Below are 56,622 nucleotides of genomic sequence, written 5' to 3'. Positions count from 1 at the left end.
TAAACCGCAGCGTGTGTATGAAGAGATGAATAAAGCCTTTGGCCGTGATGTCTGCTATGTCACGACCATTGGCTTATCGCAAATTGCCGCCGCGCAAATGCTGCACGTATTTAAAGATCGTCACTGGATCAACTGTGGTCAGGCAGGCCCACTGGGCTGGACGCTGCCAGCGGCATTAGGGGTTTGTGTGGCCGATCCGGCGCGTAATGTTGTTGGGATTTCTGGTGATTTTGACTTCCAGTTCCTGATCGAAGAGCTGGCGGTGGGCGCGCAGTTCAACATTCCTTACATCCATGTACTGGTCAACAACGCCTATCTCGGCCTGATTCGTCAGTCGCAACGCGCTTTTGATATGGATTACTGCGTCCAACTGGCGTTTGAAAACATTAACTCCAGCGAAGTAAACGGCTATGGCGTCGATCACGTCAAAGTGGCAGAGGGACTCGGCTGTAAAGCCATCCGCGTATTTAAACCTGAAGATCTTGCTCCGGCCTTTGAACAAGCCAAAGCACTGATGGCGCAGTACCGCGTGCCGGTTGTGGTCGAAGTGATCCTTGAGCGCGTGACCAACATCTCTATGGGCAGCGAGCTGGATAATGTCACCGAGTTTGAAGAGATTGCCGACGGTGCGATGGATGCGCCAACCGAAACCTGTTTTATGAAATACGAATAGAAGGGGTGACAGATGTTACGTTTCTCAGCCAATCTTTCCATGCTGTTTCTGGAATACAGTTTTCTTGAACGCTTCGATAAAGCGGCACAATCGGGGTTTCGTGGCGTAGAGTTTATGTTTCCCTACGATTACGACATTGATGTATTAAAGGAAAAACTGCAGACCAATAAGCTGGAGCATACGCTGCACAATCTCCCGGCAGGAGACTGGGCAGCGGGTGAACGCGGTATCGCCTGTATTCCGGGTCGCGAAGAAGAATTTCGCGATGGTGTCGCGGCAGCTGTTCGCTATGCGAAAGGGCTCGGTAATAAGAAGATCAATTGCCTGGTGGGTAAAACACCTGCGGGATTTTCTGCCGAACAGATCCAGCAGACGCTGGTGGAAAACCTGCGCTATGCGGCAAATATGTTAGCGAAAGAAGATATTTTATTGCTGATTGAGCCGATCAACCATTTTGATATTCCTGGATTCCATCTCACCGGGACCCAGCAGGCGCTGGCTTTAATAGATAGCGTCGGTAGCAATAATATCAAGATACAGTATGACATTTACCATATGCAGCGCATGGAGGGGGAATTAACCCAGACCATGACCACATGGGCAAATAAAATAGGTCATTTGCAAATTGCCGATAACCCTCGTCGCGGAGAGCCGGGGACTGGTGAAATTAATTATGACTTTATTTTTAAGTTTATCGATAAATCAGGTTATGACGGATGGGTTGGTTGTGAATATAAACCACTAACCACCACCGAAGCGGGATTATCGTGGATTAATCAATATCGATAATTTGTAAGGAATTTCAGGCATCGCCATTTTTTCCACTTTGCTGGAAGGGGATCGTGTTGCCTGAATTCGGGAAAACCGACAGAGATATATGAGGTTAAAAATGAAACTGGGATTTATTGGCCTGGGTATTATGGGTTCGCCAATGGCTGTCAATCTGGCTCGCGCCGGACATCAATTGCATGTCACGACCATTGGTCCGGTTGCGGACGAATTGCTGTCATTGGGGGCAGTTAATGTTGAAACTGCGCGTCAGGTAACTGATTTCGCAGACATCATCTTCATAATGGTTCCCGACACGCCGCAGGTAGAAGAGGTACTTTTTGGCGAACAGGGTTGTGCCAAAACCGTATTGCAGGGAAAAACCATTGTCGATATGAGTTCTATCTCTCCTATCGAAACTAAACGTTTTGCGAAACAGGTTAATGAATTGGGCGGGGATTATCTCGATGCGCCCGTCTCTGGCGGGGAAATTGGCGCTCGCGAAGGTACTTTGTCCATTATGGTTGGCGGTGAGCCAGATGTATTTGCACGGGTCAAACCGCTATTTGATATTTTGGGTAAAAATATCACGCTGGTTGGCGGTAATGGTGATGGTCAAACCTGTAAGGTGGCAAACCAAATTATCGTTGCCTTAAATATTGAAGCGGTTTCAGAGGCGTTAGTCTTTGCTTCGAAAGCTGGCGCGGATCCTGTTCGTGTACGTCAGGCATTAATGGGCGGATTTGCCTCTTCCCGTATTCTGGAGGTTCATGGCGAGAGGATGATCAAGCGCACATTTGAGCCCGGTTTTAAAATTGCATTGCATCAAAAAGATCTCAATCTTGCATTACAAAGCGCCAAGGCATTGTCATTGAATTTGCCTAATACGGCAACCTGTCAGGAATTATTTAACACCTGTGCCGCGAATGGGGGAAGCCAGTTGGATCACTCGGCTATGGTTCAGGCGTTGGAATTAATGGCAAATCATAAATTGTCATGAACATTCGTATCGCTGCGCTCACTGCAGCGATACATTTTAATCAGACACACTTTGGGAAGGTGCATGTCATGAGTGAAAAGAAAACATCCGGTATTGAATACTGGAAGAAGATTGTCGTCGTAATGAGTCTGGGCTGGGTGGCAATATGGATATATCGAACCGTGCTCACACCTATTTATCCTGAGATTCAGGCATCGCTGGGCAATGTCAGCAATGCTGAAATTGGCGCCATCGCCAGTTTCTATTTTTTCGCCTATTGCAGCATGCAAATTCCCTGTGGAATTCTGGTTGATAAATTTGGCCAGAAAATTATGCTGATGTGTGGGTTTACACTGTTTATTATTGGTACGCTGAGTATTGCAAAAGCCACTGGACTGGTGATGATCTATGCCGGTTCGCTAATGGCGGGAGCGGGCTGCGCCTCGTTCTTTAGTTCTGCGTATTCACTCTCTTCGGCAAATGTCCCACAGGCTCGCCGGGCGCTGGCTAACGCCATTATTAATAGTGGCTCAGCAATTGGGATGGGAATCGGGTTAATCGGTTCCAGCGTGCTGGTAAAAAGCATGAGCATGGCCTGGCAAAATGTGTTGTTCCTGGTTGCTGCCATTCTGGTGGTGATGCTGTGCGTATTCATTCTGGTTATCCGTGGTAAGGCAAAAAATGAAGTACCTGCTGCAGACCAGAAAATTCAAACGGTAACGGCGTCAGAAGAAAAGAGCCCGCCGCTGTTTTCGGGTCTGCTATGTAGCGTGTACTTCCTCTACTTTTGTACCTGCTATGGCTATTACCTGATCGTGACCTGGCTTCCGTCTTATCTGCAGACTGAAAGAGGGTTTGATGGCGGCGCAATTGGGGTGGCCTCGGCGCTAGTCGCCGTAGTGGGTGTCCCGGGCGCATTGTTCTTTAGTCATCTGTCCGATAAGTTTCGCAACAGCAAAGTCAAAGTCATTCTTGGTCTGGAAATTATGGCTGCCGCAATGCTGGTATTTACCGTGCTATCGCCGAATACCACTATGCTGATGGTCAGCCTGACTCTGTACGGTTTACTGGGCAAAATGGCGGTCGATCCGATTCTGATCTCCTTTGTTTCAGAGCAAGCGTCGTCAAAAACGTTGGGCAGAGCATTTAGCCTGTTTAACTTCTTTGGCATGAGCTCAGCGGTTATTGCGCCAACATTAACCGGATTTATTTCTGATTTGACTGGCTCTAAAGAAATAAGCTTTGTGATCTCCGCTTGTCTGGTTGTTACTGGAACGCTTATTTTTGCGGCCGTTACGTTATATAAAAAGAAAGCAACGACAGTCATTGCTTCAGCATAAAAACATAATTAAAACGATTTAACTTATTTCTTGATTGTTTTTGTTCCGCATAGCTAAACCCATTACAACGTTATCCGATACGTGACAAGAGGGATTTATGGAACATCAAAGAGATCTATACCAACAACGTGGTTATAGTGATGATTTATTACCAAAAACGGCCGAGCAACGAAACTGGAAAACATTCAACTATTTTACATTATGGATGGGTTCTGTGCATAACGTACCTAATTACGTTATGGTTGGCGGATTCTTTATTCTTGGGCTTTCTACATTCAGCATCATGCTGGCTATTATTATTAGTGCATTGTTTATTGCGTTAGTTATGGTAATGAACGGTGCAGCAGGAAGTAAATACGGCGTACCTTTTGCCATGATTTTGCGTGGTTCGTATGGTGTCCGTGGAGCGCTGTTCCCTGGGTTATTAAGAGGGGGGATTGCCGCAATCATGTGGTTCGGTCTACAGTGTTACGCCGGATCGCTGGCCTTTCTTATTTTGATTGGCAAGATATGGCCTGGGTTTTTAACGTTGGGCGGTGACTTTACCTTATTGGGACTTTCTCTGCCGGGGCTGATTACATTTCTTATTTTTTGGCTCATTAACGTCGGTATTGGTTTTGGTGGTGGTAAGGTATTAAACAAATTTACCGCAATCCTCAACCCCTGTATTTATATTGTATTCGGCGGGATGGCGATATGGGCAATATCACTGGTAGGAATTGGACCGATTCTGGACTACATTCCCAGTGGTGTGCAAAAGGCAGGCAACAGCGGATTCCTGTTCCTGGTAGTGATTAATGCAGTCGTTGCAGTATGGGCCGCTCCGGCGGTGAGCGCATCCGACTTCACGCAAAATGCCCACTCATTTCGTGAACAAGCATTGGGGCAGACGCTGGGGCTTATTGTCGCATACGTGCTATTTGCCATTGCCAGCGTGTGTATTATCGCTGGAGCCAGCATTCATTACGGCATGGATACGTGGAATGTGCTGGATATCGTCCAACGCTGGGACAGCTTATTTGCTTCATTTTTTGCAGTGCTGGTTATTTTGATGACGACAATCTCTACTAATGCTACCGGTAATATTATTCCAGCTGGTTATCAGATTGCCGCTATTGCACCCACTAAATTAACGTATAAAAACGGTGTATTGATCGCCAGCATTATTAGTTTGCTGATTTGTCCGTGGAAGTTAATGGAGAATCAGAACAGTATTTATCTGTTTCTGGATATCATTGGTGGGATGCTCGGTCCCGTTATTGGGGTTATGCTAGCGCATTATTTTGTCGTGATGCGCGGTAAAATTAATCTTGATGAATTATATACCGCCAGCGGTGATTACCAATATTATGAAAACGGATTTAATCTGACAGCCTTCTCCGTAACGCTAGTGGCAGTCATTCTTTCACTGGGGGGTAAATTTATTCCTCTCCTCGAACCGTTATCGCGAGTGTCGTGGTTTGTTGGCGTTATTGTCGCATTTATCGCCTATGCCTTGCTGAAGAAAAGAACGGTTGCTGAATCAGCCGGAGCGCAAAAAGCCACAGGGCAGATGTGATGAAATCAGTAAGCGCTTATTTAAGCGTGAGTTATTTATAAAAATTATCTGTATCCATACAAGGAGTTCGTTATGTCTTTTGATTTAATTATTAAGAACGGTACTGTTATTTTAGAAAATGAAGCTCGCATTGTTGATATTGCCGTCCACGCTGGAAAAATCGCCGCCATTGGCGAGAATCTGGGGGAGGCGAAGCAGGTTATGGATGCGACGGGTCTGGTAGTTTCACCAGGTATGGTTGATGCGCATACCCATATCTCTGAGCCGGGCCGTACACATTGGGAAGGCTATGAGACCGGAACGCGTGCCGCGGCAAAAGGCGGTATCACCACGATGATCGAAATGCCCCTCAACCAGCTGCCAGCAACGGTGGATCGTGAAACCATCGAACTGAAATTTGATGCGGCTAAAGGCAAGTTGACTATCGATGCTGCGCAGCTTGGCGGTCTGGTCTCATATAACCTCGATCGTCTGCACGAGTTGGATGAGGTCGGTGTCGTCGGCTTCAAATGCTTTGTTGCCACCTGCGGTGACCGCGGTATCGATAATGATTTCCGTGATGTTAACGACTGGCAGTTCTACAAAGGCGCGCAGAAGCTGGCGGAAATGAATCAGACGGTACTGGTGCATTGCGAAAACGCGCTCATCTGTGACGAGCTTGGCGAGGAAGCTAAACGCGAAGGTCGCGTCACGGCGCATGACTATGTGGCCTCACGCCCGGTGTTTACCGAAGTGGAAGCGATTCGTCGCGTACTGTATCTGGCGAAAGTTGCTGGTTGTCGCCTGCATGTCTGCCATATCAGCAGTCCGGAAGGCGTGGAAGAAGTAACCCGCGCCCGTCAGGAAGGTCAGGATGTGACCTGCGAATCTTGCCCGCATTATTTCGTGCTGGATACCGATCAGTTTGAAGAGATTGGCACCCTGGCGAAATGTTCTCCGCCGATCCGCGATCTGCAAAATCAGCAAGGTATGTGGGAAAAGCTGTTTAACGGTGAAATTGACTGCCTGGTTTCCGACCACTCTCCATGCCCGCCGGAAATGAAGGCTGGCAATATCATGCAGGCGTGGGGCGGCATCGCCGGACTGCAGAGCTGCATGGACGTTATGTTTGATGAAGCCGTGCAAAAACGCGGTATGTCGTTGCCGCTGTTCGCGAAATTGATGGCAACCAATGCCGCCGATATTTTTGGTCTGAAGCAGAAAGGACGTATCGCCCCGGGTAAAGATGCCGACTTTGTCTTTATTCAACCCGACAGCAAATATGTTCTGAAGAACGAAGACCTGGAATATCGCCATAAAGTCAGCCCGTATGTAGGCCGTACAATTGGCGCGCGCATTACGAAAACCATTCTGCGTGGTGATGTTATTTATGACATTGAGCAGGGTTTCCCGGTATCGCCTAAAGGTCAATTTATCCTTAAACATCAACAATAATGTGATGTGAATTAATGCCCGTCAAGTTGGCGGGCATTCTCTATTTTAAGAGCCTATCCCATTAGGCAATTTTATTTGCCATTTTGACCCTGGGCAGTGCTCACAATCCTCACGTACTGCGTGTACGCTCCGGTTGTTCCGCGCTGTCCGTGACCAAACTGGCTGCACCAATATACGCCTACTGGGATAGGCTCTAAGGTATGAATATGCTTCCTGTTATTAACCGCGAAAGTTTGTTGTCCGGCTTTCAGTGGTTTTTCTTTATTTTTTGTAATACGGTCGTGGTCCCGCCAACGCTGGTTTCTGCTTTTCATCTTCCTGTCAGCAATCTGCTAATGCTCACGCAGTACGCTTTTTTAACAACGTCGCTGGCCTGTCTGGCGCAGGTAATTTGTGGCCATCGCCGCGCCATTATGGAAGGACCCACCGGTTTATGGTGGGGAACGATTCTGACGATTACCCTGGCTGAGGCATCACGCGGGACACCGCTCAATGATATTGCTACCAGCCTGTCCGTTGGCATTGTGATTTCCGCTGTACTGACGATGATTATCGGCTTTAGCGGCTTAGGGCATCGATTAGCCCGGCTTTTTACCCCAACGGTGATGGTCTTTTTTATGCTGCTGCTCGGTGCGCAACTGACCACCATCTTTTTTAAGGGCATGTTGGGATTGCCCTTTGGTATTGCGGATACCAGCGTCAAAATTCAACTGGCCCCCTTTAGCCTGGCCGTTGCCGTGATGTGCTTTATCCTTGCGATGATCATCTTTTTACCACAGCGGATCTCGCGCTATGCCCTGTTGGTGGGGGCGATAGTGGGATGGGGGCTTTGGCGATTGTGTTTTCCATCAATGACCTTGCCGGCTGGTGATTCAAGCTGGCAATGGTTTCCGTTAGGTAGCCACGGCAAACTGTTACCAGGCATTATTTTGACGGCCGTTATCACCGGTCTGGTGAATGTCAGTAATACCTATGGCGCAGTGCGCGGCACGGACGCCTTTTATGCGCAGCAAGGCTCCAGCAGTTCGCGTTATCGCCGCAGTTTTATTATTTCCGGTTTTATGACGTTGGTGACAGTCCCTTTTGCCGTTATTCCATTTTCACCTTTTGTCTCTTCTATTGGCTTGTTAACACAGACCGGCGACAGCTCGCGAAAATCATTTATTTGCGGCAGTGTATTATGTTTATTCGTGGCGATAGTGACGCCGCTAACCCGCTTATTTTGCGCCATTCCGCTGGCGATCAGCAGTGCTGTGATGCTGGTTTCTTATCTTCCGCTGCTCTATTCCGGTCTGGTTTTTAGCCAACAAATCACATTTACCGCACGCAATATTTATCGACTGGCGCTCCCGCTATTTGTCGGCATTTTTTTGATGGGGCTGCCTCCGGTTTATTTACAAGATCTTCCGCTGACGATTCGGCCATTACTGAGTAATGGCTTGTTGGTGGGGATTTTACTGGCGGTGCTTATGGAAAATCTCATTCCATGGGAACGCATTAAATAACATGATGAAAAAGGATTGATGATGAAAATTGTAATTGCGCCAGATTCATTTAAAGAGAGCTTAAGCGCTGACCAATGCTGCCAGGCAATTAAAGCCGGATTTTCAGCCATATTCCCGGATGCAGAATATATTTGTTTGCCGGTTGCTGATGGCGGAGAGGGAACTGTAGATGCAATGGTGGCGGCGACAGGCGGAAAAGTTATCTCTGTGGAAGTCTGCGGGCCGATGGGGGAACCGGTTATGGGATTTTATGGCCTGACCGGGGATGGTAAGACCGCAATTATTGAAATGGCGGCGGCGAGTGGACTGATGCTGGTCGAACCGCAGGCGCGCAATCCACTGCTGGCCTCAAGTTACGGCACGGGTGAACTGATTCGCCATGCGCTGGATACCGGTATTCGTCATATTATTCTTGGTATTGGTGGGAGTGCGACGGTTGATGGCGGTATGGGGATGGCCCAGGCGCTTGGCGTTCGTTTTCTGGATGCGCAAGGTGCGTCATTAAGCGCTGGGGGTGGGAGTTTGTCTCGCCTTGCGCGCATCGACCTGCAACACTGCGATCCGCGGCTGAAAGCGTGTCGCATTGACGTCGCCTGTGACGTTGATAATCCGCTGGTTGGCCCGCGCGGCGCGGCAAGGGTATTCGGCCCGCAGAAAGGGGCGACGCCGGAGATGGTTGAGAGGCTGGAAGCAGGGTTACTCAACTATGCCCGTGTGCTGCAAACGCTGACCGGCAAGGATGTTGCTCAGGTGGCGGGCGGCGGAGCGGCTGGAGGAATGGGGATTGCTGCGGTTCTCTTCCTGCGGGCCAGCATGAAACCCGGGATCGAGATTGTGCTGCAGGCTGTACAGCTGGAGCAGGCAATCCAGGACGCGGCGCTGGTTATCACCGGCGAAGGGCGTATTGATTCGCAAACGGTCGGTGGCAAAGCGCCAATCGGTGTCGCGTCGGTAGCCATGCGGCATCATGTTCCCGTGATCGGCATCGCCGGGGTGTTGGGCGAAGGTGTAGAAGTGGTTCACGATCATGGTATCGATGCGGTGTTCAGTATTCTGCCGCGACTCGCACCGTTAGCAGAAGTGCTGACAAACGGCGAAACCAATCTCTATCACTGTGCGCGTAATATCGCTTGTGCGATGAAACTGGGTCAGGCGGTGGCTCTGCGTTAAGCATAAAAAAAGCCACGGTATACACCGTGGCAAAACCCAACATAGCTAAATAAAAAAGTATCAGGAGGACTGTACGCCGTTAGATCTCAACATCCCGGTTGCAATCTTTGGAATAGATGTAGCTGAATGCTTCGCCACGGCCCACTCCGTATCCGGCCTGCAGGGAATAAGCGCCCATAAAGATGTAGTCGCCTTTTTTCACCGGGATCCATTGATTGTCGAGGTTATAAACGCCCTGACCTGAAAGAATATAAGCCCCGTGTTCCTGGACATGCGTTTCGATATAACCGTGGCTTGCGCCCGGCTCGAATGACAAAATGTGCATATTCATATCGAAGCCCAATTCTTTAGGCAGGAAATCCAGCAGGATCACGTCCTCCATGTCTTCGTAATGGATACGTTCTAACTGATTGGCGTTACCGGAGACCAGCCACGGCGAATGACCCACTACAGGCGTATAACGACGTTTGTATAAAAATAGCTGACTGTCTTCAGCCTGGGCATTACTAAAGGTGAGCAGCTCGCCAGGTGGGCAATACAGATATCCTCCCTGCGTTAAAGCAAATGTTTTACCTTCCGCTTTTGCCTCAATTTTGCCGGAAATAACATAGACGAACGTTTCAACGCCCTCGCCGCCGAAACCGCTCTGGTTGCCACCGCTTTGGTGAACCGTCACCAGATAATCAACAAACGACGCGCCCAGTTTCGGCGTTGAGAGGATGGTGACGTCACAGTTTTCAAAACCCGGAATGATATTTTTAACCAGTCCATCAGGGGTTAAGAGGGCGAAGTTACCGTGTTTTACAATTGCGCGGTTAGCCAGTAAATCATTGCGGTAACCCGTGACGTTATTCAGATATCCCATTGTTGACTCCTTATTTCTGCCAGGCAAGTTGATGAAGCATTAATGCCAGAGTTTTGACCCCTTCGGCAAGGTCGTTAATATTTGTGCGTTCAGCGGGGTTATGGCTGATACCGTTAATGCTGGGCATGAAAATCATGCAGGTCGGCACACGGGGAGCAAAAATCTGCGCATCATGGCCGGCGCCGCTGTGCATCACACGGTAGTTCAGTTGTTCCTTTTCACAGAGTTCGGTGAGGGTAGCGACCAGTTTGCTGTCCATCGGAACCGGCGTTTCGTCCATCCACAAATCAATATCAATACCGATATCCATTTCATCGCAGATGGCGCGCATGTCATTTTCCAGCTGCTGAGTAAAATCACGCAGCACTTCGGCGTCGGTATGACGGCAATCGATGGTGAAAGTCGTTTTTCCTGGCACCACGTTGACGGTGTTTGGCTGCGGCTCAACTTTGCCAAAGGTCAGTACCAGAGGATCGCCATGTTTCCTGGCTTTTTCAATCGACTGGCTACAGATACGGCTGAAGGCGTAAACAGTGTCGCGACGATAGCTCAGCGGCGTTGTGCCTGCATGGTTGGACTCGCCGTTTAGCGTGACTGTATAGCGACGCTGACCGACAATCGCGCTGACGACCCCGATGGACTGACCATTGCTTTCAAGCACGCACCCTTGCTCGATGTGTAATTCAACAAAAGCTTTGATGTCACTGCGCGCGTGAAGCGGTTCTGCGGGGAGGGTAAAGCCGCAGGTGTTCATTGCATCAACAAATCGCGTACCTTTGGCGTCCTGGATGTTGCGCACGTCATCGGGATTTGCCAGCCCGAAAATGTTCTTGCTGCCCCAGAAGACATACGGGAAACGGCTGCCTTCTTCTTCTGCCATCGAGACCACTTCGACCGTTTTCAGCGGTGCGCCGTAGGTGGTCTTAAGCCAGTCAATTGCTAACCACGCCGCCAGCGCGCCAAACTGACCGTCAAGATTGCCGCCGTTGACGACGGTATCAATATGCGAGCCGCTTAAAATGACCTGTTCCGGGGATTCGCTCCCGCGCAGGCGACCGTATAAATTACCCACTTCATCAAAGCGTGTTTCCAGGCCGCTGGCATCCATACGCTTTTTAAATTGCTGTTGTGTTTCAAGCCATTCTGGCGAATAAAGCAGGCGCGTCATCCCACCGGATGGATCTGCGCCAAAGGAAGAGAGCCAGGGAAGGGTTTCTTCTATTGCGTGACGAAAATGATTAATCATATGAAATTCCTGTTTCAATAATTATTGTGCAAAGGGATTCTTTGTTTCGTATGACTTGATATAGAGAGCATCGGAAATCAGGTATTGATAAATATCATCAACAATGTCGATGCCATGAACGGCGGCATTGCGTTGATTAATATCTTGATCCTGTCCGGGGTAATAAACCTGTTTAAAACCAGGCGCAGGAGTAAGGGCATTCAACTCTTGCATAGTTTGACTGAGATGCTGACGAAATAACTGGCTGGAGGAGAAAAACTCGGGGTTAATCACTAAATGCAGTTGGCCTAAATTACGTCCAGCATGGAGATCTTCATACATAGAACTGACCTGACGACCAAACGGTAATCCCAGCAGAATCCCGGATAACACATCGATCATCATCATCAGACCATAGCCTTTCGGCCCGGCTGCGGGAAGCAACGCATTAACCGTAAAAGGATCGGTGGTAGGTGCGCCATTTTTATCGACAGCCCAGGTGTTCGGGATCGGTTCGTTGCGTGAGCGGGCATCCAGAACTTTGCCCCAGGCCTGCACCGTCGTCGCCATATCGAAGGTCATGATATCGTCGCCAGCGCCCGGCGCTGCGAAGGCTAACGGATTGGTTCCGTAGTAAATTTCCGCGCCGCCGAACGGTACGACCATCGGATCGGACTGGCAGACGGAGAGACCAATCAGGCCTGCGCGGGCGGCTTGCTGCACAAAGTAAGAAATGGCTCCGCTGTGCCCCATTCGGCTAATGCCGACAACGGCGACGCCATTTTTTTTAGCAATTTCAATTGCATGCTCCATACCCATCTTTGCTGCGACTTGCCCGGCGGCATTATCGGCATGCAAAATCGCTGTACAGGGACCGGTATCTTCAAAACGAAATGTGGGTTCGCGGTTGGTGCCGCCTTTAGAAATGCGCTCGGCATAGTATTCAACACGTACAGCGCCATGAGAATGAATGCCTCTGGCATCGGCATAAACCAATACCTCGGCAACCGTTGCGGCGTGCTCACGTTTTAGTCCGGCCTTGCAAAGCTTATTCTCGATAAGCTGGTGGAGTGTTTCCCGACTGATTTTCATCTGTCTTCCTTTTTAACGACGGTGTGAAGCATGACTGCCGTTAACATACCGGGAAAATAAATCTAATATGTGATCCAGACAGGCAAAAAAATATAGTTAGAATTTATTTGATAATCAGCATTGGTTTGCCTTTTCTTTTTAAATAAATAATGCCGTTAGAAAATAACATGTAATCCTCAGGTGGTTATTAAAATTCTTTTGCTAATAAATTGTATGTGATGTTAGTCACTCTATTTGCTATGCCAGATATATACCTTGAGTTCCACATTAACACTACTCGTGCAATTGCCATGGGTGCAATTATTAAGGGGTTGTTATGATTCACGCCTTTATTAAAAAAGGGTGTTTTCAGGACTCTGTCAGTTTAATGATTATTTCACGCAAGCTGAGTGAGTCCGAAAATGTAGACGATGTATCGGTCATGATGGGAACGCCAGCGAATAAATCATTGCTGGAAACGACCGGATTCTGGCATGACGATTTTAATCAGGCGACGCCGAATGATATTTGCGTGGCTATTCGTACTGAAGCGGCGGATGAAAGTATTACCCAGGCCATTTTGCAGCAACTGGATGAGTCGTTGCAGCAGCTGGCGCAGGCAACCGGGGGGAGCCAAACGCTATTGCAGGTCAGACGCTGGGAAAGCGCGTGTCAGAAATTGCCTGAAGCGAATATGACGTTAATTTCTGTGGCGGGCGAATATGCGGCTGAACTGGCGAACCAGGCGCTGGATCGCAACCTGAACGTCATGATGTTCTCCGACAACGTCACGCTGGAAGATGAAATCAATCTGAAGCGGCGTGCACAAGATAAAGGCCTGCTGGTGATGGGACCCGATTGTGGAACCGCCATGATTGCTGGTACGCCGCTGGCTTTTGCTAACGTGATGCCGGAAGGCAACATCGGCGTCATAGGCGCCTCCGGCACAGGGATCCAGGAGCTCTGTTCACAGATAGCACTGGCCGGGGAAGGCATCACTCACGCCATCGGTCTGGGGGGACGCGACCTGAGCGCCGAGGTGGGGGGAATTAGCGCACTTACCGCGCTGGAGATGCTCGGTGCGGATGATAAAAGTCAGGTGCTGGCTTTTGTGTCTAAACCACCGGCGGAAGCCGTTCGCCAGCGTATTGTCACGGCGATGAAAGCCACGGGTAAACCCGTTGTGGCCCTGTTTTTAGGTTACACCAGCGCAGTAGCCCGCGATGAGAACGTCTGGTTTGCATCGACGCTGGATGATGCGGCCCGTCTCGCCTGTTTGCTGGCACGCGTCACGGCACGACGTGGCGCGCTTTCTGCCACGGGAGATGGCCTTATTCGGGGGCTCTATACCGGAGGAACGCTGGCTGCCGAAGCGGCGGGTCTGCTGGCCGCAAACCTTAACGTTACTGCGGATGCACAACATCATCACGGCATGATGTTGGATGCCGCCGGGCATCAGATTATCGACCTCGGGGATGATTTTTACACCGTCGGGCGGCCGCATCCGATGATCGACCCTGCGTTACGTAATCAGCTTATTACGGATTTGGGTTCGCAGCCGCAGGTACGGGTACTGCTGGTGGATGTCGTGATTGGTTACGGTGCGACGGCAGATCCTGCGGCATCACTGGTTCAGGCCTGGCAAAAGGCATGCGCTGTGCGAGACATCGACCAACCGCTGTTTGCAATCGCAACGGTGACCGGCACAGAACGCGATCCGCAGTGTCGTTCACTGCAAATCGCCACGCTGGAAGATGCCGGTATCGCCGTGGTGAGTTCACTGCCGGAGGCTACTTTGCTTGCCGCCGAACTGATTCGGCCATCTCAACCTTTATCTCATCAATCCGCACCTTCGCTACTGGAAAAAGTCGCGGTCATTAATGCCGGGTTACGCAGTTTTGCACTGGATTTACAGGCGGCAGAAAAGCCTGTGGTGCATTACCAGTGGGCGCCTGTCGCTGGCGGTAACAAAAAACTGGCTCGTTTATTAGAACGTTTGCAATAAGGGGTTCCAATGTTTACATCAGTGGCACAAGCCAATACTGCAGTAATCGAACAAATTCGTCGTGCGCGCCCGCACTGGCTGGATGTGCAACCCGCGTCCTCGTTAATCAGTGAACTTAATGAAGGAAAAACGCTGCTTCATGCGGGACCGCCAATGCGCTGGCAAGAGATGACCGGCCCGATGAAAGGGGCCTGCATTGGTGCATGCCTGTTTGAAGGGTGGGCCAATGACGAAATGAGCGCACTGGCATTACTGGAGCAGGGGAAAGTCAATTTTGTACCTTGCCATCACGTTAACGCCGTGGGGCCAATGGGCGGGATCACTTCGGCCAGCATGCCGATGTTGGTGGTGGAAAACATCACAGAAGGGAACCGCGCATACTGCAATCTCAACGAAGGTATTGGCAAGGTGATGCGCTTCGGTGCGTACGGCGAGGATGTCCAGCAGCGCTTACGCTGGATGCGCGATGTTCTGATGCCAGTCTTAAGCGCCGCATTGGGGACGTTGGAACAGGGTATTGATCTGACCGCCATGATGGCGCAGGGCATTACGATGGGCGACGAGTTCCATCAGCGCAACATTGCCTCTTCAGCCTTGCTGATGCGTACGCTGGCACCGCAAATTGCCCGTCTGCAACATGATAAGCAGCAGATTGCTGAAGTGATGGATTTCCTCAGCGTAACCGACCAGTTCTTCCTCAACCTGGCGATGGCTTACTGTAAAGCGGCGATGGACGCCGGAGCGATGGTGCGTTCTGGCAGTATTGTGACGGCGATGACCCGTAATGGCGATATGTTCGGGATTCGTGTGAGTGGACTTGGCGATCGCTGGTTTACCGCACCTGTTAACACCCCGCAGGGACTGTTCTTTACTGGTTTTTCGCAGGAACAGGCTAATCCGGATATGGGTGATAGCGCCATCACCGAAACGCTTGGCATTGGCGGAGCAGCGATGATCGCCGCACCAGGCGTCACGCGTTTTGTCGGTGCGGGTGGAATGGAAGCGGCGAAATCTGTGTCCGAGGAGATGGCGGAAATCTATCTGGAGCGCAATATGCAGTTGCAGATCCCTGGCTGGGATTTCCAGGGGGCTTGTCTGGGTCTCGATATTCGCCGCGTGGTCGAAACGGGGATTACGCCGCTGATCAATACCGGTATTGCGCATAAAGAGGCCGGTATTGGTCAGATTGGCGCGGGAACCGTCCGTGCGCCGTTGGCCTGTTTTGAGCTGGCTCTGGAAGCGCTGGCTGAAAGCATGGGCATTAGCTAAAAGGAGCGCGCATGATGATCATCCATCCTTTGCTGGCCAGCCAGCAGTCCCCGGATTTCCGCCAGTCCTGGCAATTGTCTGGCGTCTGGCGCCGCGCGATTAATCTCGTGGCTGAAGGGGGCGCACTGTTGACGTTGCACCGCCAGGGTAGCGGCTTTAGCCCGGCAGGATGGGTGATCCGTACGCATGATTTTGATGCGCTGCGTGCGGCGTTACGTGGAAACGAAACTCCTCTGACTGTCCCAGGTGGGATCCAACTGGGGCCATTTTTGCTGTGCCAGCCGCAGCGCTGCTGTTCGTTGAGAATCACTTACCGGCCACATTCCCCGCGCCTTGCGCCCGCCTGGATGGATCGCGGCGAGGAAACGGGATTGTTCGGCCCGTTAATGTTGGCGGCAAACCTGCCTTTATGCCCCGAACTACGCCAGTTCCGCCACTGCTTTTTCTCGGCGCTTGCGGGGTTGTCGACAGACTGGCGACAGTGGTTAGGCAAGGGGCCCGGGCTAACGCCCAGCCATGATGACACGTTGACCGGCATGCTGCTGGCGGCCTGGTATTTCGGCGCGCTGAATACGATTTCCGGCCATCGTTTCTTTGCTGATTCAGGCCACCTTGAGCAGGCGACGACCGTGGTGAGCGTGAGCTACTTGCGCTACGCGGCAGAAGGTTACTTCGCTTCACCTTTACTCCACTTCACCCATGCGTTGCGTCGTCAGGAAAGACTGGATGCGGCGATTCATTCGCTGCTGGCGCTTGGACATACCTCCGGTGCAGACACTCTGTTGGGGTTCTGGATTGGACAACAAATCATAGAAGGATAGGGAATGAAAACGCTGGTTGTTGCCCTTGGTGGCAACGCATTATTGCAGCGCGGTGAGGCGCTGACGGCAGAAAATCAATATCGTAATATTGCCAGCGCCGTACCCGCCCTGGCACGTCTGGCGCGCACATATCGCCTGGCTATCGTCCATGGCAATGGGCCGCAGGTTGGCCTGCTTTCGTTACAGAATCTCGCCTGGAAGGAGGTCGAGCCTTATCCATTAGATGTGCTGGTGGCCGAGACGCAGGGCATGATTGGTTATATGTTGGCCCAGAGCCTGACCGCTGAACCGGAAATGCCGCCGGTGACCACGGTGTTGACACGAATTGTTGTCTCAGAAGACGATCCTGCATTTTTGGCACCGGAAAAATTTATTGGTCCGGTCTATTCGCCCGAAGAGCAAACGCAGCTGGAAGCTACCTACGGCTGGCATATGAAGCGTGACGGCAAATACCTGCGGCGCGTTGTCGCTTCGCCAGAACCTCGCCAGATTGTTGAAAGTGACGCCATTAAGCTCTTACTCAAGGAAGGGCATGTGGTGATTTGCAGCGGGGGTGGCGGTGTCCCCGTTACTGGCGAAGGATTAGGGTCTGAAGCGGTCATTGATAAGGACCTGGCGGCGGCGTTGCTGGCTGAACAGATTGATGCCGATGGTCTGGTTATTTTGACCGATGCTGATGCGGTCTATGAAAACTGGGGGACGCCGGAACAGCGCGCGATTCGTCAGGCCTCACCAGATGAACTGGCGCCGTTTGCTAAAGCAGATGGTTCGATGGGACCAAAAGTCACCGCAGTCAGTGGATATGTGAAACGCCGCGGGAAACCGGCATGGATTGGCGCGCTGTCACGCATTGAAGATACGCTGGCGGGCAACGCTGGAACCTGTATCCGTCTGTAAAAAAAGGGGCGTGTGTATACCCGCCCCGTGTCTTCTTATTTCAGCTTTGACCGCGCCCAGATAATGCCGCTGGCGTATTCCGGCGGCAGCAGGGGAATTAATGCTTCGAGCGTGGCGTTTAGACGTGCAGTATCGCTGTCGCTCAGGTTCAGGTGGCCGACCTTTCGTCCTTCACGCACTTCTTTGTCGTACCAGTGCAGATGGACCAGCGGCAGTTTCAGCCAGTCGTAGTTCAGGTCGCTACCAATCAGGTTCACCATCACCGAAGGTGTGTTCACCACCGGTGTTGGTAGCGGTAGCTGGGTAATGGCTCGCAGGTGCAACTCGAACTGGCTGATGCTGGCACCGTTTTGTGTCCAGTGCCCGCTGTTGTGCACGCGAGGTGCCAGTTCGTTAATCAGCAGACCTTCCGGGGTAATGAAACATTCCATCGCCATCACGCCGACATAACCCAGCTCCTGCATGATGGCGGAAAGCATCGCTTCGGCCTGTGCCTGCTGTCTGGCGTTAGCCTGTGGGAAGACCACGCTGGTACGCAGAATGCCGTCCTGATGCAGGTTGTGGGTCAGCGGATAGAAAACCGTGCTGCCGTCGTGTGCGCGAGCGCCTACCAGCGACACTTCACCCGAGAAGTTAATGCCCTGCTCGACGATGCACTCGCCGTAGCAATCATCCGGCAATTGTTCAGTTTCATTCGCGCGCAAACGCCACTGACCGCGACCGTCATAGCCGCCGACGCGACGTTTAACAATCGCCAGTTCACCCAGTTTGTCAAATACTGCAGACCATTCGCTTTTATCCGCCAACAGTTGCCACGGCGCGGTTGCCAGGCCGAGCTTGTCAAAAAGCTGCTTTTGCGTCAGGCGGTCGGCAATAATCGGGAAGACATCACGATTCACGAATGCCGGATGGCGCGCCAGCTCGCGGGTTAACGCGGTTTCCGGCCAGCGCTCGATCTCAGCGGTAATGACGCTTTGCTGAAAGGGGACTGCGGCGGGTTCGGCATCCAGCCCGACTGGCCAGACCGCAATGCCCAGCGGCTCGCCAGCCTGACGCAGCATGCGCCCTAACTGACCGTTACCGAGTACGCAGACCTGCTTCATGCCGCACCTCGCGGGTCCGGGTTCTCCAGTACCTCATCGGTCTGTGCTTTGCGCCAGTCGCTCAGACGCTGATGTAATGCTTTGTCGTGTGTTGCCAGAATTTGTGCTGCCAGCAGGGCCGCATTTGCCGCACCCGCTTTCCCAATCGCCAGCGTACCCACGGGGATGCCGCGTGGCATCTGCACGATTGAGTAGAGGCTATCTACGCCGCTCAACGCTGCGCTTTGTACCGGAACGCCTAACACGGGGACCAGCGTTTTCGCTGCAATCATGCCCGGCAGATGCGCTGCACCGCCAGCACCCGCAATAATAACCTGATAACCGTTTTCTTCAGCGCTTTCGGCGAAGCTGAACAGTTTATCAGGGGTACGGTGGGCTGAGACGACTTCAACATGGTGCGGAACGTTCAGCATTTCGAAGATTTCGGCGGCGAACTGCATGGTAGCCCAGTCGCTTTTGGACCCCATCACGATGGCGACACGCGCCGGATTATTGCGGGAAGACATGCGTCTAAAAACTCCTGTGGGTGTGCTTCACACTGCTTTAGAGGCGAGAGAGAATAGCACGTTTTAAAAACAAGGAAAACGATTGCGTTGCTTGTGTGCAGACGTTTTCAGCTGTGATTAAAACGGAAAAGCGATCAGTTCAACGTCGTCAGGTGTGACTTTAATCATCGAACCTTCAGTGTGCCAGGCACCTAACACCACGCGGAAAGCGGGTTGTGCATTGGCCGTGAGTTCGTGGACTGCCGGGCGATGGGTATGACCGTGAATTAACCACTGGACCTGATGTTTTTCCATCTCGTTAATCACGGCCTGCGGATTCACATCCATGATCTCCAGCGATTTACTGCTATTGGCGGCTTTGCTTCCGGCGCGCATCTTTGCGGCGATGCGTTGGCGAATGAATAACGGCAGGGAGAGAAACAGTTTTTGTAGCCAGGGCTGATGAACCTTAGCGCGAAACGCCTGATAGCCTGTATCGTCGGTGCACAATGTGTCGCCATGCATGATCAGTACGTTGCGGCCATACAGGTTGAGCACTTTTTCCTGAGGTAACAGGGTCATGCCGCTCTCACGGGCAAAACGCTTGCCGATCAGAAAATCACGATTGCCATGAATGAAAAAGCAGGGAACACCGGAATCCGTCAGCGCTTTTATCGCTGCGGCCATTTCACGATGTAGGGGATTGGGATCGTCATCGCCTATCCAGGCCTCAAACAGATCGCCAAGAATGTACAACGCATCGGCCTTTCGTGCATCGTCGGCTAAAAAGCGCAGAAAACCGGCGGTGATCGCCGGTTCTTCCGTGCAGAGATGAAGATCTGCAATAAACAGTGTCGTCACGATTACTCGCTGACGGTCACGTTTTCGATGATAACGTCTTCTTTTGGTACGTCCTGATGCATGCCGCTGCGACCGGTGGAAACGCCTTTGATTTTATCAACGACATCCATACCTTCGACAACTTCAGCGAACACACAGTAACCCCAGCCCTGCATGCTTTCGCCGGAGAAGTTCAGGAAGTCGTTGTCAGCAACGTTGATGAAGAACTGAGCTGTCGCGGAGTGCGGAGCCTGAGTACGCGCCATTGCCAGCGTGCCACGGGTGTTTTTCAGACCATTGTTGGCTTCGTTTTTGATCGCCTCTTTCGTGGCTTTTTGCTTCATGCCCGGCTCAAAACCGCCGCCCTGGATCATGAAACCGTTAATAACACGGTGGAAAATGGTGTTGTTGTAAAAACCTTCGCGGCAGTAGTCCAGGAAGTTTTTAACTGTTTCAGGCGCTTTATCATCAAACGTTTTGATTACGATATCGCCGTGATTAGTGTGGAAAGTAACCATTTTTGCATCCTGTTCCGATAGATTGGTGCTTCGACCCCGTCAAGGGTCAGAGTTAGGGGTGTGTTATAGCATAACCGCAAGGTTCGATCACCTTGCAAAGTGTGCTGCTTCGGGGCCAATTTATAGGTATTATAGGGCTTTGTTATCCACACACGTCTACACGGAATCTTCGATGTTAAAAATCTTTAATACACTGACGCGCCAAAAAGAGGAATTCAAACCAATTCATGCAGGGGAAGTCGGCATGTACGTGTGTGGCATCACCGTTTACGATCTCTGTCATATTGGACACGGGCGTACCTTTGTTTCTTTCGACGTTGTTGCCCGTTATCTGCGCTTCCTCGGCTATAAGCTGAAGTATGTGCGCAACATTACCGATATCGACGACAAAATCATTAAGCGCGCGAATGAAAATGGCGAGAGCTTTGTAGCGCTGGTTGATCGCATGATTGCGGAAATGCACAACGATTTCGATGCGCTGAATATTCTGCGCCCGGATCTTGAACCGCGTGCTACGCATCATATCCCTGAGATTATTGAAATCACCGAACAGCTGATTGCCAAAGGTCACGCTTACGTTGCCGATAACGGCGATGTCATGTTCGACGTACCGACCGACCCGAATTACGGTCAGTTGTCACGTCAGGACCTGGATCAGCTGCAGGCGGGGGCGCGTGTTGATGTGGTTGATGTGAAGCGTAACCCGATGGACTTCGTGCTGTGGAAGATGTCCAAAGAGGGGGAGCCGAGCTGGCCATCTCCGTGGGGCGCAGGTCGTCCGGGCTGGCACATTGAGTGTTCGGCGATGAACTGCAAACAGTTGGGTAACCATTTCGATATTCACGGCGGCGGCTCCGACCTGATGTTCCCGCACCATGAAAACGAAATCGCGCAGTCCACCTGTGCGCATGACGGAGAATACGTCAATTACTGGATGCACTCCGGAATGGTGATGGTTGACCGTGAGAAAATGTCCAAATCGCTGGGCAACTTCTTCACCGTGCGCGACGTGCTGAAATACTACGATGCCGAAACCATTCGCTACTTCCTGATGTCCGGTCACTATCGTAGCCAACTGAACTACAGCGAAGAGAACCTGAAGCAGGCGCGTTCTGCACTGGAGCGTCTGTATACTGCGCTGCGCGGCACCGACAAGTCCGTGGCACCAGCCGGTGGCGAAGCCTTTGAAGCGCGCTTCATTGAAGCGATGGATGACGACTTCAACACGCCGGAAGCCTACTCCGTGCTGTTTGATATGGCGCGTGAAGTTAACCGTCTGAAGGGCGAAGATATGGCGGCAGCTAACGCTATGGCTGCCCATCTGCGTAAGCTGTCCGGCGTGCTGGGTCTGCTCGAGCAGGAGCCAGAAACGTTCCTGCAAAGCGGTGCGCAGGCGGATGACGGTGAAGTTGCGGAGATTGAAGCGCTTATCCAGCAGCGTCTGGATGCCCGTAAAGCGAAAGACTGGGCGGCGGCGGATGCGGCACGTGACCGTCTCAACGAGATGGGCATCGTGCTGGAAGATGGTCCGCAGGGCACCACCTGGCGTCGTAAGTAAGGGTAATGATTGCCGGATGGCGGCTCACGCCTTATCCGGCCTACGATGGAATGATCGGTAGGCCTGATAAGCGTAGCGCCATCAGGCACTATTAATGACGTCTGTACCACCACAGCACACCCATTATCATAACCCCCGGCAGCCATACCCACATCAACTCCGACATTATCACCTGATGCCCATACGGTGTGGCGTAGCGTGATAGCGCAAATGGGGCGACTTTAATCACCTGCCACGGTGCAAAGAAGCGTTCATCTGACCACGGCCACAACCAGCCAACGCCTTTTCCTCCGGTCGTCACCGAATCCAGCAGGCTGTGCGACAGCAGTGAAACCGTCAGGAATAACCAGCAGCGAACCAGCCCGGCTTTAAACCATCGTCGGCCAATGATTACGCACAGCAGCGGCACCACAAAGGCGAACAGCAGCGAGTGGGTAAAACCACGGTGGCCAAACACATTACCGTAGGCGACGCCAAACTTAAACGACAGCACGTCGGCGTCAGGCAGCATTGCCAGCACAACCCCTGCAAACAACAAGCGTGATGGAATGGCTTTGAGTCCCAGACCCAATCCTAAGCAAAGAGGTACGGCTGCGTGGGTAACGATGGTTGGCATGATAGTCGCTTCGAATGAGAAAACAGCATGCTAACAGCCTGAATTGCGATCATACAGGGAACACATTCTGAAAACTGGCAGCGAGTGCTGCCAGATTCAGTTCTCGTATCACTTAAAAGTCAGAAAGCTTGCTTCTCGCATACTGAATACAGCGAATGATTTCTGGCAGCAAATCGATCAGATATTCATCGTAGTCATCAGATTCAGCAAGGGGATACTGTATTTTATAGGTATAGGTAAAAGCGTTGTTTTCTACGGACAGGCCGATGATCCCGCCTTCTGTGGCATCCCACAGATGATTCATTTTCAGCAGGGCGATAAGCGCCTCCGTGGTTTCCGTGGCGGTGTATTCCGCTACGTCAGCCTGGATATAAAGCTCTGATTGCTCCGGCTCGTCAAAGAAATAGAACAAGATATTATCAGTTTCCAGAATATACTGGTTCTCTGCGGATTCGGTAAATCCAGGGGAACCGTAGGCGCTGAACAGGCGTTCAAGTAAAACCATAGAGCGTGTTATCGGATTCATGACATTTTCTCGGTAAATTGAATCAAGATTTCATTCGTTCCCGTCAATCTATTTTTCCATTCAAGTGAAATTTGATATGCACAGGCTATTTTTGCAAGAAAACTGTCTTCTGATTCCGTTAGGAGGTCAAGCCTCAGGCTTAGGCAGAGACATTCTGTTTGCTCATCGAAGCCAAAAATACCGCCTCCAGTATTTCTCCATGAATGATTGTCTTTTAGTATCTGAAGATACAGTGAACGTGAATTGTCAATATTCTCATTTGGTAATGGGGCAATATGGATAATGCAAATTAACTCCTGATGATTTTTGCCATCGGGATCGCTAAGGATGAATGAAAATAACATGTCTGACAACCAAAAGAAGCTAACGTCATTGTCATTAATAGCCGACGTTGTCCCTCCTGTGTGTTTGTCTAATGCAGACACAAGGTGATGAAATTTTTCTTTATATTCTACAGGGTTAATCATAGATTTGTCCCCACTTCCTCGATCAAGCCGAAGCTTACATTCCCATTGATATGTATATTTTCAGGGACTGTCAATGTAATTTTGTCGTCGGAATCCAGAGTTACTCGAACTGTAATTTGGCCCTCCATGTGTTCATCATTATTATTTGTTATGCCCAGATACGTTATTGTCTCTGCTTTATTTTTTACATTTTCAAATAGAAACCCAGCCTTATAGGAAGTAGATGCAGTCACGTCAACAGTTACTTGGTTACTACCACCAGTGTATTGGCGTTTAATCTCCACAGAATTAGGAACAGCCTTGTTACCGACGAATGATATTTTACTATTTCCATCTGTTGCCAGTAAATTACCCATAGCATTTCTTAATTCTATGAAAATGCTTTGTTCACAACATGCAGCAACAGCTGATGCTATTTTTTTTAGTTGTACATCATTTAAAGCTTTTTCAGATGGTGATTCAGTGGGTTGAATGCAACCAGATATCCAGTCAATGGCGTCTTTAGTGATTTTTTTATATTGCCTTGGGTCGTCTCTGGATACTAAATCTTTAGGGTCAATAAATAGTACACCGCCTGACTGGAGTACGGTGTCTCTGTTAATATCTGCCCCAAGTGTGTAACGCTCGGTCATATAGCTCACAGGATCTTCTACCCATGTGCTCGGCGCCTTCGATTTATTTATTGATAGTGATTTTATGAATTTATTTTTTGCTTTTTCTTGTAAATCAGGATTGTTGATATTAACATCAGCAGATGAGACAGGAATTCTGTTAAGACCTGAAGGAGCTGTGATAATAATCTCATTACCAATTCTAATATCACTGTGATCACGTGATTTTAAATCATCATAAAGAGTGGTTGTTATCGCCAGAAATTTGTTTGCTTCTATGTTTTGTGAATCGATGCTTATGGCTGTCTTGATGTAATCCCGCATTAATGTCAAGTCTTCAATCATGATTTTTATTCCGCCGGTAGTACTCAATGCGTTACTGGTATTAATGTTCATACCTGTCCATGAGTTAAAGCCAGAAGCAAGTTCTGAATAACTTTCTTTGATATCGGCGGGAATTCGTTCCCTGTTATCTACACCGCCATCACGTTTAGTTACCCCAAATTTCTGTTCTAAGAGAGTAGGGATGTAATTAAAACCATGAGATATCTTATCTTTTAATTTATGGCATCCATGTTCTTCCATTTTAATGAATAACATATTTTTACCTGGGGTTCCGGTAGGAGTATTCTCACTTTTTTGTGGCATCCTGGCAAAGAGAACGGTTTTACGATTATTAGGTAGGAATGTATTTTTGCTATCAATATCTAAACCTCGTGATTGATAGTCTGCTCCGGCATTTTTATATTCTTTGAGATGGCTTGATTTCCTTGAATAACTGCCAGCTTGATTCAAAAAATTCTCTATATTATGGTTTTTATCTTCAATGCTGAAAGCGCCCATTTTGAAATTTTGTGGAGCACTTTCTGCTAATCCCGCAGAAACAGAAACTTTGTTTGATGCCTGTGCCTGTAAGTACCACATCAATTTAGCTGCGTTTTCTTTGGTATTCTCTACAGGTATACCGGCCATCAGTTCTCTATATATGTAATCACCTTGTTTACATATTGAAATAATATCGTCATTACTGATTTTAGGGTGTTCAGGTAATTTAACATTTCTGCCATGCAGGTTGAAATCAACGGTTTTGGGGGCATCTTTCTTGTTAGCTATCTGATGAGTATCCAGAGCCTCTGGCTGAACCGCGTTGAGTAAGATGTTTGGATCAGCGATGACAGGCCCCTGTTGTTCGGCTGGCGGCATGCGATTATAACCAGCAAAAGGGGCACGATGTTCAGCATGAATGGGATGCTGTATACGCTGAAGGGCGTTGTGGGCAAGACGGGAAACAGTCATATAATGTCCTTATCAAGGTTATTGTTGAAAAACGGTACTGATAAGGAAATGCTAAAATGGATGCTGAATAAAAACTTTCAAAAAGTGCTCTACTTTAGTGAAAATAACGGGCAGGGGCAGGTTGTGGGCTGAGAGAGCGGCAAGGGGATAAAATGATCCCGGCAGCTTGCGCTGCCAGTGAAGTTATTAAGCGATGACGTTAATGCTGTGGCCTTCAAAGCTGACGGTCTGTCATATTGATGCTATTTATATATTTCATATACTATATCTCTTAGTCCGGCATTGAGAATCTTAAATCATCTGCAAATGTATATTGAGCATCAACAGCAGATGCAGTAATTTCTCCATTTTTATTGTTCATTGCAAACCGGATTGTCAATTCTGTTGAGACGCGATTTGGGCCCGTCGCCATAAGCTCATAATTCGAACCATTACGACCTAAACCGAGTGCTCTAAGTTCAAATAAACCTGTAAGATCAACTACAGTCGTTCCTTTCTCTGATGATATGGGTGTAATTGTATAACCCCAAACCCCTTCGCTACTATTACCAAAACTTATAGAAGTCTCAACTTTTGGCATTTCTATCTCACCGTTTGCATCAAGAATACTTTCTCCACCGAGTGCCAATGACCCCAGCCTGGTTAGGCAGTTCCCGATTGATTGCTCGCAGAAAGAAGTAATTACTTTAGAGAGTTTAGTTGTGTGCTCAGTCGCAATGTTTGTTGCTCCTGGAAGTTGAGATGTTATAGTTTCCGATATGAACTTTATGATTTTTTCGTTAGTAACTTGTTTTGCGTTATCTGCATTAGTATTAAATTCTTTTTTCTCTTCTTTCGTTAACGCCTCTCTCTTTCCCTGAGAGTTTTTAATAATCATACCTCTTCGTAAGTCAGTAGCCATACAACTTTCTGACATGAGTAAATCAGCATTATTCACTGATGATGGATTGAGAAGAGTCATTAATCGTTTTTTCATATACGCATCGAATAATACTTTGAGTTTGGGATTGTTATTTAATGCGTCTTTTGAGAGTGTGTTGTTTGAATAATCAATAACTGGTTCATCATTTGTAATAATTATTTCGTTGCCAATTCTAAGGGCGCTATAATTGCGTAATTGCAATTTTTGTTGCATCTTCCATATGACATTTTTCAGCTTTTGTATTTCCGGAACACCTATTGTTTCGTTTCCGGTGTTTGTACTATGCGCCATCTTTATCTTTTTTATCTTTTCATCAAGGCTGTTGCACATTGTTCTTAAATCTTCGAGCATTGTCTTGACGCCACCGGTGGTGGTGAGTGCATTGGAAGAAGGTAATGCTTCTCCTGTTGTTTGTTCATATTTGTTGCGGATGTTGGTATATTCTTCTTTTAATTCAGAAGGAATTCTTTCTCTATTATCGATGCCGCCATCACTTTTAGTTAACCCGAATTTCTGTTCTAAGACGGTAGGGATATAATTAAAAGCATGACGTATCATATCTTTGACTTTATGACATCCATGTTCTTCCATTTTAATGAACAACATGTCTTTATCTGGGATGCCAGTAGGGCTGTCCTCGCTTTTTTTGGGCATCCTGGCAAAGAGAACGGTTTTACGATTATTAGGTAAGAATGCATTTTTGCTATCAATATCTAAACCTCGTGATTGATAGTCTGCTCCGGCATTTTTATATTCTTTGAGATGGCTTGATTTCCTTGAATAACTGCCAGCTTGATTCAAAAAACTCTCTATATTATGGTCTTTATCTTCAATGCTGAAAGCGCCCATTTTGAAATTTTGTGGCCCACGTTCTGTTAACCCTGCAGAAACGGAAACTTTGTTTGAGGCCCGAGCCTGTAAATACCACATCAATTGAGCAACATTATCTTTTGTCTCCTCCACTCGTTTTCCGTTGATCAGGTTTTCATATATCTTCTCACCGTTTTCACACATCGAAATGATATCTTTAGCATCTATTTTGGCATGTTCAGGTAATTTAACATTTCTGCCATGCAGGTTGAAATCAACGGTTTTGGGGGCATCTTTCTTGTTAGCTATCTGATGAGTATCCAGAGCTTCTGGCTGAACCGCGTTGGGTAAGATGTTTGGATCAGCGATGACAGGCCCCTGTTGTTCGGCTGGCGGCATGCGATTATAACCAGCAAAAGGGGCACGATGTTCAGCATGAATGGGATGCTGTATACGCTGAAGGGCATTGTGGGCAAGACGGGAAACAGTCATATAATGTCCTTATCAAGGTTATTGTTGAAAAACGGTACTGATAAGGAAATGCTAAAATGGATGCTGAATAAAAACTTTCAAAAAGTGCTCTACTTTAGTGAAAATAACGGGCAGGGGCAGGTTGTGGGCTGAGAGAGCGGCAAGGGGATAAAATGATCACCGGCAGCTTGCGCTGCCGGTGAAGTTATTAAGCGATGACGTTAATGCTGTGGCCTTCAAAGCTGATAGTCTGTCCGGCAAAAATTTTGCAGCGCTTGCGCGTTTCAACAACGCCGTCGACCTTCACTAACCCTTCGCCAATAGCAATTTTTGCCTGGGCGCCGCTTTCGCTCCAGCCTTCCAGCTTCAGCAAATCGCAGAGTTCAACGTGAGGGTGTTTACCCAGTGAAAATGTGGCCATCTTAAACGTCCTTTACATCATGATATTCAACACACGCCTGCAGCGTGTTTTCGATAAGCGTGGCGACAGTCATTGGGCCAACGCCACCCGGCACCGGCGTAATATACGACGCACGTGCGGCAGCATCCTCAAATACCACATCGCCAACAACCTTACCATTCTCCAGACGGTTGATGCCGACATCAATCACAATTGCACCTTCTTTGATCCACTCACCCGGAATAAAACCCGGTTTGCCAACGGCAACAATAAGTAAGTCGGCGTGCTCAACGTGGCGACGCAGATCCTTCGTGAATCGGTGGGTGACCGTGGTGGTGCAACCCGCCAGCAGCAACTCCATGCTCATCGGGCGACCGACAATATTGGAGGCGCCAATCACCACGGCGTTCAAACCATAGGTGTCGATGTTGTAGCGTTCAAGCAGGGTTACTATACCGCGTGGGGTACATGGACGCAGGCGCGGTGCGCGTTGACACAGACGGCCAACGTTATACGGATGGAAACCGTCAACGTCTTTGTCCGGGGCAATGCGCTCCAGAACTTTGACGTTGTCGATACCCGCCGGCAACGGCAGTTGTACCAGGATACCATCGATGGTGGCATCTGCATTGAGCGTATCGATCAGCTCAAGAAGCTCCGCCTCGCTGGTGGTTTCAGGCAGGTCCCAGGAGCGGGAGACAAACCCCACTTCGTCGCAGGCTTTGCGTTTACTTGCCACGTAAATTTGCGAAGCCGGGTTGCTACCTACCAGCACAACAGCCAGTCCTGGGGCGCGTAATCCAGCCGCTAAACGCGCCTGAACTTTTTGAGCAACCTCAGAGCGCACCTGCTGCGCAATCGTTTTACCGTCAATAATCTTTGCTGCCATCAGAGAGAGGATTCCGTCTGTTACGTTAAGTCGAAGGGGATGTCACTATTTTGTCAGAAGCGGGGCGTGCTGTCAGTTTTCGTTTGCGTTTTTACGTGCGGTGGAGTGTTTCGCGTAGCCCGTGAGCGCGGCCACAGGTGTTGGACGTTGGTACGTAATTAATAAGCATGCTAACGAAACTTAACCTAAATGAAACAACTCATCACCCTGGTATTTTCATGGGTAATATCTCAGAAACCAGACTGTTACGTCTTGTTATGGCCGTTTTTGCCTCATTTTCACCTGGAATTTTCTTAGAGTCCAATAAGAATAAGCCAGGGGCATTAAAAGGAATTACAGGTATTTTTCATTAATTGAAATGTTTAATTTATCCCGGTGACGAATTGTCATATTCGTGAAGATTAATTAGTGAATCAAATACTCAGGAGAGTGGGGGTACACGTTTCGCTAATTCTCTCTCGATATATATCTTTACAGGATGCAGAGATAATTTGCCTGACATTTAATGTCGATAATGATTCAAACGGATCCCGCAGGACGCTGGAGCCGGATGTGTGTAATTCAAGGGAAATCCATGAAACGTAAATTAATGACCTCTTCTGTTTTTGCCAGCATGATGTTAATGGCGGGCGCAGCGGTGGCGGCAGATCCGGTAAGCGTGAGCGGCGGTACGGTTCACTTTGAAGGTGAACTGGTCAATGCAGCCTGTGCCGTGAGCACTCAGTCAGCCGACCAGGTTGTCACATTAGGCCAATATCGTACCGCCAGCTTCACCGCAGTCGGTGACACCACGGCGCAAATTCCGTTTTCCATCGTGCTGAACGACTGTGACCCGAAAGTTGCTGCGACTGCTGCTGTTGCTTTCTCGGGCCAGACGGACCTCACCAACAACAGCCTGTTGGCTCTCTCCTCCTCGGATAACAGCACCACAGCGGGCGGCGTAGGGATCGAAATTCTGGACAACACCTCCACCGCACTGAAGCCAGATGGCGCGACCTTCTCAACCGCTCAGGCGCTGGTGGAAGGCACCAACACCCTGCGTTTCTCCGCGCGTTATAAAGCCACAGCAACCAGCGCCACGCCGGGTCAGGCAAATGCGGATGCGACCTTCATCATGAAGTACGAATAAACCGTTTGATTCTTGCAGGGAAGACTACCGCCTCATGGGATGAGGCGCTATCCGGGGATGATGAAGGATGTGGCAGATGATAGGGAAAGGCGTAGCGCTGGCGGGAATGGTCTGCGTAATGCCGGCGTTTGCCCACACCGTGATACTGGAAAGTGGCCATCTTCATTTACGTGGGCAGCTGGTTAATGGTGCCTGTACGGTTGCCACAGACAGCCAGAGTTTACGGGTGCAAATGGGGCAGTACCGCACTAACGCGTTTTCCGGGACGGGAAGCTTTGCCTCTACCAGCGTACCGTTTTCGCTGCGACTAACGTCGTGCAGTGCTGATGTTTATGACCACGTGGGGATTGCCTTTGCGGGCGTTACGCCAGCCGAAGATCCACAGGTCTTTCTTGCCAGCGGCGATGCGTCTGCGGTTTCGGGTATTGGTCTGGCGTTGTTTGATGAGCGACAGCGACAAATAATTCCGAATGCGCTGCCGCTTCATTATGCCCCGATTTTAACGCAAGAGATGACGTTTCATTTCACTGCTCGCTATCGGGCTGTCTCGGAATATATAACGCCGGGAACGCTTCGTTCAGATGTGTGGTTTACGTTGGTGTATCCCTGATTTATTTCCTAACGATAATCACGCCAAAGGTATTTGTAGCTATGTTTAATTATCTAAAATCAGGTTTTATCATTTTACTGGCCTTATTTTCTGCCACCAGTGTGCAGGCATCTGGTGGAATTGCATTAGGTGCAACTCGCGTTATTTATCCTGCCGAGGCCAAACAAACGTCCCTCGCCATTAGTAATAGTGATACCAAAGAACGTTTCCTGATTAATTCTTGGATAGAGAACAGCGCAGGCGTCAAAGATAAATCGTTTGTGGTCACACCGCCGCTGTTTGTCAGTGAACCTAAAAGCGAAAACACGCTGCGTATCATCTACGCGGGCGAGCCTCTGCCCAAAGACCGTGAATCGCTGTTCTGGATGAATGTGAAGGCTATTCCGTCGGTCAATAAAAACAGCCTTGAGGGGAAAAACGTTCTGCAACTCGCGATTTTGTCGCGCATCAAACTCTTTGTCCGCCCAAATAATCTGCCACAAATCGCGGAAGATGCGCCAGGCATGCTGCAGTTTTCCCGTACCGGCAACCACCTGAAAATTACCAACCCGTCAGCGTATTACGTCACGCTGGTCAATCTCAATGTCGGAAATACGAAGATTGATAACGTTATGGTTGCGCCGAAAAATGACACGCAGGTCCTGTTGCCGACTGGCGTTCAGGGAAACGTTACGTTCCAGACGGTGAACGATTATGGCGCAGTCACCACCGCTAAAACGGTTAGCGTGCGTTGAGAAAACGATGAATAAGACAACGTATTTTCCTGGCCTGTTACCGGGGGTTACGCCACCGCTGGCGGGGGTGGCGTTGTCCACGCTGGCCGCGCTCTTTCCCTCCTTCAGCCAGGGTGAAAGCTATTTCAATCCGGCGTTTTTATCTGCCGATACCGCTACTGTGGCGGATTTGTCTCGTTTCGAAAAAGGGAATCACCAGCCTGAAGGCGTTTATCGTGTGGATATTTGGCGCAATGATGAGTTTGTGGCTACCCAGGATATTCGTTTCGCCACCAGTGCGGGGAAAGCCGGAGAAAAATCCGGCGGGCTGATGCCGTGCTTTGATCTCGACTGGGTTAAACGCCTTGGCGTCAATATCACTGCGTTTCCGGCACTCAGTCAGGATGCGAACAATACCTGTATTAATTTGCCAGAGGCGATTCCTGGTAGCGAAATTGCCTTCGATTTTTCTACACTGCGTTTAAATGTCAGCCTGCCGCAAGCCTCAATGTTGAACAGTGCGCGTGGCTATATTCCGCCAGAGGAGTGGGATGAAGGTATTCCGGCGGCGCTGGTTAACTACAGCTTTACCGGCAGTCGCGGCAGCGATACCGACAGCTATTTCTTAAGCATGTTAAGCGGCCTGAACTATGGCCCATGGCGGCTGAGGAATAACGGTGCATGGAACTACTCGAAAGGTGAGGGCTACCATTCGCAAAGCTGGAAAAATATTGGCACATGGCTTCAGCGCGCGATTATCCCGCTGAAGGGTGAGCTGGTGATGGGGGACAGCAACACCGGCAACGACGTTTTTGACAGCATCGGTTTTCGTGGTGCTCGTCTCTATTCGTCCGACAGCATGTATCCTGACAGCTTACAGGGCTACGCGCCAACCGTCCGTGGGATTGCGCGTACCGCAGCGAAACTGACTATTCGCCAGAATGGCTACGTGATTTATCAAAGCTATGTTTCGCCAGGCGCTTTTTCGATAACCGATCTCAACCCCACTTCGTCGAGTGGTGACCTGGACGTAACGGTTGATGAGAAGGACGGCAGTCAACAGCGCTATACGGTGCCGTATTCCACGGTACCTCTGCTCCAGCGTGAAGGACGTTTCAAATATGACGTTGTCGCCGGGGATTTTCGTAGCGGTAATAGCCAGCAGTCTTCGCCATTCTTTTTCCAGGGAACGTTAATCGCCGGGCTACCAGAAGGTTACACCGCGTATGGCGGCACGCAGTTAGCTTCACGCTACACCGCACTGGTGTTAGGTACCGGGCGCAACCTGGGTGACTGGGGAGCCGTCTCTGTTGATTTAACGCATGCCCGCAGCCAACTGGCGGATGACAGTACGCATCAGGGGCAATCGCTGCGTTTTCTGTATGCAAAATCACTGAACAACTTCGGTACCAACTTCCAGTTGTTGGGGTACCGCTATTCGACGCGTGGGTTTTATACCCTCGATGATGTGGCGTATCGCAGTATGGAAGGTTACGAGTACGAATATGACAGCGAAGGGAATCGCCACGATGTTCCACAGGTGAAGAGCTACCACAATCTGAGCTACAGCAAAAAGGGTCGTTTTCAGATCAACATTTCGCAGAACCTTGGCGATTACGGATCACTCTATGTATCGGGTAGCCAGCAAACGTACTGGAACACCTCAGATACCAATACCTGGTACCAGCTGGGGTATGCCAGCGGTTGGCAGGGGATTAGCTATTCACTCTCCTGGTCATGGAATGAATCGGTCGGGATCTCTGATACCGACCGCATCCTGGCCTTCAATGTGTCCGTACCGTTCAGTCTGCTGACCGGGCGGCGCTACTCGCGTGATAACGCACTCGATCGCACCTACGCCACTTTCAATGCGAACCGTAACAGCAATGGACAAAACAGCTGGCAAAGCGGCATTGGCGGCACGCTGTTAGATGGACGCAATCTCAGCTACAGCGTTAATCAGGGACACAGCAGCTCCAACGGGTACAGCGGGAGCGCCAACGCGAACTGGCAGGCGGCCTATGGCACGCTGGGCGTGGGTTACAACTATGACCGTGACCAGCATGACTATAACTGGCAACTCTCCGGTGGCGTCATCGGACATGCGGACGGCATTACGCTCAGCCAACCACTGGGCGACACCAACGTACTGATAAAAGCACCAGGAGCCCAGGGGGTGCGGATAGAAAACCAGACCGGCGTGCAGACCGACTGGCGTGGCTACGCGGTCATGCCGTATGCCACCGTTTATCGCTACAACCGCGTCGCGCTGGATACCAATTCAATGAATAACAACACCGATGTGGAAAATAACGTTAGCAGCGTCGTGCCCACGCAGGGGGCACTGGTACGTGCGGCGTTTGATACACGCATTGGCGTGCGGGCGCTTATCACGGTTAACCGGGATGGAAAACCAGTGCCATTTGGGTCGGTGGTTCGCGAAACCACGAGCGGCGTCACCAGCATGGTCGGTGAAGATGGACAAATTTATCTGAGTGGTCTGCCGCTCAAAGGCAACTTGTTGATCCAATGGGGTGAAGGCGCAAACGCACGCTGTGAAGCGCACTACACCTTGCCTGAAGAGAGCCTGAAACAGGCTGTAACGCTCACCAACGTGACGTGCCAACGACCGTCGGCACGACAGGGATAATATGATGAAACGACAAACCGGTTTGCTACTGGGAAGCGCTTTACTGCTTATAGCTAATACGTCATGGGCGACGGTCTGCCATAACTCGAACGGAACGCCAACGGACGTTTATTACGATCTGTCGAATGTTTTTAACAGCAGCAATAACCAACCGGGTCAGGTAGTGACATTGCCTGAAAAGTCAGGCTGGGTTGGGGTGAATGCAACCTGCCCGGCAGGGACGACGGTGAATTACACCTACCGAAGTTATGTGACCGAACTCCCCGTGCAAAGTACGGAAAATAACTTTCAGTATCTGAAACTCAATGATTACCTGTTGGGGGCCATGAGTATTACCGACAGCTACGCGGGGTTGTTTTATCCTCCTCGTAATTATATCCGCATGGGGAATCACCCAAACGTTTCCAAACAGCAGCCTTTTGGCGTGATGGATTCGAAGCTGGTGTTTAAATTAAAAGTGATTCGTTCATTTATCAACATGGTGCCGATCCCGCGACAGACGATGTTCAGTGTCTATGTCACTACCAGTACGGGAGATGCGCTGAGTACGCCGGTTTACACCATAAGCTACAGCGGCAAGGTGGAAGTTCCACAAAACTGCGAGGTGAATGCCGGGCAAATCGTGGAGTTTGATTTTGGCGATATTGGTGCCTCGCTGTTCAGCAAGGCGGGTGCCGGTAACCGGCCCGAAGGTATCAATACGCAAACGAAAACGGTCGCCATAAAGTGTACAAATGTTGCCGCGCAAGCTTATCTGACCATGCGGGTCGAGGCCGAAAAAGCGTCCGGGCAAATGATGATATCGGACAACCCGGATTTAGGTTTTATCGTGGCCGACAGCAGCGGTAAACCGCTGACACCCAACAATCTGTCCAGCACCATTCCCTTTCAGTTGGATGATAACGCTGCCGCGCGGGTTGGCATTAGAGCATGGCCAGTCAGCGTGACGGGCAATAAACCAGCGGAAGGGCCTTTCACCGCCCGTGGCTATCTGCGAGTTGATTATGAATAAGCAGAGAACAATGAGACGTCGTGCGCTTTTCGTATTGATATCCGCAGTGTCAGCCAGTTCGCTATGCCAGGCAGATAGCTCGCTGGGTGAGATTAATATCGAACTGCACGGTAATATCGTGGACTTCACCTGTGCGGTTATTGCCAGTGACAACAATAAGTTGGTTGAACTAGGCACCTGGCCGACAAAACAATTAAAGACCACCGGGGATACGACCCAACCGGTTCCCTTTACGTTGAAACTTGAAGGCTGCCCGCCGGGGTCGGCCTCGATAACCTTTTCCGGCACGCCGGCAGCGGGTACCACGTTGTTGGCGCTGGACGATGCCGTGATGGCACAAAAGGTCGCGATTGAATTGCACGATAGCGACCGTACGCGATTACCGCTTGAACAAGCCAGCCAGGCAGTAAACATTGATGAAAATGGCAATGCTATGCTGACTTTTTTTGCCAACTATATTGCGCTGGCAGATGGCGTTCAACCGGGGATCGCGAAAGCAGATGCTACGTTTATGATTAACTACAATTGACATCATGCGCTGATAACGCACTCCCGAACGACGCCTCGCCGGGAGTGCGATCACATTAATTCATGCATCTTTGCATAATCGATTAGCTCAACAATGGTATGTAGTCCGAGCTTGGAATAGATGTTAGCTTTGTGAGCACTGATTGTTTTATTACTCAATAAAAGTTGCTCAGCAATTTCTTTATTAGATAACCCATTCGCCAGATAACGTAAAACTGTAACCTCGCGATTCGATAACGGCATGTCATTCAGCACACCTTTACGTATATTAATATTATTAATAAAGTTAAGCGTGTCTGAAGGGAAAAATGAATATCCTGATAAAATCATTTTCACCGCGTTATAGATATCATTGAGATCCTTTCGTTTGCTGACGAAGCCATTGGCACCGGCACGGATCGCCCGTCCGGCATAAAATGATTCAGACTTTGAGGATAGAAACAGCACCCGGGTTTTTTCCTGCAGAGATTTTATTCTCTTGAGTAATGTAAACCCATCGGAGCCAGGTAGTTCAATATCCAGAATGACCAGATCGACTGGATAGGTACGTAGATGATCTATTGCTGCGCGGCTGTCATCGGTTTCCAGAACAACCTGAATATTACTATTCTTTTCGAGCAGTACTTCGATCGACATTCTGACAATAGGGTGTTCGTCCATAATGATAACGGATGCTGGTTTCATTGTTGTATGCCTCAAACTGTTTGTGTATCTTGCGATTTTGATAAAACATCAGGCGTTATAATATTGTCAAATAGCCAAGGATTGCTCTGGAAGAAGAACCGAATAAATATTATGTCATCCTTGTTTATTCGGTTGTTCTACGTCAGAACAATGAGTTTGTGGAATATCCATTTCACACCAGGGAAAACTTACAATTAATCAGAAAACAGTGAGGATTATACCTGCTCTGCACTTTCGGAAAAGGCTTACAGCACGTAAGTTCATAATGTCTGTTAGGATATCCTGAAAGATCAGGGCATGGTAATGACTATTGATATTAATCTCCTGCTGTTTGAATTATGGCAGATTGAAAAATTTTTTTAAATAGTAAAAACGACACAATGGGCTAATTGTTTAGGTTTTGTTAAGGCGGCGAGGCAATTCTTTTTTGTCGAGATGTACTGAATCTGTCAGCTAAAGCAGGATACCTGCGCGACATATAATACCAGGAATAGTTGTAAATATTAAATGTTTGTAAAAATCACATTCGTTTTCTCAGTTGAAAATAAGTAATTTCCTATAAATTCTTATATCACAGAGGGTTAGGGTGTTAAATTAAATGGGGATAGGTAACGCTGAGGCGATGTATCAGATGCAAAAAACGCTGACGATGTGGCAACCCCAGCTGCGTGATCAGCTGGTTCAGGCGATAGATAACGCGGTGATAGGGTTGAGCCTGCAGCAGAGCAATCTTCTTTAATGATTTACCTTGTGACAGTAATGAGATCATCTCCCAGTCAGCCTGATTTATGTGCCCGGAGTGAATATGATCCGGCACCATAGATAATAAAGCATGGCGCATCTCCGGGAGGCGCTGACGGCGCGGCAGGATATAGAATGGCCCAGCCATCGCAATAAAGCGCCTGAGCGCTTCGTGGCGACTGGGAAGTAATATGAAAATTTGAATATTATCCTGTTCTTTAATGAGTCGGCGAAGATATTCCAGAACATCGAAATATGAGCTTGATGCGCCATCCATATCAACCACTAACTGACTCGCTTCAGACTCTTTCAACAGTGGCAGAGCCGATTCAATCGTCTGGAAGATGGCCGTGTGTGTACCAGAAAATAAATAGCGATTTAACGTATAGCCGAGATAGTTGTCTGTTGTGATAATCGCTTGAGATATTGTGTCGCCCGGTAATGTGTAATCAAGTTTTTGAGCCAGATACTCAATTCTGTCAAATTCCTGGGGGGCACAGTGATCATATTGCCAGGTACAGTGGGCGTTTCGTAAACGGCGATGCCGTTCCCGGCGTTTTACACTGCGCATCCTTCCTTTTTCCCTGTTCGTATCTATTGCGCCTGCTCTGGATAAATGGCTGGCCACAAATACCCCTGACCCAAATTTGCGCCAGCGCGCAGGGCAATTTCCTGCTGTTTTTGCGTTTCAATTCCTTCAACTACCACCAGGCTGGCGATTGCGCGCCCCATCTGAATAACCTGGCGGAGTTTTTCTGGCACATGGCTGAGAGTCCAGAACGTATTTTTATCTAACTTTACCCCTGACAAATGCCAGTTGGCTGCGGTAAATGTGCCAAGCAGTTCCTCATTGACGTCATCCAGCCATATTGGGATACCATGGTCTTCAAGGTGTTGAATTACGTCGTAGACGATCGCCCGCTGGGGTGTACTTAAAGAATAAAACGTATTTGGATCTTGTATTTCGATAATCAAGCTGGACGGAGAGGGCGTAATCAGGGAATGGAATAGCGGCCAACTCAGAAAGGCTTGCATCGGTAAATTCAGTGAGTAGCGCAGCCCCTGTTGGTAGCACTTAATTTTGTCAATTTGCTGATAAAACAGATGCTGTCGATGCTGAACCGACAGTTGGTGAAAATATTTTTCACTGTTTATATTTGCGGGAAGATGTGTGAGGACCTCACAACCGTATCTCAACGCGGTAGACAAATCGACAATCGGCTCGAATTTAAGTGCGAATTGCAGGGGTTCTGCATCGCTGTTTTTGACGGTAAAGGCAGAGTACTCAGATTTATCATTCCATAATAACAGGCTCGGTGCCACGATATCCCCCCTGGCGTCAGAGCAAATATTACCGAGTGTGTCTATTTGTTTCTCCGGAAATAATATACATAGGGTATTCTGGCAGTATGCGGTTAGGTACAGTAGGTGCCGATACTTAATTGATGATGAGACATTTCTCAATAAAATTCCCGACAGCAAGACTCACTCTACTGTTGCAGAAAACTCAGGTGTGCCCTGATATACCTTAAAAATTGCTGATCATTTTTCACACCCAGCTTTTTCATAATACGGCGGCGAGTTGCTCTGGCCTGGGTATCGCTGATGGAGAGAAGATGTGCTGTTTCAGCGAGCGTGTTACCGCTGGCAAGTAGCATTAAGAACTGGCGTTCCTCCACCGAAAAGTTGCGGGTGGTACAGTAATGGCAGATGGTTGCAGGCACACTGTGGCGGAGCGCGCGTTTTTGCAGAATCAGGATTAATTTTTGGGTTATCGCTTCAACATTATCTTCGCGATAGATCAGCGGCAGCATATACAGGCACGGGCGAAACATCAGCTTATCTTTATCGTCTCCGTTGCAGATGATAACCCGATGCTGGCGTCTGGTGTGGACGGGAACCTGATAACATCCTGCACTGAGCCAATCGTCATCCAGTGAAATAAAGGCGATGTCTGCGCGATCGATATCTTCGGTAGGTAAAAAGCAGATGTCCTGATGCCACTGATTTGCCAGGCGGGAGATGATGATTTTCAACCCATGTTCGAAATGACTATTTTCTTCCTTGATAGCGATACTTAACATTGACGAGGTCCTGAACAGCAGGGGAGTGGCTGGGGAATGTTAAGCAAAATCATTAATTTTCTAAATACTTGTAACCTTAAATCCCGCATTATGCTGGCTGAGTTGTTACCAGGTGATTTCCTGGAACCCCATGAACGACCAGAAAAAAACAACATTCGTACACTTCGTCAGCAACCGGAACAAAAGGCATTGACTCAGCAGGCGCTGACCGTATAATTCACGCGTTTCATCTGCATGAAGTCATCACTTCTCTATGCGCCCTTAGCTCAGTTGGATAGAGCAACGGCCTTCTAAGCCGTAGGTCGTAGGTTCGAATCCTACAGGGCGTACCATATTCACTTCTACTGACCTCTCTCAAAGTCTACTAAGCCCAGATATAACAAGGCATAGAGCAGAATCTCATTATCCCAACGTCTAGTATCATCTATTGAAATCTACGCTCATCTGGGGGTACATTCGGGGGTATATTCAGGTTCAATGAAATGAGATACCCCCAATATGAAGTTAACTGCCCGCCAGGTAAGTACTGCAAAGCCAACAGATAAACCATATAAGCTGTCTGATGGTGGTGGTTTGTATCTACTGGTTAACCCGAACGGCTCCAGATACTGGCGCATGAAATACCGCTATGCAGGTAAAGAAAAGCTGCTATCCATTGGTGTTTATCCTGATGTGACGCTTGCTGAAGCCAGAGATAAACGTACGGAAGCCAAGCGTGTACTTGCAGCAGGTGACGATCCCTCTGAAGTTAAACAAGCAGCCAGAGAAGCGAAGAATCTAGCAATTAATAACAGCTTCGAGCTTTTGGCGCTTGAATGGCATGAGCATAAGAAGCCGAACTGGTCTTCCGGGTATGCTGAGGACATTCTTGAATATCTACGAAAGGATATATTCCCGTATGTCGGAAAGAAGGCCATTACCGAAATCAAGCCGATGGACATGCTGTCAGTGTTGCGCAAAATGGAAGAACGAGGAGTACTGGATAAGCTCAAGAAAACCCGTCAGGCATGTCGGCAAATTTTCACTTACGCGATAATTACTGGCAGAGCAGAGGTAAACCCCGTAACCGATCTGGCCGGCGCACTAAAATCACCCAAGCAAAATCACTTCCCGCACCTACTCCCCGCCGAACTTGGTCCATTTATTCACGCAGTGAATGCCTATAGTGGTAGTAAAGTGACACGCATTGCAACATTACTGCTTATGTACACCAGTGTCAGAACCATTGAACTCCGCGCCTCAGAGTGGGCTGAATTCGACCTGGACAATGATTTATGGCAGATCCCCAAGGAACGCATGAAGATGCGCCGTCCTCACCTTGTACCACTTTCTAGACAGGTTAAATCTCATCTGTTGGAGCTAAAAGAGATCACCGGCTGGGGTAAGTATGTCTTCCCTGGCCGCAACGATGCCCATAAACCAATGAGTGAGGCCAGCATTAACCAGGTGATTAAACGTATAGGTTATGGTGGAAAGGCTACTGGCCATGGTTTCCGTCACACGATGAGCACCGTATTGCATGAGGAAGGATTTGACTCTGCATGGATAGAAACTCAACTGGCTCATGCTGATAGGAATACTATCAGGGGCACCTACAACCATGCTCAGTACCTCGATGGGCGTCGTGAGATGCTCCAGTGGTATGCGGACTATCTGGATGAGTTGGCTGGAAAAGTTGTGGAATAAGCCATTTTATTCATGTGCGAGGAAATGTAAGTGTTCCAGTCGTTCCAGTTGTTCCATATATATATTTATGAAGCTAACTTGCTGTTTTTATTTATATGTGAGCTTTTAAACTGGAACAACTCTGGAACAACTTTTGCTGGTTTTGGAACAACTATCTAGTGATAGTGTATACATAGTTTGTGATGAGAAAAGTGCTGGACATGTAGACAGTAGTGATTTATATTCACCGCTAGTAGACGTTTTGTGCTCTTTAAAGATCTTGGTTCTCTCTTACAAAAGGGAGATTATGCGCCCTTGTGCATTTTCTTTAATAATATTGCGTCTGTGAGAAACACAGATTAAGCCCTGAGAAAGGGTATCACCATCAAGGCGTTTTTCTTATATATCTGTATGCCAGCGTGGCTGATAAAGCAAAAGTCGCTTAAGCATCACTGCTCTTTTCACAATGGCATTCCTGCCTACGTCGCTGACAAAGCGAATGCTCTTTAAAAAATGAAGCCTCAGAAGCTGAGGAGAAGGCGATATGACTTGTTATGTACGCTATGAAAATCTTTAACAAGCCCACCTAATATTACTAACTACATGTCTTGCATGATGTAGTTTTAAACATATCTATAAATCGGAGCCATAAATAGAAACCTGTCACTTGGTGACCAGGTTCTTTTGTTATGTCCGCAGCATAGGAAAATCACATGGTACAAAACCACAAACTCATACGTCTTTCTGAGGTTCTGATCAGAACAGGCTACATTAAAGCTTGGATTAATCAGCGAATCTCTAAGTCACGTGGAGGCATTACGTTATAACGGTGTTCGATTATTTTTCTATGTATCTGTCTTTTTTTACTGGTTATATATACAGCCCGCTCTGGACATGTTTATCGCAGTAGACGATAATCCACCCAAGCAAAAGGTTATGTCTAGGTTGAACCACGAAAACCGCATATCTCTGCTGACTGGCATAGCCCCTAATTTTAGAGGACATGAGGTGATGTATGGAAAAAGCAACAATTAGTGATTTTTCATGGTTCAGAATTGATAATTATGAATTTATTAAAAAAATAACTGTCGAGGATTTCATACACGAACTTGAGTGGCGTCATACTTTATTTTACTGTCACGATGAGAATAAAACGCTTGATGAACTTGGTTTTGAGGATTCAATAAAATATTTACGTATTTTTCGCGGAGACCCGTACATTAATATTAATTCACCAGAGGAGATAGAGTTCAATAACGAATATGAAGAGTATGCTAAGTCTTCTGGGAGAGATACATCCTCAGACAGACCGATGCTTCCACACGATCTAGGTGTAATGCCAGTTTCTTTTGCTGAGTTATCTCAGTATTCAAAGTTAGCTCAAGAAATAGGAGCATACGCATTCGATGAAAATGGTATTTACTCTCATATTGACCCCAGAAGTATGCTTGCTAGCGTTAGCTGTAATGCACCAAGTTATATGAGTCATAAAGTTCTTATGGATGTATGGTTGGATGAGGCTACTGATGAAGAGATTTTATCAAGCTTAAAAAAACTTCTTCCTATTTGGAGGGGTAGGCTTGGACATCCAGAACCAGATATATTACCTAAGCGTCGTATTGGATTGAAAACTTTTCAAAAATTGATTTCTAATAGGGTATTGCTGATTTTGGATCTTATACTATGGGCTGAAGTCTTTAAAAAAGAAATTAGCAATCCCATTTTATCGCACCTAGTGTTCCCCGATGACCCTAAGGATTCACAAGCAATTAAAGAAACTATAAGACCGTTTTCTATTGAAGCTATGTCAGAACCTTATACGAGACTGCTGAGACTGTTTATTGATAAGGATGGTGAGTTAGGTAGCGCTAAAGTGTCTGACATGATGGGTAGAATTTCATAAAGCACGAAAATCTAGAAATTTGATAAAAATAAACTTCTATAAAATTATAGCCGCTAACAATCTTGTAAAGTGGCTATATCGTTTTTCTTAAAATACCATTTGCTTCTAATTCTCTTCTCTAAATCAATCCTCAATGTAACATATCGGTTATCTACTCAGGAATATCAAAGACAATAAATGTAGTTGGAGGTTTACATGTCAAACAATCTTCTCCGTATGCCAGAGATTATGCGCCGTACTGGATATGGCAAAGCATGGATTTATCGGCTTATAAGCCAAGGTAAATTTCCGAGACCCATCAAAATTGGCTCTCGCTCAATCGCCTTTGTCGAAAGTGAAGTTGATGACTGGATTAACCAGCGCATCGAAGAATCGCGCAAGGAGGTAGCTTAATCAATCAGGAACCCCCTATGTGCATGAGTTGCGTGTCGTTGCATTTGCATCTGATTAAAATCTGATTGCAACGACAACTACCAACTAATTAACGACAGGTAAATCATCATGAATAAATTAAGTGCCCTCTCGGGGCAGGGGCTCGCTCAATCTGAAATCGGCCAGGTAACTATTTCTGCACCTACTATGAGCAGTCCTGAAATGGTCGATTACATCAATGCAAATCGTAAGGCAAAAGCGGAAACCGAGGGATTCTCGTTCCCATGCAAGAAATATCGCAAGCTTGAACACCGCAGCTTTATGAAAAAGGTACCCAAAGTCCTCGGGGATGCAGCTGCAAAATTTTTTGCAACTGATACCTATATCAACGGAACCGGTGGGGTTGTGGAGAGGGATATTTGCAATTTCCCTAAGCGTGAAGCATGCCTCATGGCTATGAGTTACGACTATGAGATCCAAGCTCAAATCTTCGATTACATGACAGAACTCGAGCGTAACATTAATGGGGATCTCGTCTACACCATTCAGCAGATGGAAAATATCGTGTCAACTGCTCGAAAAGCATCTGATGAGGATTCGTCGGATGCTGGACGCCGATTACGCCAACGCCAGGATGATTTGCCTTTACTCGATAAGGCCGAAAAGTTGGTGAAGGATTTTCGTCAGTTTTCGTTTGAACTGATTGGTGGCGGAAAAGTTGGGGTATCGGAATGAGCTGCTTCATTACCTGCGCACCCTGTGTGCACAAAGAAAAAGGCAACGCTGCGAACGTTGCCTTTGGGAGCCAGACCGATCACTGGTCTGGATTTTCCTTCGATTTCTGGCGCTGCCGCTGCCTGAGTTGCTTCAGCACAGATTTTTGCAGCACTTGCTCTGGCTTTTTCTCTACCTCAGCCGGTGGAGAATTTTTGAGTTCTTTTGCCATACGTCAGCCTTCCGAATCCACTTTTGACTTTTTACGCTGTCGGCGTTTGATTTCGCCTTTTGCGGCAGTAATCAAAAAACCAGCTGTACTTTCGCCTTTTTCCTTAACGTTCTCGATTAGTTCTAGATCGTCAAGCGGGAGCCTTACGGATACCTGTAAAGACTTGTTGTTCTTCCTTCCCGTTGCCATTACTGAATCTCTTGTTGGTAGGTGGTGTTCAGTATGCACGAAAAAAAATCTAATTCAATTATTGACGTGGTGTTCACCTGAGAATACATTGGTGGTGTTCACCAAATTAGTAAAATGGTGTAGATATTGCGAAGCCCAACCGGATGGCCGTCCAGATTGGGCCTCTAACCACAACGTTAATTGGAGTAACATTATGGCATGTTTACATGATACCCAAACTCGCCCGGAATTCACATACCTGTTTCTGGGAACTCCGTCAGATAAACCCAACACCACGCCCGTTGTTCTGCGGGCGGAAGCCAACAATGAGCAGCAGGCCCGTTCTCATTTCCTGAACTGGAATCTGGTATTCGCCGCGCAGATCCGCACTAAGGCTCCATGCCGTCTCCAGTTGATGGAAGGTGGTGATCACTTCTCCTGGATTTTCGAACAGCGTTTTGACGCCTGCACATCTGGTGTTCAGGAGGTGGCGCATGTCTGAACTCACCAAAACGGATGCGCTTATCGAAATTGAGGCACTTGCGCGTGCGGCTCAGTTCCTGACTGATACACCAGCACGCATTGAACTGGCAGGGATCCTTATGTCGCAGATTGAGGAAACCGCGAAAAAAGCGCAGGAGGCCGGGAATGAGTGACCTTCTGAAAGCCATCGGTTCGTGTGTTCACCTCGATCGCCAGGGTAAAAATTACGTCGGGTTCTGTCCATTACATAGCGAGAAAACACCGTCATTCACAGTCACACCTGAACAGGGGGTATGCAATGCGTAACGTTAAAGTCGGTATCGTATGGGCGTAAGTGAAGATGATTATGTCCAGTTGCTCTCTGCTCTCTTGCCACCGGGGCCTGCATGGTCACCTGAAGATGTCGCGATAAAAGGGGCTGCACCGTCGCTGCTCAGGGTTCACCAGCGCGCTGACGATCTTATGCTGGAACTTGACCCCAGAACTACCACCGAGCTGATCAATCGCTGGGAAAAATGCTGTGGACTTCCTGATGAATGCATTCCGACAGGAACGCAAACATTACGGCAACGACAGCAGAGGCTGGACGCGAAAGTAAATCTAACCGGCGGAATCAACGAAGACTTCTATCTAAGGCAACTGGAAGCACTGGGGAAGTCTGGCGCAACAATCACGCGCTATAACAAAGGCCCATTTAAATGCACATCAGCATGCACTGATGCCGTGTACTCAACGGAATGGCGATATTACTGGCAGGTAAACATGCCCGCTTCCAGCGATGCCACCTGGATGACATGCATTGATGATTGCACAACGCCAATTCGCTACTGGGGCGACACCGTCGCAGAGTGCGTAATCAATAAACTCTGTCCGTCCCATACCTACGTTTTATTCAAATATCCGTAACCGGAGACATTATGCATCGTATTGATACACCCACTGCGCAGAAAGACAAATTCGGTGCAGGGAAGAATGGCTTTACTCGCGGAAACCCGCAAACAGGGGCGCCCGCCACCGATCTTGATGATGATTTTTTTGATTCCATTCAGGAGGAACTTGCAGGGATCGTTGAAGCTTCTGGCGTAGCCATGGATAAATCAAAGCGTAACCAGGTGCTGACGGCGGTGAAGGCATTACTGCTTAGCCGTGCTCACCCGTTTGCCGATATTAAAGCTGATGGGGCAGTTGCAGAGGCTCTCTCAAACCTTGGTCTGCACGAAACCGGATTTGCCACCCTAACGACGAGTGGAAGCTTCACTGTTCCCGCGGGCGTTACTGAACTGTGTATCTCCGCTGTTGCGGGTGGAGGTGGTGGTGGTTCAGGTGGTGGCGGTGATTCATCATTCTTTGGTGGCGGCGGTGGCTCTGGTGGGGCTGGCGAGTCCATTGTAAAAAGGAAATTCGCAGTTTCACCGGGAACGATTATCAACATCACCATTGGTTCTGGCGGAATTGGTTCAATTGCCAGTACTGCAACCGGGTCTGCACCTACCGCTGGGGGTAATACGGTCATTGGTTCTCTGATTACACTGCATGGTGGCCAGCCAGGAATAAACGCCGGTAACGGACAAAATACAGCCCCAGGAGGCGGTTACGGGCAGGGTTTCCCGACCGGAAGCTATGGTGGAGATGGAAATTTAAGTGTCGGTTCTGGTAACGGAGCACCTGGAGCATCGTCGCCGTTCGGGGGCGGTGGTGGCGCTGGTCGCGCTGGAACGGATCAGGGAACTGACGGCACGGCGGGTTCCGGGTACGGGTCCGGTGGTGGATCAGGCGGTGGTAAATATGGTACTGCCCCCTTAACTGCTCGCGGTGGAAATGGCGGTAACGGTGCACCTGGTATTGTGATGATTGAATGGTGATGCGATGAGCAAAACATACGCAGTAATTGAAAATAACACAGTCGTAAACGTCGTCTTATGGGATGGTGAATCAGAATGGTCGCCTGATAATGGTGTCGCAATACCGGTTGCTGATGGTGTCGGGATTGGCTGGTCATATGCTGATGGCGCTTTTACGGCTCCTGATATTCCCGAGCCGGTAAAATCTCACGATGAATTAGTCGCAGAGGCTGAAGCGGAAAAACGCGCCCGTATTGATGCGGCGACCAGCCGAATTGTCGTCTGGCAAACCAAGCTGCTGATGGGGCGTAAGCTAACGGATGCTGAATCCGTCAGCCTTAACGCCTGGATGGACTATATTGATGCGGTGACAGCAATAGATACCAGCACCGCACCGGATATCAACTGGCCTCCCCTGCCGGGGGAACAGGACAGTTGATAAGACGTGGAGTCTGGATTCCGGCTAAATGCTCCTGAAGTGAACTGTTATGTTCGACAGGTAATGTAGTGTTTCTGATGGTAGTTGTTATCTGCAGAATTATAGTTTAATTGAAAAATTACCGCAACTATCATATAAGGAGTTTTCTGGCAATAGGAATATGCTGTATATTCATGTGCTGGCTCTGAGCTGTGATCGCAGTCTTTAGTTTAGGTGTAAAGGATTATGTATGCTTTTGATTATAATAAGTTATGTCTTATTCTCTTTATGTGTTTTTGCGACGTTATATGTTTTGAGAACGCATGACGAACCGAATAAATTGCACAACTGGGAAATTATAATGCTGGTGTTTCTTTCAGCATTTTGGCTTCCTGAATTGATTGCTATGGTAATCTCTTTTGCGCTTGCTGGGCCAATGTTGTTTGGTGTCAGATACTTGCGTCGAAAAAGTATTGTTTCCTGAATCAAAGTTGTTGCCCTGTCGTCGTATGCAAAAATTGGCGACGACAAACAGGCAGTCAAGCTATTGAAAGACTGCCTGTTTGTTGCAGATTCTACACGTCCAATATAACGAATCAGTGTGTTTAATCTGAAACCAGCCACATATCAGCCTCTTCAAACATTTCCTGAACTGTCCGGCTTATCTGTTCTTTCTCATGCTTGCTGGCGTCAGTGTTGATCGCCGGCAGTGTCATCATCGGTTTTACCCTGACATCCGCATCGGGGAAAATCCGGTGAACCCTCTTACTCAGTAAGATGAGTCTCATCAGATACCTTCGTCCGCTCTGTGCCAGAAGAGGACGTTGCCAGTACCAATCTGTATTAACTGACGGGGAACCGATCATTCAATGAGAAAGAGAATTGAAAATAAAAGAGGTAAGTTACTAGTGGTGTCAACCAATGTCCAAAGTCGCCGGTTTGGAACAACGCTCAACTGGTTTAGTCCAAACATCTGAGGCATCCTCAGTGAAGTTGGTGGATATGAAAAAAGTAGCTCTTAAACATAATGTCAGCAAACGAAATATGTGGAGGGGACTTAACCCTATGATTTTATGCGAACCAAACAGGACGCTGTGACCTGCCTGAAACTGACGTTGCTGAATCCAACCGTTTATCTGGAGGGCGTCAAAATTCTACTGGAAAGTGTGGTTGTCTGTGCTCCGCAGTTACAGAATGCCTGATTCGAGTCGTAAATCAAAAATCCGACAGCAGCGATGTTGTCGGTTTTTATTGTCTGCAAAACGAGTCTACGGCGTCAGTCTTCGTCTGGCGCAGCGAGGTCGGGTTCCCAGGAGATAATGTCACCGGGCTGGCACTCCATGGCTTCACAAATTTTCGCCAGCGTATCGAATCGAATCCCCTTTACTTTGCCAGACTTGAGCAGTGAGAGGTTTTGCTCGGTAATACCGATAATGGCTGCCAGAGCTCTGGACGTCATTTTTTTCTCTACCAGCAGTTTGTCCAGATGAACCACCACAGCCATTGTCAGATAAACTCCCTAGTTTCTTCTTCTGCTTTGATCCCCGCAAGCATGGCGTGAAACGTAACGAATAACAAGCCGCCGGTGAGTAAAAGGATCACATCGCCAACCAGTACGGTGATCTGGTAATATTTTTCCGGCCACCAGACGACTAGCGGTATTAAAAAGCGGCACACCGGCAATACAATGCCAAGGCTTAGCATCATCAATGCAATAGTACGTACACAACGCGCCATCGCCAGGTTGAGGATTTGCCGTTTACCAACCAGGCGCATCACCTGCATTCCCTGCCAGATAGCAAAAGCAAATAACCCAACGGGGAAATAGAGAATAATCAACAGCAGTAACTGGTGAAGCGACGATACGGCAGCTACTGGCTGGCTTTCTGCTTGCATTTCGGCAAATTCAAGCATACCGGAAATAAAAAACGACTCACCGGAAAAATATAACCACAGGGGTGTAATTAAGGCGAGGATGAAAAAGAGCGGTAATATCCCTGAGATAAATATCAGGCTGAGTTTATTTCGTACATCTTTCACTTTGTACCTTCCTGAATTAAGGATTCTATTTTAAAACCAGCATGCTCAAGCATGACATAAGCATCAGCGAAATGGCAATCTTGCCAGCCGACAGTACGCGCGGGCTGCGCGTTAACCAGAGCGCTGGCCATGCGCGATAAATACTTACGGCAATAAACGACGCCTGAACGGTCCATGTCAGCATTCTGAACAGATAACCGGTCTTGGTTAGATGGGTGATTGTCTGCATCATTTCGGCACAATAAATGACAATCAAAGTTAGCATGATGTAGTTCAACAACCGTATTTTGTAATGCGCGACCCATGAGCCGCAAATAAACAGAATAACTGAGACAAAGGTTAATATTGCCCACAACATTTCAATCCAGTTCATGATGAGCTTCCGTTTTAGCAGGAGTCTGCGTTAACAACAGGCGCATGGCCGGACCAATAACGGGCCACGCGGTATCTGAGAGGATCACTACGGCAAATCGTTGCTGTGGATCGACCGCAATGGCGGAGGCAAAACCGGAGGATTCACCGTCGTGCCAGGTGATGTCTCGCCCACGAATACGCGTGGTAAACCAGGCGTAACCCACGCGTGAATCTGCATCGTCAGTGGCAAAGCGTGGCTGCATTGCTGCGCTACCTGCAAGTTTACCCGCCAGTAAGGCCTGCGCATAATGCGCCATATCGACGATGGTCGACCGCACTCCGGCAGCCGGCGTGAACGCGTTCTGTATCCATGGCGCTTCGGCAAATCCGGACACCGCCCAACCGTGGTGAAACGTGGGCGTGTCGGGGGTTAATGCTTCGGCAACAACGCTGTTTGTCATTTTCGCCTGCGCAAAAACCCGCGTTTGCAACAGCGAATTAAAAGTCTGATGTGCTGCTCGCGACAGCGCCAGTCCCAGTAAGGCGTAGCCGGTATTAGAATAATCAAATCTGGCGGGCGTGGCTAAGCGGGTGTTATTCACCATTTCGATGACTGATTTTTCGTCATACTCCCAGAAGTTTTCACGCAGGATTATCTGGCTGATCACCCGGATCTTCTGGCGCAGCGATGAGGCCAGCGGCGGCAGACCAGAGCGATGCGATGCCAGTTGCTCAAGGGTAATTTCTCTCGCCGGGCCGCTGATTTCCGGAATAAGATCGCCGACGCGGGTTTGCGCTGTCGCTTCACCCCGGCGAAACGCGTCCATCAGTAAACTGCTGGTCATGGTTTTGGTCAGGCTGGCGATTTCATATTGCTGGTTGTAATCACTGTCCCAGAGGGCGTACTGCACACCGCGCGGTGTGATTAGCGCGGCGGCGACGCTGCCTCGCGATCCTTTCAATAACGGCGTTAAAAACGACACCAAACTGGCGTCTCCCGTCTGGCGAGGAGACGGGGTGCTGAAACCAGGTTGCAGGTAAATACCGGCGGCAATCAGTGCGATAAATACCGCGCCCGCAGCAAGCAGCCGCGCGCGGCTGCGAAAGTGACATTTTCTCATGGCTCCGCCTCAGAATGTGTACTGGATCAGTGACGACAGGGTGTACTGCAGTCGGCTGTTGACCAGAGGGCTGCTCCCCGCTTCATCGAACAGATACTGCGCACGGCTGGTCAATCCTGCCGCCAGATTTTTATCGAAATGCCATACCACTTCGGCATACAAGCCTCCTTGCTGGAGGCCTGACGAAGGGGAATAAACTGCAAAATCGGTGCGTTGTGCCTGCTGCGCCGTTACACCGTAGTGGCGTTGCTGGTAGCCACTGTTCGCCCAGCTTATGTCGCCACCGACCGAGAGCGCGGCATTCTGCCAGCGCCAGAGTTCGGTTTCCGCGCCGCTCGTGACGATCAGGCTTCTGCCCGGTGCTTCGCCGCCATATCGCTGCTTTTCAGTGGCGGTTAACAGGCGCAGCCACAACGCCCAGTTTTCTAGTTGGTAGCGCAGGTCTGTACCCGCCATCAACGCTGCAGACAGGTTACCCATTCCTTGTAGAACGCGGTTTTTTCTGCTGGAAAACGGGTAGTTAAACACTTCTTTTCGCGCCTCATCTTGTGTTAACAGCAGGCTTACGCTGAAGGGGGAGTCCGGCGTCAGTCCCCATATCAGCCCGTCGGTAGACAAACCAAATAGTCCCCAGTTTTCGCTATGAAGATTCACGCCCGCCTTTAGCAGTGGTCCCATTGCCATGTGGTTTGAACCGGAGTAAATGGGGCTCGCGCTGACGCCCAGCCCGGCAAAACCGGACAACTCTGCGCTGTGTGTCGGCGCACAGATGAGTAATCCTGAGAACAAAATACCCTGTTGCAGACTTCTTTTCATTCGATGCCTCTCCTGGCAAAGATCGTTAAAGTGGATGCAGGCTAGCCTGGAGTTTATCGTTTTACAATAAGTTTTTATTGTTTTATTTTAATTATCAGTGAAGGTAAAAAACGTGCTTTAGCAGTGAAACGGCTTCAGGGAGGCGGGATGGCCAGGTTGACAGGTAAGAAAATTGTCATTACGGGAGCCAGCAGTGGTGTTGATCTGGCAGGGGCGAAACGCATTGTTGCGGAAGAGGGGGAAGTCATGATCACCGGGCGTGATACACACAAACTGGCGCATCTTCACAAGGTACTGCCGCCTGCCGCCCGGTTGCTGCAAAACGACGGAGCCGAGCCGGCAGCGGCACAAGCGCTGACTGAAGCGGTAGCCTCCTTCGGCATGCTGAATGGTTTATGGCTGAATGCCGGGCAGTTGGCTTTTGCACCTGCCGAAAAGGGTAGTGCCGCGCTGTTCGATAACATGATGAAGAATAATGCTCGTGCCGCGGTACTGCAAATATCCTGTCTTGCCCGCTTTTTGAAAGTAGGTGCATCTGTGGTGCTGACCGCATCGACCGCCGCATATGAAGGAACACCGCTTGCTGCAATTTCCGCAGCTTCTTTCCCTCTAACATCCTGCCTCATCCATTCGCGGGCTTCTTCTGGCGATAGTACTAGCGGTCGCCTGTAGTGAATATCAACCAGTCCTTTGTCGGCCGCAACTGTCACTATCAGGAAACCTTCAGCTTCATCACCACGTTCGAATGATGTGCTGCCAATCGCCGCCATAAATATCGGCTGACCATCGGCGCGGTGAATGAAATAGGGCTGTTTCTTGTCGCTTTCCTTCTTCCACTCAAACCAACCATCAGCGAAACAGATCGCCCGACCATGTTGCCACAATGGTTTAAACATCCGACTTGTGGCTGCAGTCCCGACGCGTGCGTTAATCAACGGCGGCTCGAGGTATACCCGCCCGTGGCAAGCACGGTAAAGTGAATGCTACTTACTCACGAATATGTAACATACTCATCAGTTACTCTCAAATTCCCCACCTGCCTGACCTTCACTTTCTTCCATGAAACCCTATTTATATTGGTTGAAATTTAAACTGTTTCGCCACTATCACTCCAGATTGCTCACTCCAGTTGTACCAAAACCGCCATCTGGAACAACTTTTTTGACACCGAATTGTTCCACTTTTCGATTATGATTTATTTAAAATTCAATTGATTACATGTTTTGGAACAACTGGAACGACTGGAACAACGTTTTCTGTATATATATACGCGTATTTAATAAATAGATACCCAGAGATGGCTGCTGAAATTCAGTCAGGGATTTGTTGCATTATTGTTTTACTATAGGCTTGGAACTCTGCCAAACCGGGTAGGTTTTTTGCTCAGTATTGATGCAAATAAATTTGGGGGTATGTGTGGGGGTATGTGATTAAATTGAACCAAATAATATTCACTTATATCAATTGATTATTTATTTATATTGAATCCTACAGGGATCTCGATAAAATATCCTCCCGGCACAGTTTTATTCCAGTAGGCATAACGCCTACATCAGCGGCTCTGAATTTCACTTTTTCTGCAGCGTTTTGGGAATATAAAAACGGGAGCCTGATCGCTCCCGTTTTCCTGCTTTTCTAACCAATATCACCGCACAACAAGTACGGGGCATTTGGCATGACGTACTACGGCAGCGGCGGTTGACCCCAACAGATAGGTGCTGAAACCCGGTTTATGGGATGCAATGACGATCAATTCGGCGTCCACGGCATCTGCCAGTTTAAGGATCTGATCTTTCGGTGGGCCATAAACCACATGGGTCTGAGTTCTGCCGGCGGGGATATTGAATTGCTTAACAATGTTGTCGAGCTTTTCGGTGGCTTTCGCCTGTATACCACTTCTGTCCGGGAACTCGTTGGAGTAGGCAAGCCCGAGTGATGCGTAGAACGGAACGGTAGGAATGACCGCTAAAAAATGGACCTTAGCGGTTTTTGCATGCGCTTCAACCTGCGGAATAACATGGCGAGTTAAATCGGCTTCAGAGATATCAATGGGCACCAGAATAGAGCGATACATATTCACTACCTCCTGTTTGTTTACCTCTGTCCTGAGTGTAGCGAACTTTATTTTGTATAATAAGCGACCAGATCAAGGTTGTGCGCGCATTTTAATATTCATGAATGTTATGTGATGAAGATACAATAAGCACAATGGTGATTATTATTCGGCCAGCACAATAACATCTCCTGTCGCGGGGGCTTCTTGTCCTGGCAACCACAAACGTCCCCACGCGCCGGTGCAGTGGCAGCCGAGAAGTTTTTCTGGCTGCTGTTGTTTAATAAATCGTCGGGTTTGCCATAACGTATAGGGCGATGCGCAGCGTAAATGGAAGCCACCGACCAGGGCATGAATTTTGCTGATGCCCGTTATTTGCTGGCAGTGAGCGACGATATTGGCAATACCCCGGTGTCCGCAGCCGGTAATGATGACTAATCCACGGTCTGACTTGTAGATCAATACCCCTTCGTCAGTGATGTAGTCCCGTTGGGGAGGATTCTCATTGATGACACCGTAGGCCTGCGGTGCGGATACGGATATTTCTCCTGACCACAGAAAGCGTTCGCTAAGGGGCAAAGGTTCACGGGAGTACGCCATCTGCAGACGAGAGTAATCATTATCGCGCGATAATTTCTTGATTTTACGGGTATATCCTGCAAGCGTGAACGCTGCGTAACGTTCGCAGGCAATGTGTGGATGACAGATGATGCGGCTGTTATCGGGAAGCCACGGGACGCCGCCACAGTGATCATAGTGACCATGTGAGAGCACGACAGCGGTTAACTGAGACAAGTCTACGCCCATCAGTGCGGCATTATGCCTAAAACTGTCATCAGGCCCGGTATCGAATAATATCGTGGTGGTTTCATCCTGAACTAACAGACTTAATCCAGGTTTTGCCCGTAGGGCTTTTTCTGCACCGCTGGCGCGCCTGTTTTCAAGCAACACCGTAAGGGTTAAAGCCATGCCTGACTCCAGCGTTAAAGCGACATACTGTAACGCACGGAATGTAAGAGCGCTGTGATCTCAGCGCTCTTTGGGACGGCTCAATGTTCCCTTTGCTCGCGCTCCTGGCGTTCATGCTCTTTATCACGGTTCTACTGATAAGATTTATTGACATTAACCACGGGAAAGCGCGCAGGCTGTGTTGCTATCCAGGCCCGCGCGCATGTCCGGGTGAAGACGATGGACTATCCTTGCGTTGCTGCCTGTTCGCGATGTTTTTTCGCCTGCAGCTCATGTGAATATGAATGACTGTTATTCATTGACTGATGAACGACCATCGCTTTTTCATGTTCATTCATTTGCGAAAAAGACAGTGCACTAGCCCGCGTGGATTGGCTATTCTGCACCTGTACTTCATGTGTTTGTGCCATTTTCTGATGAGCAGGTGCATCGCTATTATTCATCATCTCGTGAGCCACAGTTGCCTGCTGATGCGTTGTGGATGTTTCTGCCGCATTCACGCCAGCTGAGATAAAAAAAGCGATAGCTAAAAAAGAAGATATCTTATTCATCATATTTCTCCTGTGTCGGTTTACAGGAAAATTATAATAATCAGGGGCTGTCAGTGAGGTGACAGGATTATGACGATGATGTCAGAGAATAATAATATTAATATGAGGTTTAATCGATGGCGCATTAGCGCCACCAATAATAATTAAGCGGCATACTTGGGTAATGTCAGAATAAAGCGGGTAGCGCGAGCGTCGGATGTCACGGAGACCTTGCCCTGGTGGGCAGTCACAATCGATTTCACTATCGCCAGGCCAATGCCGCTACCTTCGCCTTTACGCTGTCGTGAGGGATCGACGCGATAAAACCGGTCAAAGAGTCGTGGCAGATGTTCCGCGGCTATTGGCGTACCGGGATTTTCCACAATAATATGCACGAGATCATCAGCCTCTTTCACTTGCACGGTGACAGACTCGCCTTTTGGCGTATAGCGCATCGCGTTAGAGAGCAGGTTGCTCATTGCCCGGCGTAACATTAACGGGTCACCAGAAACCCAGCATGCCCGACCTTCAAAGCGCAGGCTGATTTCGCGTTCTTCCGCCCAGGCTTCGAAAAAGTCGAACACTTTACTGACCTCATCCGCAAGATTCAGCGCTGTTTTTTCCGGGATCAACTGATTATTGTCTGCCTGTGCCAGAAACAACATATCACTCACCATCTTCGACATGCGGCCAAACTCTTCGAGATTTGAGTAGAGCACATCTTCCAGCTCTTTCGTGCTGCGGGGATGGCTGAGGGCAATTTCTGTTTGCGTGACCAGGTTGGTGATTGGCGTGCGGATCTCGTGAGCAATATCTGCAGAAAAATTGGACTGACGTTTAAACACATCTTCGATTCGTTCGATCATGTGATTAAATGACTCAACCAGTTGCTCAAGCTCAATCGGCACGGCCTGCGGGTCCAGGCGAACATCGAGATCTTTAGAGGTGATATTTTGGATGCGCCGACTGACATTACGGATCGGTTCATGACCTTTATAGACGGCGAACAGCACGATAAAAACAATCATCATGCTAATTAACGATGCTGTCATGATCAGCTTGTTTTTCAGATCGTTAATGTAGTGCAGATGAAAATCGATCGATAACGCCATAAACAACGTATAGGCCGGTTTTCCGTCTGGCAACTGTCCAATGGGTAAACGAATCATTCGCCAGTTGGAGGACGCGTTTTTCCCGTGCGCATGTTCTGATGTTTGCAGCGTTGGGCCGGAAATTAAAAAGACATTACGGGTATGGGCATTTTTATCCGGCGTTGCCGTGGCGATAAACTGACGAAGATCCGGCGCATTAGGCGAATGAAAAATGGCTCTCTGATTGGCATCTTCCAGAGAAATAATGACGTTAGAATAACCCGAAACTACGTTTTTTAGTGTTTCCAGCCGACGCGATTCCGGTTCGTTCGGGTGGTTAATAATACGCTCCAGCGTCGCGCTGATCTCTTTTAAATCATTGATATCCTGCTCTGCGAAATGGACTTTCACCGAGTGGATCATTATCCATGCGAAAGCGAAAAATGAGGCGATAGTCGCCAGACTGATAAAAAAGGTTAACCGTGTTGCCAGCGAAAAAGGGCGCTGTAATCGTTTAGTGGCCATCCGGCACCTCAAGCATGTACCCCACGCCACGCACGGTCTGAATCAATTTCGGCTCAAAGTCATTATCGATTTTGGCCCGCAGAC

At 48.8% G+C, this 56,622-nt stretch carries 62 protein-coding genes, 1 tRNA gene and 2 pseudogenes (2 of these 65 cut by a window edge); 33 read left to right on the top strand and 32 right to left on the bottom strand.

Going from position 1 to position 56,622, the window contains the following annotated elements:
• The 8 genes from gcl to glxK form a co-directional block, all read left to right on the top strand.
• Positions 1-673, top strand: the final stretch of a protein-coding gene (gcl, locus tag IB196_RS16700; RefSeq protein ID WP_188231743.1) for a glyoxylate carboligase. Its footprint begins 1,109 nt before the window's first position; the window shows 673 of its 1,782 coding nt (coding positions 1,110-1,782); the start codon falls outside the window, past its left edge; it ends in the stop codon at positions 671-673.
• A 12-nt stretch (positions 674-685) separates the two neighbouring features.
• Complete coding sequence (gene hyi, locus IB196_RS16695) at positions 686-1,462, top strand: hydroxypyruvate isomerase (RefSeq protein WP_149691398.1); 777 nt, start codon at positions 686-688, stop codon at positions 1,460-1,462.
• 100 nt (positions 1,463-1,562) lie between these two features.
• Positions 1,563-2,441: a 2-hydroxy-3-oxopropionate reductase gene (gene glxR, locus IB196_RS16690; RefSeq protein WP_003835774.1), complete on the top strand. Its 879-nt coding sequence runs from the start codon at positions 1,563-1,565 to the stop codon at positions 2,439-2,441.
• Between the two features lie 68 nt (positions 2,442-2,509).
• The gene (locus IB196_RS16685; protein ID WP_049002190.1) at positions 2,510-3,760 is read left to right on the top strand and encodes an MFS transporter; all 1,251 of its coding nucleotides are present in this window, start codon (positions 2,510-2,512) and stop codon (positions 3,758-3,760) included.
• Positions 3,761-3,857: 97 nt separating this feature from the next.
• Positions 3,858-5,318, top strand: coding sequence for a putative allantoin permease (locus IB196_RS16680; RefSeq protein WP_188231744.1), 1,461 nt, complete (start codon positions 3,858-3,860; stop codon positions 5,316-5,318).
• A gap of 72 nt (positions 5,319-5,390) precedes the next feature.
• Positions 5,391-6,752: an allantoinase AllB gene (allB, locus tag IB196_RS16675; protein WP_149691396.1), complete on the top strand. Its 1,362-nt coding sequence runs from the start codon at positions 5,391-5,393 to the stop codon at positions 6,750-6,752.
• A 206-nt stretch (positions 6,753-6,958) separates the two neighbouring features.
• The gene (locus tag IB196_RS16670) at positions 6,959-8,257 is read left to right on the top strand and encodes a uracil/xanthine transporter (protein ID WP_149691395.1); all 1,299 of its coding nucleotides are present in this window, start codon (positions 6,959-6,961) and stop codon (positions 8,255-8,257) included.
• 21 nt (positions 8,258-8,278) lie between these two features.
• Positions 8,279-9,427: a glycerate 3-kinase gene (gene glxK, locus IB196_RS16665; RefSeq protein ID WP_188231847.1), complete on the top strand. Its 1,149-nt coding sequence runs from the start codon at positions 8,279-8,281 to the stop codon at positions 9,425-9,427.
• A gap of 79 nt (positions 9,428-9,506) precedes the next feature.
• Here glxK and allE read toward each other — a convergent pair whose 3' ends face one another.
• The 3 genes from allE to allD are packed head-to-tail and all read right to left on the bottom strand — an operon-like array spanning position 9,507 to position 12,609.
• Positions 9,507-10,292, bottom strand: a complete 786-nt coding sequence (allE, locus tag IB196_RS16660) for a (S)-ureidoglycine aminohydrolase (protein WP_149691394.1) — start codon at positions 10,290-10,292, stop codon at positions 9,507-9,509.
• 10 nt (positions 10,293-10,302) lie between these two features.
• On the bottom strand, positions 10,303-11,538 hold the full coding sequence (gene allC / locus IB196_RS16655) for an allantoate deiminase (RefSeq protein WP_149691393.1): 1,236 nt from the start codon (positions 11,536-11,538) through the stop codon (positions 10,303-10,305).
• Positions 11,539-11,559: 21 nt separating this feature from the next.
• Positions 11,560-12,609, bottom strand: coding sequence for an ureidoglycolate dehydrogenase (gene allD, locus IB196_RS16650; RefSeq protein WP_188231745.1), 1,050 nt, complete (start codon positions 12,607-12,609; stop codon positions 11,560-11,562).
• A 316-nt stretch (positions 12,610-12,925) separates the two neighbouring features.
• Between allD and IB196_RS16645 the strand changes: the two genes are divergently transcribed.
• The 4 genes from IB196_RS16645 to IB196_RS16630 are packed head-to-tail and all read left to right on the top strand — an operon-like array spanning position 12,926 to position 17,580.
• Positions 12,926-14,593, top strand: a complete 1,668-nt coding sequence (locus IB196_RS16645; RefSeq protein ID WP_188231746.1) for an acyl-CoA synthetase FdrA — start codon at positions 12,926-12,928, stop codon at positions 14,591-14,593.
• Between the two features lie 9 nt (positions 14,594-14,602).
• Complete coding sequence (locus IB196_RS16640) at positions 14,603-15,862, top strand: DUF1116 domain-containing protein (RefSeq protein WP_188231747.1); 1,260 nt, start codon at positions 14,603-14,605, stop codon at positions 15,860-15,862.
• A gap of 11 nt (positions 15,863-15,873) precedes the next feature.
• Entirely contained in the window at positions 15,874-16,683 is an 810-nt protein-coding gene (locus IB196_RS16635; RefSeq protein WP_188231748.1) for a DUF2877 domain-containing protein, read from the top strand.
• Between the two features lie 3 nt (positions 16,684-16,686).
• Complete coding sequence (locus IB196_RS16630; RefSeq protein WP_149691389.1) at positions 16,687-17,580, top strand: carbamate kinase; 894 nt, start codon at positions 16,687-16,689, stop codon at positions 17,578-17,580.
• Positions 17,581-17,615: 35 nt separating this feature from the next.
• On the opposite strand, the gene purK is transcribed toward IB196_RS16630, so the two are convergent.
• The 4 genes from purK to ppiB all read right to left on the bottom strand — a co-directional run bounded on the left by purK (position 17,616) and on the right by ppiB (position 20,526).
• Positions 17,616-18,683: a 5-(carboxyamino)imidazole ribonucleotide synthase gene (gene purK, locus IB196_RS16625; protein WP_188231749.1), complete on the bottom strand. Its 1,068-nt coding sequence runs from the start codon at positions 18,681-18,683 to the stop codon at positions 17,616-17,618.
• On the bottom strand, positions 18,680-19,189 hold the full coding sequence (gene purE, locus IB196_RS16620) for a 5-(carboxyamino)imidazole ribonucleotide mutase (protein ID WP_155021576.1): 510 nt from the start codon (positions 19,187-19,189) through the stop codon (positions 18,680-18,682). Before purE ends, purK begins: the two co-directional genes overlap by 4 nt.
• Before the next feature lie 117 nt (positions 19,190-19,306).
• Positions 19,307-20,029 carry a UDP-2,3-diacylglucosamine diphosphatase gene (gene lpxH / locus IB196_RS16615; protein ID WP_040232643.1) on the bottom strand — a complete coding sequence of 241 codons (723 nt, stop codon included), beginning with the start codon at positions 20,027-20,029 and terminating at the stop codon, positions 19,307-19,309.
• A gap of 2 nt (positions 20,030-20,031) precedes the next feature.
• Positions 20,032-20,526, bottom strand: a complete 495-nt coding sequence (gene ppiB / locus IB196_RS16610) for a peptidylprolyl isomerase B (protein ID WP_003021875.1) — start codon at positions 20,524-20,526, stop codon at positions 20,032-20,034.
• A gap of 172 nt (positions 20,527-20,698) precedes the next feature.
• Here ppiB and cysS point away from each other — a divergent pair, with 172 nt between their 5' ends.
• On the top strand, positions 20,699-22,084 hold the full coding sequence (gene cysS, locus IB196_RS16605; protein ID WP_005125243.1) for a cysteine--tRNA ligase: 1,386 nt from the start codon (positions 20,699-20,701) through the stop codon (positions 22,082-22,084).
• 91 nt (positions 22,085-22,175) lie between these two features.
• Here cysS and IB196_RS16600 read toward each other — a convergent pair whose 3' ends face one another.
• The 7 genes from IB196_RS16600 to folD form a co-directional block, all read right to left on the bottom strand.
• Positions 22,176-22,700 carry a metal-dependent hydrolase gene (locus IB196_RS16600; RefSeq protein WP_188231750.1) on the bottom strand — a complete coding sequence of 175 codons (525 nt, stop codon included), beginning with the start codon at positions 22,698-22,700 and terminating at the stop codon, positions 22,176-22,178.
• 112 nt (positions 22,701-22,812) lie between these two features.
• Entirely contained in the window at positions 22,813-23,226 is a 414-nt protein-coding gene (locus IB196_RS16595; protein WP_005125245.1) for a type III secretion system chaperone, read from the bottom strand.
• Positions 23,223-23,693 (bottom strand): CesT family type III secretion system chaperone, encoded by a 471-nt coding sequence (locus IB196_RS16590; RefSeq protein WP_155021573.1) that lies wholly within the window; start codon positions 23,691-23,693, stop codon positions 23,223-23,225. The genes IB196_RS16595 and IB196_RS16590 overlap by 4 nt, the downstream gene beginning before the upstream one ends.
• The gene (locus IB196_RS16585; RefSeq protein ID WP_188231751.1) at positions 23,690-25,600 is read right to left on the bottom strand and encodes a hypothetical protein; all 1,911 of its coding nucleotides are present in this window, start codon (positions 25,598-25,600) and stop codon (positions 23,690-23,692) included. Before IB196_RS16585 ends, IB196_RS16590 begins: the two co-directional genes overlap by 4 nt.
• A 271-nt stretch (positions 25,601-25,871) precedes the next feature.
• The gene (locus tag IB196_RS16580) at positions 25,872-27,824 is read right to left on the bottom strand and encodes a hypothetical protein (RefSeq protein WP_188231752.1); all 1,953 of its coding nucleotides are present in this window, start codon (positions 27,822-27,824) and stop codon (positions 25,872-25,874) included.
• Positions 27,825-28,011: 187 nt separating this feature from the next.
• A complete protein-coding gene (gene ybcJ, locus IB196_RS16575; protein ID WP_005122058.1) occupies positions 28,012-28,224 on the bottom strand; it encodes a ribosome-associated protein YbcJ in 213 nt (70 codons plus the stop codon).
• Position 28,225: 1 nt separating this feature from the next.
• Positions 28,226-29,092 carry a bifunctional methylenetetrahydrofolate dehydrogenase/methenyltetrahydrofolate cyclohydrolase FolD gene (gene folD / locus IB196_RS16570; protein WP_005122057.1) on the bottom strand — a complete coding sequence of 289 codons (867 nt, stop codon included), beginning with the start codon at positions 29,090-29,092 and terminating at the stop codon, positions 28,226-28,228.
• A gap of 574 nt (positions 29,093-29,666) precedes the next feature.
• Here folD and fimA point away from each other — a divergent pair.
• The 6 genes from fimA (at position 29,667) to sfmF (ending at position 35,735) form a co-directional block, all read left to right on the top strand.
• Entirely contained in the window at positions 29,667-30,221 is a 555-nt protein-coding gene (gene fimA, locus IB196_RS16565) for a type 1 fimbrial major subunit FimA (protein ID WP_005122056.1), read from the top strand.
• A 76-nt stretch (positions 30,222-30,297) separates the two neighbouring features.
• Positions 30,298-30,831, top strand: a complete 534-nt coding sequence (gene fimI, locus IB196_RS16560) for a type 1 fimbrial protein subunit FimI (protein WP_188231753.1) — start codon at positions 30,298-30,300, stop codon at positions 30,829-30,831.
• 41 nt (positions 30,832-30,872) lie between these two features.
• Entirely contained in the window at positions 30,873-31,565 is a 693-nt protein-coding gene (fimC, locus tag IB196_RS16555; RefSeq protein WP_005122054.1) for a type 1 fimbria chaperone FimC, read from the top strand.
• Positions 31,566-31,572: 7 nt separating this feature from the next.
• Positions 31,573-34,194, top strand: coding sequence for a fimbrial biogenesis usher protein (locus IB196_RS16550; protein ID WP_182290825.1), 2,622 nt, complete (start codon positions 31,573-31,575; stop codon positions 34,192-34,194).
• A gap of 4 nt (positions 34,195-34,198) precedes the next feature.
• Complete coding sequence (fimH, locus tag IB196_RS16545) at positions 34,199-35,206, top strand: type 1 fimbria D-mannose specific adhesin FimH (RefSeq protein ID WP_005122052.1); 1,008 nt, start codon at positions 34,199-34,201, stop codon at positions 35,204-35,206.
• Between the two features lie 10 nt (positions 35,207-35,216).
• A complete protein-coding gene (sfmF, locus tag IB196_RS16540) occupies positions 35,217-35,735 on the top strand; it encodes a fimbria assembly protein (RefSeq protein WP_155021570.1) in 519 nt (172 codons plus the stop codon).
• Positions 35,736-35,785: 50 nt separating this feature from the next.
• Here the strand turns inward: sfmF and fimZ are convergent, their stop codons facing one another.
• The 4 genes from fimZ to fimW form a co-directional block, all read right to left on the bottom strand.
• Positions 35,786-36,418 (bottom strand): fimbria biosynthesis transcriptional regulator FimZ, encoded by a 633-nt coding sequence (gene fimZ / locus IB196_RS16535; RefSeq protein ID WP_005122050.1) that lies wholly within the window; start codon positions 36,416-36,418, stop codon positions 35,786-35,788.
• Between the two features lie 589 nt (positions 36,419-37,007).
• Positions 37,008-37,730, bottom strand: a complete 723-nt coding sequence (locus IB196_RS16530; RefSeq protein WP_040232631.1) for a hypothetical protein — start codon at positions 37,728-37,730, stop codon at positions 37,008-37,010.
• A 23-nt stretch (positions 37,731-37,753) separates the two neighbouring features.
• Positions 37,754-38,641, bottom strand: coding sequence for an EAL domain-containing protein (locus IB196_RS16525; protein ID WP_348936025.1), 888 nt, complete (start codon positions 38,639-38,641; stop codon positions 37,754-37,756).
• Between the two features lie 8 nt (positions 38,642-38,649).
• Positions 38,650-39,243, bottom strand: coding sequence for a fimbria biosynthesis transcriptional regulator FimW (fimW, locus tag IB196_RS16520; RefSeq protein WP_040232629.1), 594 nt, complete (start codon positions 39,241-39,243; stop codon positions 38,650-38,652).
• Between the two features lie 36 nt (positions 39,244-39,279).
• Here fimW and IB196_RS16515 point away from each other — a divergent pair, with 36 nt between their 5' ends.
• From IB196_RS16515 to IB196_RS16485, 7 genes and pseudogenes are all read left to right on the top strand, one after another.
• Positions 39,280-39,459: a hypothetical protein gene (locus tag IB196_RS16515; RefSeq protein WP_040232627.1), complete on the top strand. Its 180-nt coding sequence runs from the start codon at positions 39,280-39,282 to the stop codon at positions 39,457-39,459.
• Between the two features lie 39 nt (positions 39,460-39,498).
• Positions 39,499-39,575: transfer RNA gene (locus IB196_RS16510), tRNA-Arg, on the top strand.
• A gap of 166 nt (positions 39,576-39,741) precedes the next feature.
• Positions 39,742-40,929, top strand: coding sequence for an integrase arm-type DNA-binding domain-containing protein (locus IB196_RS16505; protein WP_188231754.1), 1,188 nt, complete (start codon positions 39,742-39,744; stop codon positions 40,927-40,929).
• Between the two features lie 692 nt (positions 40,930-41,621).
• Positions 41,622-41,711, top strand: a pseudogene (locus tag IB196_RS16500) (dipicolinate synthase); the annotation flags it as partial.
• Between the two features lie 212 nt (positions 41,712-41,923).
• A complete protein-coding gene (locus IB196_RS16495) occupies positions 41,924-42,811 on the top strand; it encodes a DUF6387 family protein (protein WP_188231755.1) in 888 nt (295 codons plus the stop codon).
• Between the two features lie 195 nt (positions 42,812-43,006).
• The gene (locus IB196_RS16490; RefSeq protein ID WP_188231756.1) at positions 43,007-43,204 is read left to right on the top strand and encodes an AlpA family transcriptional regulator; all 198 of its coding nucleotides are present in this window, start codon (positions 43,007-43,009) and stop codon (positions 43,202-43,204) included.
• Positions 43,205-43,312: 108 nt separating this feature from the next.
• Positions 43,313-43,918 carry a Rha family transcriptional regulator gene (locus tag IB196_RS16485; RefSeq protein ID WP_188231757.1) on the top strand — a complete coding sequence of 202 codons (606 nt, stop codon included), beginning with the start codon at positions 43,313-43,315 and terminating at the stop codon, positions 43,916-43,918.
• A gap of 79 nt (positions 43,919-43,997) precedes the next feature.
• Here the strand turns inward: IB196_RS16485 and IB196_RS16480 are convergent, their stop codons facing one another.
• Complete coding sequence (locus IB196_RS16480; protein WP_255504596.1) at positions 43,998-44,129, bottom strand: hypothetical protein; 132 nt, start codon at positions 44,127-44,129, stop codon at positions 43,998-44,000.
• Between the two features lie 3 nt (positions 44,130-44,132).
• On the bottom strand, positions 44,133-44,318 hold the full coding sequence (locus IB196_RS16475; protein ID WP_223236837.1) for a YlcI/YnfO family protein: 186 nt from the start codon (positions 44,316-44,318) through the stop codon (positions 44,133-44,135).
• Between the two features lie 193 nt (positions 44,319-44,511).
• On the opposite strand from IB196_RS16475, the gene IB196_RS16470 reads away from it, so the two are divergent.
• From IB196_RS16470 to IB196_RS16445, 6 genes are read left to right on the top strand one after another with little or no spacing between them, the layout of a single operon-like run.
• Entirely contained in the window at positions 44,512-44,799 is a 288-nt protein-coding gene (locus tag IB196_RS16470; protein WP_188231758.1) for a host cell division inhibitor Icd-like protein, read from the top strand.
• Positions 44,792-44,953 carry a hypothetical protein gene (locus IB196_RS16465; protein WP_188231759.1) on the top strand — a complete coding sequence of 54 codons (162 nt, stop codon included), beginning with the start codon at positions 44,792-44,794 and terminating at the stop codon, positions 44,951-44,953. Before IB196_RS16470 ends, IB196_RS16465 begins: the two co-directional genes overlap by 8 nt.
• Positions 44,946-45,086 (top strand): CHC2 zinc finger domain-containing protein, encoded by a 141-nt coding sequence (locus tag IB196_RS16460; protein WP_188231760.1) that lies wholly within the window; start codon positions 44,946-44,948, stop codon positions 45,084-45,086. Before IB196_RS16465 ends, IB196_RS16460 begins: the two co-directional genes overlap by 8 nt.
• 18 nt (positions 45,087-45,104) lie before the next feature.
• Positions 45,105-45,686, top strand: coding sequence for a YmfQ family protein (locus tag IB196_RS16455; RefSeq protein WP_005120668.1), 582 nt, complete (start codon positions 45,105-45,107; stop codon positions 45,684-45,686).
• 11 nt (positions 45,687-45,697) lie between these two features.
• Positions 45,698-46,642, top strand: a complete 945-nt coding sequence (locus tag IB196_RS16450; protein WP_188231761.1) for a hypothetical protein — start codon at positions 45,698-45,700, stop codon at positions 46,640-46,642.
• A gap of 4 nt (positions 46,643-46,646) precedes the next feature.
• Positions 46,647-47,060, top strand: coding sequence for a tail fiber assembly protein (locus tag IB196_RS16445; protein ID WP_188231762.1), 414 nt, complete (start codon positions 46,647-46,649; stop codon positions 47,058-47,060).
• A gap of 584 nt (positions 47,061-47,644) precedes the next feature.
• Here IB196_RS16445 and IB196_RS16440 read toward each other — a convergent pair.
• The 6 genes from IB196_RS16440 to IB196_RS16415 all read right to left on the bottom strand — a co-directional run bounded on the left by IB196_RS16440 (position 47,645) and on the right by IB196_RS16415 (position 51,370).
• A complete protein-coding gene (locus IB196_RS16440; protein ID WP_223236838.1) occupies positions 47,645-47,827 on the bottom strand; it encodes a DinI-like family protein in 183 nt (60 codons plus the stop codon).
• Between the two features lie 488 nt (positions 47,828-48,315).
• Positions 48,316-48,543 carry a helix-turn-helix transcriptional regulator gene (locus IB196_RS16435; protein WP_188231763.1) on the bottom strand — a complete coding sequence of 76 codons (228 nt, stop codon included), beginning with the start codon at positions 48,541-48,543 and terminating at the stop codon, positions 48,316-48,318.
• A gap of 2 nt (positions 48,544-48,545) precedes the next feature.
• Positions 48,546-49,079 (bottom strand): DUF2975 domain-containing protein, encoded by a 534-nt coding sequence (locus tag IB196_RS16430; protein ID WP_188231764.1) that lies wholly within the window; start codon positions 49,077-49,079, stop codon positions 48,546-48,548.
• 25 nt (positions 49,080-49,104) lie between these two features.
• Positions 49,105-49,452 (bottom strand): hypothetical protein, encoded by a 348-nt coding sequence (locus tag IB196_RS16425; RefSeq protein ID WP_188231765.1) that lies wholly within the window; start codon positions 49,450-49,452, stop codon positions 49,105-49,107.
• The gene (locus IB196_RS16420; RefSeq protein ID WP_188231766.1) at positions 49,439-50,554 is read right to left on the bottom strand and encodes a serine hydrolase domain-containing protein; all 1,116 of its coding nucleotides are present in this window, start codon (positions 50,552-50,554) and stop codon (positions 49,439-49,441) included. The genes IB196_RS16425 and IB196_RS16420 overlap by 14 nt, the downstream gene beginning before the upstream one ends.
• 9 nt (positions 50,555-50,563) lie before the next feature.
• Positions 50,564-51,370 (bottom strand): MipA/OmpV family protein, encoded by an 807-nt coding sequence (locus IB196_RS16415; RefSeq protein WP_188231767.1) that lies wholly within the window; start codon positions 51,368-51,370, stop codon positions 50,564-50,566.
• Between the two features lie 147 nt (positions 51,371-51,517).
• On the opposite strand from IB196_RS16415, the gene IB196_RS16410 reads away from it, so the two are divergent.
• Positions 51,518-52,042: an SDR family NAD(P)-dependent oxidoreductase gene (locus IB196_RS16410; RefSeq protein ID WP_223236839.1), complete on the top strand. Its 525-nt coding sequence runs from the start codon at positions 51,518-51,520 to the stop codon at positions 52,040-52,042.
• On the opposite strand, the pseudogene IB196_RS16405 reads toward IB196_RS16410, so the two are convergent.
• From IB196_RS16405 to cusR, 6 genes and pseudogenes are all read right to left on the bottom strand, one after another.
• Positions 51,946-52,314, bottom strand: a pseudogene (locus tag IB196_RS16405) (SOS response-associated peptidase family protein); the annotation flags it as partial. The gene IB196_RS16410 and the pseudogene IB196_RS16405 overlap by 97 nt on opposite strands.
• A gap of 701 nt (positions 52,315-53,015) precedes the next feature.
• A complete protein-coding gene (uspF, locus tag IB196_RS16400; protein ID WP_005122045.1) occupies positions 53,016-53,444 on the bottom strand; it encodes a universal stress protein UspF in 429 nt (142 codons plus the stop codon).
• A gap of 144 nt (positions 53,445-53,588) precedes the next feature.
• A complete protein-coding gene (locus IB196_RS16395) occupies positions 53,589-54,392 on the bottom strand; it encodes an MBL fold metallo-hydrolase (RefSeq protein WP_040232626.1) in 804 nt (267 codons plus the stop codon).
• 224 nt (positions 54,393-54,616) lie between these two features.
• The gene (locus tag IB196_RS16390) at positions 54,617-54,943 is read right to left on the bottom strand and encodes a copper-binding protein (protein WP_149691433.1); all 327 of its coding nucleotides are present in this window, start codon (positions 54,941-54,943) and stop codon (positions 54,617-54,619) included.
• A gap of 143 nt (positions 54,944-55,086) precedes the next feature.
• Positions 55,087-56,538: a Cu(+)/Ag(+) sensor histidine kinase gene (locus IB196_RS16385; RefSeq protein WP_005122042.1), complete on the bottom strand. Its 1,452-nt coding sequence runs from the start codon at positions 56,536-56,538 to the stop codon at positions 55,087-55,089.
• A protein-coding gene (gene cusR / locus IB196_RS16380; RefSeq protein ID WP_040232623.1) for a copper response regulator transcription factor CusR crosses the window boundary here: on the bottom strand, positions 56,528-56,622 show its final stretch. The gene runs 589 nt beyond the window's last position; the window shows 95 of its 684 coding nt (coding positions 590-684); its start codon lies off the right edge, out of view — the gene reads right to left on this strand; the stop codon is at positions 56,528-56,530. Before cusR ends, IB196_RS16385 begins: the two co-directional genes overlap by 11 nt.

The sequence above is a fragment of the Citrobacter sp. C6_1 genome (assembly GCF_014596835.2).
GTDB lineage: Bacteria > Pseudomonadota > Gammaproteobacteria > Enterobacterales > Enterobacteriaceae > Citrobacter > Citrobacter pasteurii.
This window is presented reverse-complemented; position numbering and strand designations above follow the sequence as displayed.

Bases quoted from the DNA above. Each gene is read 5' to 3' on its own strand.
- IB196_RS16530 (WP_040232631.1), bottom strand. From the start codon at position 37,730: ATGCGCAGTGTAAAACGCCGGGAACGGCATCGCCGTTTACGAAACGCC.
- ybcJ (WP_005122058.1), bottom strand. From the start codon at position 28,224: ATGGCCACATTTTCACTGGGTAAACACCCTCACGTTGAACTCTGCGAT.
- IB196_RS16635 (WP_188231748.1), top strand. From the start codon at position 15,874: ATGATGATCATCCATCCTTTGCTGGCCAGCCAGCAGTCCCCGGATTTC.
- IB196_RS16630 (WP_149691389.1), top strand. From the start codon at position 16,687: ATGAAAACGCTGGTTGTTGCCCTTGGTGGCAACGCATTATTGCAGCGC.
- purE (WP_155021576.1), bottom strand. From the start codon at position 19,189: ATGTCTTCCCGCAATAATCCGGCGCGTGTCGCCATCGTGATGGGGTCC.
- IB196_RS16460 (WP_188231760.1), top strand. From the start codon at position 44,946: ATGAGTGACCTTCTGAAAGCCATCGGTTCGTGTGTTCACCTCGATCGC.
- IB196_RS16395 (WP_040232626.1), bottom strand. From the start codon at position 54,392: ATGGCTTTAACCCTTACGGTGTTGCTTGAAAACAGGCGCGCCAGCGGT.
- IB196_RS16490 (WP_188231756.1), top strand. From the start codon at position 43,007: ATGTCAAACAATCTTCTCCGTATGCCAGAGATTATGCGCCGTACTGGA.
- IB196_RS16440 (WP_223236838.1), bottom strand. From the start codon at position 47,827: ATGAGACTCATCTTACTGAGTAAGAGGGTTCACCGGATTTTCCCCGAT.
- IB196_RS16495 (WP_188231755.1), top strand. From the start codon at position 41,924: ATGGAAAAAGCAACAATTAGTGATTTTTCATGGTTCAGAATTGATAAT.
- ppiB (WP_003021875.1), bottom strand. From the start codon at position 20,526: ATGGTTACTTTCCACACTAATCACGGCGATATCGTAATCAAAACGTTT.
- IB196_RS16595 (WP_005125245.1), bottom strand. From the start codon at position 23,226: ATGAATCCGATAACACGCTCTATGGTTTTACTTGAACGCCTGTTCAGC.
- allC (WP_149691393.1), bottom strand. From the start codon at position 11,538: ATGATTAATCATTTTCGTCACGCAATAGAAGAAACCCTTCCCTGGCTC.
- IB196_RS16505 (WP_188231754.1), top strand. From the start codon at position 39,742: ATGAAGTTAACTGCCCGCCAGGTAAGTACTGCAAAGCCAACAGATAAA.
- IB196_RS16450 (WP_188231761.1), top strand. From the start codon at position 45,698: ATGCATCGTATTGATACACCCACTGCGCAGAAAGACAAATTCGGTGCA.
- IB196_RS16475 (WP_223236837.1), bottom strand. From the start codon at position 44,318: ATGGCAACGGGAAGGAAGAACAACAAGTCTTTACAGGTATCCGTAAGG.
- IB196_RS16600 (WP_188231750.1), bottom strand. From the start codon at position 22,700: ATGCCAACCATCGTTACCCACGCAGCCGTACCTCTTTGCTTAGGATTG.
- glxK (WP_188231847.1), top strand. From the start codon at position 8,279: ATGAAAATTGTAATTGCGCCAGATTCATTTAAAGAGAGCTTAAGCGCT.
- IB196_RS16550 (WP_182290825.1), top strand. From the start codon at position 31,573: ATGAATAAGACAACGTATTTTCCTGGCCTGTTACCGGGGGTTACGCCA.
- allB (WP_149691396.1), top strand. From the start codon at position 5,391: ATGTCTTTTGATTTAATTATTAAGAACGGTACTGTTATTTTAGAAAAT.
- IB196_RS16640 (WP_188231747.1), top strand. From the start codon at position 14,603: ATGTTTACATCAGTGGCACAAGCCAATACTGCAGTAATCGAACAAATT.
- IB196_RS16420 (WP_188231766.1), bottom strand. From the start codon at position 50,554: ATGAGAAAATGTCACTTTCGCAGCCGCGCGCGGCTGCTTGCTGCGGGC.
- IB196_RS16515 (WP_040232627.1), top strand. From the start codon at position 39,280: ATGTTAAGCAAAATCATTAATTTTCTAAATACTTGTAACCTTAAATCC.
- IB196_RS16390 (WP_149691433.1), bottom strand. From the start codon at position 54,943: ATGAATAAGATATCTTCTTTTTTAGCTATCGCTTTTTTTATCTCAGCT.
- IB196_RS16480 (WP_255504596.1), bottom strand. From the start codon at position 44,129: ATGGCAAAAGAACTCAAAAATTCTCCACCGGCTGAGGTAGAGAAAAAG.
- hyi (WP_149691398.1), top strand. From the start codon at position 686: ATGTTACGTTTCTCAGCCAATCTTTCCATGCTGTTTCTGGAATACAGT.
- IB196_RS16685 (WP_049002190.1), top strand. From the start codon at position 2,510: ATGAGTGAAAAGAAAACATCCGGTATTGAATACTGGAAGAAGATTGTC.
- IB196_RS16670 (WP_149691395.1), top strand. From the start codon at position 6,959: ATGCTTCCTGTTATTAACCGCGAAAGTTTGTTGTCCGGCTTTCAGTGG.
- cysS (WP_005125243.1), top strand. From the start codon at position 20,699: ATGTTAAAAATCTTTAATACACTGACGCGCCAAAAAGAGGAATTCAAA.
- purK (WP_188231749.1), bottom strand. From the start codon at position 18,683: ATGAAGCAGGTCTGCGTACTCGGTAACGGTCAGTTAGGGCGCATGCTG.
- IB196_RS16645 (WP_188231746.1), top strand. From the start codon at position 12,926: ATGATTCACGCCTTTATTAAAAAAGGGTGTTTTCAGGACTCTGTCAGT.
- fimC (WP_005122054.1), top strand. From the start codon at position 30,873: ATGTTTAATTATCTAAAATCAGGTTTTATCATTTTACTGGCCTTATTT.
- allE (WP_149691394.1), bottom strand. From the start codon at position 10,292: ATGGGATATCTGAATAACGTCACGGGTTACCGCAATGATTTACTGGCT.
- fimI (WP_188231753.1), top strand. From the start codon at position 30,298: ATGATAGGGAAAGGCGTAGCGCTGGCGGGAATGGTCTGCGTAATGCCG.
- IB196_RS16455 (WP_005120668.1), top strand. From the start codon at position 45,105: ATGGGCGTAAGTGAAGATGATTATGTCCAGTTGCTCTCTGCTCTCTTG.
- folD (WP_005122057.1), bottom strand. From the start codon at position 29,092: ATGGCAGCAAAGATTATTGACGGTAAAACGATTGCGCAGCAGGTGCGC.
- IB196_RS16385 (WP_005122042.1), bottom strand. From the start codon at position 56,538: ATGGCCACTAAACGATTACAGCGCCCTTTTTCGCTGGCAACACGGTTA.
- IB196_RS16435 (WP_188231763.1), bottom strand. From the start codon at position 48,543: ATGGCTGTGGTGGTTCATCTGGACAAACTGCTGGTAGAGAAAAAAATG.
- IB196_RS16470 (WP_188231758.1), top strand. From the start codon at position 44,512: ATGGCATGTTTACATGATACCCAAACTCGCCCGGAATTCACATACCTG.
- IB196_RS16445 (WP_188231762.1), top strand. From the start codon at position 46,647: ATGAGCAAAACATACGCAGTAATTGAAAATAACACAGTCGTAAACGTC.
- sfmF (WP_155021570.1), top strand. From the start codon at position 35,217: ATGAGACGTCGTGCGCTTTTCGTATTGATATCCGCAGTGTCAGCCAGT.
- IB196_RS16585 (WP_188231751.1), bottom strand. From the start codon at position 25,600: ATGACTGTTTCCCGTCTTGCCCACAACGCCCTTCAGCGTATACAGCAT.
- IB196_RS16680 (WP_188231744.1), top strand. From the start codon at position 3,858: ATGGAACATCAAAGAGATCTATACCAACAACGTGGTTATAGTGATGAT.
- IB196_RS16485 (WP_188231757.1), top strand. From the start codon at position 43,313: ATGAATAAATTAAGTGCCCTCTCGGGGCAGGGGCTCGCTCAATCTGAA.
- IB196_RS16580 (WP_188231752.1), bottom strand. From the start codon at position 27,824: ATGACTGTTTCCCGTCTTGCCCACAATGCCCTTCAGCGTATACAGCAT.
- fimZ (WP_005122050.1), bottom strand. From the start codon at position 36,418: ATGAAACCAGCATCCGTTATCATTATGGACGAACACCCTATTGTCAGA.
- IB196_RS16415 (WP_188231767.1), bottom strand. From the start codon at position 51,370: ATGAAAAGAAGTCTGCAACAGGGTATTTTGTTCTCAGGATTACTCATC.
- IB196_RS16590 (WP_155021573.1), bottom strand. From the start codon at position 23,693: ATGATTAACCCTGTAGAATATAAAGAAAAATTTCATCACCTTGTGTCT.
- glxR (WP_003835774.1), top strand. From the start codon at position 1,563: ATGAAACTGGGATTTATTGGCCTGGGTATTATGGGTTCGCCAATGGCT.
- fimW (WP_040232629.1), bottom strand. From the start codon at position 39,243: ATGTTAAGTATCGCTATCAAGGAAGAAAATAGTCATTTCGAACATGGG.
- fimH (WP_005122052.1), top strand. From the start codon at position 34,199: ATGAAACGACAAACCGGTTTGCTACTGGGAAGCGCTTTACTGCTTATA.
- IB196_RS16410 (WP_223236839.1), top strand. From the start codon at position 51,518: ATGGCCAGGTTGACAGGTAAGAAAATTGTCATTACGGGAGCCAGCAGT.
- IB196_RS16465 (WP_188231759.1), top strand. From the start codon at position 44,792: ATGTCTGAACTCACCAAAACGGATGCGCTTATCGAAATTGAGGCACTT.
- IB196_RS16425 (WP_188231765.1), bottom strand. From the start codon at position 49,452: ATGAACTGGATTGAAATGTTGTGGGCAATATTAACCTTTGTCTCAGTT.
- fimA (WP_005122056.1), top strand. From the start codon at position 29,667: ATGAAACGTAAATTAATGACCTCTTCTGTTTTTGCCAGCATGATGTTA.
- uspF (WP_005122045.1), bottom strand. From the start codon at position 53,444: ATGTATCGCTCTATTCTGGTGCCCATTGATATCTCTGAAGCCGATTTA.
- allD (WP_188231745.1), bottom strand. From the start codon at position 12,609: ATGAAAATCAGTCGGGAAACACTCCACCAGCTTATCGAGAATAAGCTT.